Annotated in this window: 52 protein-coding genes and 1 pseudogene (1 of these 53 cut by a window edge); 28 read left to right on the top strand and 25 right to left on the bottom strand. The window is 61.2% G+C overall.

The features are described 5' to 3' along the window. Positions 1 to 125: 125 nt before the first annotated feature. Positions 126 to 929, top strand: a complete 804-nt coding sequence (locus tag PSH66_RS05855) for a SirB1 family protein (RefSeq protein ID WP_003171977.1) — start codon at positions 126 to 128, stop codon at positions 927 to 929. On the opposite strand, the gene PSH66_RS05850 is transcribed toward PSH66_RS05855, so the two are convergent. The 4 genes from PSH66_RS05850 to hmgA all read right to left on the bottom strand — a co-directional run bounded on the left by PSH66_RS05850 (position 926) and on the right by hmgA (position 5,620). Beyond that, positions 926 to 2,293 (bottom strand): aromatic acid/H+ symport family MFS transporter, encoded by a 1,368-nt coding sequence (locus tag PSH66_RS05850; RefSeq protein ID WP_305428551.1) that lies wholly within the window; start codon positions 2,291 to 2,293, stop codon positions 926 to 928. The genes PSH66_RS05855 and PSH66_RS05850 overlap by 4 nt on opposite strands. A 105-nt stretch (positions 2,294 to 2,398) precedes the next feature. Further along, positions 2,399 to 3,034, bottom strand: a complete 636-nt coding sequence (gene maiA, locus PSH66_RS05845; RefSeq protein ID WP_003171975.1) for a maleylacetoacetate isomerase — start codon at positions 3,032 to 3,034, stop codon at positions 2,399 to 2,401. Between the two features lie 12 nt (positions 3,035 to 3,046). Further along, positions 3,047 to 4,333, bottom strand: coding sequence for a fumarylacetoacetase (gene fahA / locus PSH66_RS05840; protein WP_305428550.1), 1,287 nt, complete (start codon positions 4,331 to 4,333; stop codon positions 3,047 to 3,049). Between the two features lie 3 nt (positions 4,334 to 4,336). Next, positions 4,337 to 5,620, bottom strand: coding sequence for a homogentisate 1,2-dioxygenase (gene hmgA / locus PSH66_RS05835; RefSeq protein ID WP_305428549.1), 1,284 nt, complete (start codon positions 5,618 to 5,620; stop codon positions 4,337 to 4,339). A gap of 120 nt (positions 5,621 to 5,740) precedes the next feature. On the opposite strand from hmgA, the gene PSH66_RS05830 reads away from it, so the two are divergent. Then, positions 5,741 to 6,520, top strand: a complete 780-nt coding sequence (locus PSH66_RS05830) for an IclR family transcriptional regulator (RefSeq protein ID WP_003171972.1) — start codon at positions 5,741 to 5,743, stop codon at positions 6,518 to 6,520. Position 6,521: 1 nt separating this feature from the next. On the opposite strand, the gene dacB is transcribed toward PSH66_RS05830, so the two are convergent. The 8 genes from dacB to PSH66_RS05790 form a co-directional block, all read right to left on the bottom strand. Further along, positions 6,522 to 7,964 (bottom strand): D-alanyl-D-alanine carboxypeptidase/D-alanyl-D-alanine-endopeptidase, encoded by a 1,443-nt coding sequence (gene dacB, locus PSH66_RS05825; protein ID WP_305428548.1) that lies wholly within the window; start codon positions 7,962 to 7,964, stop codon positions 6,522 to 6,524. A gap of 110 nt (positions 7,965 to 8,074) precedes the next feature. Further along, entirely contained in the window at positions 8,075 to 10,495 is a 2,421-nt protein-coding gene (locus PSH66_RS05820) for a TonB-dependent receptor (RefSeq protein ID WP_305428547.1), read from the bottom strand. A 110-nt stretch (positions 10,496 to 10,605) separates the two neighbouring features. Continuing rightward, positions 10,606 to 11,541, bottom strand: coding sequence for a glutathione S-transferase family protein (locus PSH66_RS05815; RefSeq protein WP_003171968.1), 936 nt, complete (start codon positions 11,539 to 11,541; stop codon positions 10,606 to 10,608). A 75-nt stretch (positions 11,542 to 11,616) separates the two neighbouring features. After that, positions 11,617 to 11,892: a GIY-YIG nuclease family protein gene (locus tag PSH66_RS05810; RefSeq protein ID WP_042944213.1), complete on the bottom strand. Its 276-nt coding sequence runs from the start codon at positions 11,890 to 11,892 to the stop codon at positions 11,617 to 11,619. 36 nt (positions 11,893 to 11,928) lie between these two features. Next, positions 11,929 to 12,399 carry a nuclear transport factor 2 family protein gene (locus tag PSH66_RS05805; protein WP_042944211.1) on the bottom strand — a complete coding sequence of 157 codons (471 nt, stop codon included), beginning with the start codon at positions 12,397 to 12,399 and terminating at the stop codon, positions 11,929 to 11,931. A gap of 101 nt (positions 12,400 to 12,500) precedes the next feature. After that, positions 12,501 to 13,145, bottom strand: a complete 645-nt coding sequence (locus PSH66_RS05800) for a DUF1120 domain-containing protein (protein WP_305428546.1) — start codon at positions 13,143 to 13,145, stop codon at positions 12,501 to 12,503. Positions 13,146 to 13,352: 207 nt separating this feature from the next. Next, positions 13,353 to 13,988: a response regulator transcription factor gene (locus tag PSH66_RS05795; protein WP_305428545.1), complete on the bottom strand. Its 636-nt coding sequence runs from the start codon at positions 13,986 to 13,988 to the stop codon at positions 13,353 to 13,355. Positions 13,989 to 14,185: 197 nt separating this feature from the next. Beyond that, positions 14,186 to 15,001, bottom strand: a complete 816-nt coding sequence (locus PSH66_RS05790; protein ID WP_305428544.1) for a response regulator — start codon at positions 14,999 to 15,001, stop codon at positions 14,186 to 14,188. 387 nt (positions 15,002 to 15,388) lie between these two features. Here PSH66_RS05790 and PSH66_RS05785 point away from each other — a divergent pair, with 387 nt between their 5' ends. From PSH66_RS05785 to PSH66_RS05750, 8 genes are all read left to right on the top strand, one after another. Beyond that, positions 15,389 to 16,012, top strand: coding sequence for a DUF1120 domain-containing protein (locus tag PSH66_RS05785; RefSeq protein ID WP_305428543.1), 624 nt, complete (start codon positions 15,389 to 15,391; stop codon positions 16,010 to 16,012). 36 nt (positions 16,013 to 16,048) lie between these two features. Continuing rightward, positions 16,049 to 16,672 (top strand): DUF1120 domain-containing protein, encoded by a 624-nt coding sequence (locus PSH66_RS05780; protein ID WP_305428542.1) that lies wholly within the window; start codon positions 16,049 to 16,051, stop codon positions 16,670 to 16,672. Positions 16,673 to 16,758: 86 nt separating this feature from the next. Continuing rightward, the gene (locus PSH66_RS05775; RefSeq protein ID WP_003171958.1) at positions 16,759 to 17,388 is read left to right on the top strand and encodes a DUF1120 domain-containing protein; all 630 of its coding nucleotides are present in this window, start codon (positions 16,759 to 16,761) and stop codon (positions 17,386 to 17,388) included. A 2-nt stretch (positions 17,389 to 17,390) separates the two neighbouring features. Beyond that, positions 17,391 to 18,128 (top strand): fimbria/pilus chaperone family protein, encoded by a 738-nt coding sequence (locus tag PSH66_RS05770; protein WP_003171953.1) that lies wholly within the window; start codon positions 17,391 to 17,393, stop codon positions 18,126 to 18,128. Positions 18,129 to 18,210: 82 nt separating this feature from the next. Then, positions 18,211 to 20,667, top strand: a complete 2,457-nt coding sequence (locus tag PSH66_RS05765) for a fimbria/pilus outer membrane usher protein (RefSeq protein ID WP_305428541.1) — start codon at positions 18,211 to 18,213, stop codon at positions 20,665 to 20,667. A gap of 11 nt (positions 20,668 to 20,678) precedes the next feature. Then, complete coding sequence (locus PSH66_RS05760; protein ID WP_003171951.1) at positions 20,679 to 21,809, top strand: DUF1120 domain-containing protein; 1,131 nt, start codon at positions 20,679 to 20,681, stop codon at positions 21,807 to 21,809. 10 nt (positions 21,810 to 21,819) lie between these two features. Next, a complete protein-coding gene (locus PSH66_RS05755) occupies positions 21,820 to 22,449 on the top strand; it encodes a DUF1120 domain-containing protein (protein WP_258317830.1) in 630 nt (209 codons plus the stop codon). Between the two features lie 10 nt (positions 22,450 to 22,459). Then, a complete protein-coding gene (locus PSH66_RS05750; protein ID WP_141064056.1) occupies positions 22,460 to 23,110 on the top strand; it encodes a DUF1120 domain-containing protein in 651 nt (216 codons plus the stop codon). 2 nt (positions 23,111 to 23,112) lie between these two features. On the opposite strand, the gene PSH66_RS05745 is transcribed toward PSH66_RS05750, so the two are convergent. Continuing rightward, positions 23,113 to 24,378, bottom strand: a complete 1,266-nt coding sequence (locus PSH66_RS05745; RefSeq protein WP_042944206.1) for a CynX/NimT family MFS transporter — start codon at positions 24,376 to 24,378, stop codon at positions 23,113 to 23,115. After that, positions 24,368 to 25,027 carry a FadR/GntR family transcriptional regulator gene (locus PSH66_RS05740; RefSeq protein WP_305428540.1) on the bottom strand — a complete coding sequence of 220 codons (660 nt, stop codon included), beginning with the start codon at positions 25,025 to 25,027 and terminating at the stop codon, positions 24,368 to 24,370. Before PSH66_RS05740 ends, PSH66_RS05745 begins: the two co-directional genes overlap by 11 nt. Positions 25,028 to 25,185: 158 nt before the next feature. On the opposite strand from PSH66_RS05740, the gene PSH66_RS05735 reads away from it, so the two are divergent. Together PSH66_RS05735 and PSH66_RS05730 are read left to right on the top strand one after the other, a co-directional pair. After that, complete coding sequence (locus PSH66_RS05735) at positions 25,186 to 25,497, top strand: type II toxin-antitoxin system MqsR family toxin (protein WP_003171945.1); 312 nt, start codon at positions 25,186 to 25,188, stop codon at positions 25,495 to 25,497. Then, on the top strand, positions 25,494 to 25,976 hold the full coding sequence (locus tag PSH66_RS05730; RefSeq protein WP_042944203.1) for a type II toxin-antitoxin system MqsA family antitoxin: 483 nt from the start codon (positions 25,494 to 25,496) through the stop codon (positions 25,974 to 25,976). The genes PSH66_RS05735 and PSH66_RS05730 overlap by 4 nt, the downstream gene beginning before the upstream one ends. An 80-nt stretch (positions 25,977 to 26,056) precedes the next feature. Here the strand turns inward: PSH66_RS05730 and ltrA are convergent. The 5 genes and pseudogenes from ltrA to PSH66_RS05705 all read right to left on the bottom strand — a co-directional run bounded on the left by ltrA (position 26,057) and on the right by PSH66_RS05705 (position 32,122). Then, positions 26,057 to 27,471, bottom strand: a pseudogene (gene ltrA / locus PSH66_RS05725) (group II intron reverse transcriptase/maturase). Between the two features lie 481 nt (positions 27,472 to 27,952). After that, the gene (locus PSH66_RS05720; RefSeq protein ID WP_003171943.1) at positions 27,953 to 28,717 is read right to left on the bottom strand and encodes an amino acid ABC transporter ATP-binding protein; all 765 of its coding nucleotides are present in this window, start codon (positions 28,715 to 28,717) and stop codon (positions 27,953 to 27,955) included. Between the two features lie 11 nt (positions 28,718 to 28,728). Continuing rightward, positions 28,729 to 29,826 (bottom strand): amino acid ABC transporter permease, encoded by a 1,098-nt coding sequence (locus PSH66_RS05715; RefSeq protein WP_003171941.1) that lies wholly within the window; start codon positions 29,824 to 29,826, stop codon positions 28,729 to 28,731. Between the two features lie 10 nt (positions 29,827 to 29,836). Continuing rightward, positions 29,837 to 31,018, bottom strand: a complete 1,182-nt coding sequence (locus PSH66_RS05710) for an amino acid ABC transporter permease (RefSeq protein ID WP_003171940.1) — start codon at positions 31,016 to 31,018, stop codon at positions 29,837 to 29,839. Positions 31,019 to 31,090: 72 nt separating this feature from the next. Beyond that, positions 31,091 to 32,122, bottom strand: a complete 1,032-nt coding sequence (locus PSH66_RS05705) for an amino acid ABC transporter substrate-binding protein (RefSeq protein WP_034096005.1) — start codon at positions 32,120 to 32,122, stop codon at positions 31,091 to 31,093. Positions 32,123 to 32,469: 347 nt separating this feature from the next. Here PSH66_RS05705 and PSH66_RS05700 point away from each other — a divergent pair, with 347 nt between their 5' ends. Together PSH66_RS05700 and rhlB are read left to right on the top strand one after the other, a co-directional pair. After that, the gene (locus PSH66_RS05700) at positions 32,470 to 33,126 is read left to right on the top strand and encodes an alpha/beta hydrolase (protein WP_003171938.1); all 657 of its coding nucleotides are present in this window, start codon (positions 32,470 to 32,472) and stop codon (positions 33,124 to 33,126) included. A gap of 95 nt (positions 33,127 to 33,221) precedes the next feature. Continuing rightward, positions 33,222 to 34,688 carry an ATP-dependent RNA helicase RhlB gene (gene rhlB, locus PSH66_RS05695; protein ID WP_176156604.1) on the top strand — a complete coding sequence of 489 codons (1,467 nt, stop codon included), beginning with the start codon at positions 33,222 to 33,224 and terminating at the stop codon, positions 34,686 to 34,688. Positions 34,689 to 34,723: 35 nt separating this feature from the next. Here rhlB and moaE read toward each other — a convergent pair whose 3' ends face one another. The 3 genes from moaE to moaC are packed head-to-tail and all read right to left on the bottom strand — an operon-like array spanning position 34,724 to position 35,888. Continuing rightward, a complete protein-coding gene (gene moaE / locus PSH66_RS05690) occupies positions 34,724 to 35,173 on the bottom strand; it encodes a molybdopterin synthase catalytic subunit MoaE (RefSeq protein WP_305428539.1) in 450 nt (149 codons plus the stop codon). A gap of 2 nt (positions 35,174 to 35,175) precedes the next feature. Next, complete coding sequence (moaD, locus tag PSH66_RS05685) at positions 35,176 to 35,418, bottom strand: molybdopterin converting factor subunit 1 (RefSeq protein ID WP_305428538.1); 243 nt, start codon at positions 35,416 to 35,418, stop codon at positions 35,176 to 35,178. Further along, positions 35,415 to 35,888 (bottom strand): cyclic pyranopterin monophosphate synthase MoaC, encoded by a 474-nt coding sequence (gene moaC / locus PSH66_RS05680; protein WP_305428537.1) that lies wholly within the window; start codon positions 35,886 to 35,888, stop codon positions 35,415 to 35,417. Before moaC ends, moaD begins: the two co-directional genes overlap by 4 nt. A 183-nt stretch (positions 35,889 to 36,071) precedes the next feature. On the opposite strand from moaC, the gene PSH66_RS05675 reads away from it, so the two are divergent. Further along, the gene (locus tag PSH66_RS05675; RefSeq protein WP_003171932.1) at positions 36,072 to 36,518 is read left to right on the top strand and encodes a DMT family transporter; all 447 of its coding nucleotides are present in this window, start codon (positions 36,072 to 36,074) and stop codon (positions 36,516 to 36,518) included. Between the two features lie 80 nt (positions 36,519 to 36,598). Here PSH66_RS05675 and PSH66_RS05670 read toward each other — a convergent pair whose 3' ends face one another. The 3 genes from PSH66_RS05670 to PSH66_RS05660 form a co-directional block, all read right to left on the bottom strand. Next, positions 36,599 to 37,525 carry a LysR family transcriptional regulator gene (locus PSH66_RS05670; protein WP_003171931.1) on the bottom strand — a complete coding sequence of 309 codons (927 nt, stop codon included), beginning with the start codon at positions 37,523 to 37,525 and terminating at the stop codon, positions 36,599 to 36,601. Between the two features lie 189 nt (positions 37,526 to 37,714). Further along, entirely contained in the window at positions 37,715 to 39,109 is a 1,395-nt protein-coding gene (locus tag PSH66_RS05665) for a PhoH family protein (RefSeq protein WP_003171930.1), read from the bottom strand. A 340-nt stretch (positions 39,110 to 39,449) separates the two neighbouring features. After that, positions 39,450 to 40,574, bottom strand: coding sequence for a polysaccharide deacetylase family protein (locus tag PSH66_RS05660; protein ID WP_305428536.1), 1,125 nt, complete (start codon positions 40,572 to 40,574; stop codon positions 39,450 to 39,452). 120 nt (positions 40,575 to 40,694) lie between these two features. Here PSH66_RS05660 and yaaA point away from each other — a divergent pair, with 120 nt between their 5' ends. The 13 genes from yaaA to PSH66_RS05595 form a co-directional block, all read left to right on the top strand. Continuing rightward, complete coding sequence (gene yaaA, locus PSH66_RS05655) at positions 40,695 to 41,474, top strand: peroxide stress protein YaaA (RefSeq protein WP_141064051.1); 780 nt, start codon at positions 40,695 to 40,697, stop codon at positions 41,472 to 41,474. A gap of 825 nt (positions 41,475 to 42,299) precedes the next feature. Further along, positions 42,300 to 43,616, top strand: coding sequence for a nucleotide sugar dehydrogenase (locus tag PSH66_RS05650; RefSeq protein WP_305428535.1), 1,317 nt, complete (start codon positions 42,300 to 42,302; stop codon positions 43,614 to 43,616). 83 nt (positions 43,617 to 43,699) lie between these two features. Further along, a complete protein-coding gene (gene alg8, locus PSH66_RS05645; protein WP_181408617.1) occupies positions 43,700 to 45,181 on the top strand; it encodes a mannuronan synthase in 1,482 nt (493 codons plus the stop codon). Positions 45,182 to 45,218: 37 nt separating this feature from the next. Then, positions 45,219 to 46,385, top strand: a complete 1,167-nt coding sequence (locus tag PSH66_RS05640) for an alginate biosynthesis protein Alg44 (protein WP_141064050.1) — start codon at positions 45,219 to 45,221, stop codon at positions 46,383 to 46,385. Positions 46,386 to 46,393: 8 nt separating this feature from the next. Beyond that, positions 46,394 to 47,938, top strand: a complete 1,545-nt coding sequence (gene algK / locus PSH66_RS05635; protein WP_305428534.1) for an alginate biosynthesis TPR repeat lipoprotein AlgK — start codon at positions 46,394 to 46,396, stop codon at positions 47,936 to 47,938. After that, entirely contained in the window at positions 47,935 to 49,422 is a 1,488-nt protein-coding gene (locus tag PSH66_RS05630; protein ID WP_003171923.1) for an alginate export family protein, read from the top strand. Before algK ends, PSH66_RS05630 begins: the two co-directional genes overlap by 4 nt. Next, on the top strand, positions 49,422 to 50,990 hold the full coding sequence (algG, locus tag PSH66_RS05625) for a mannuronan 5-epimerase AlgG (protein ID WP_003171922.1): 1,569 nt from the start codon (positions 49,422 to 49,424) through the stop codon (positions 50,988 to 50,990). Before PSH66_RS05630 ends, algG begins: the two co-directional genes overlap by 1 nt. Positions 50,991 to 51,001: 11 nt before the next feature. Beyond that, positions 51,002 to 52,450: an alginate O-acetyltransferase gene (locus PSH66_RS05620; RefSeq protein ID WP_003171921.1), complete on the top strand. Its 1,449-nt coding sequence runs from the start codon at positions 51,002 to 51,004 to the stop codon at positions 52,448 to 52,450. Positions 52,451 to 52,458: 8 nt separating this feature from the next. After that, a complete protein-coding gene (locus PSH66_RS05615; protein ID WP_080547065.1) occupies positions 52,459 to 53,568 on the top strand; it encodes a mannuronate-specific alginate lyase in 1,110 nt (369 codons plus the stop codon). Between the two features lie 189 nt (positions 53,569 to 53,757). Further along, the gene (locus PSH66_RS05610) at positions 53,758 to 55,290 is read left to right on the top strand and encodes an MBOAT family protein (protein WP_141064048.1); all 1,533 of its coding nucleotides are present in this window, start codon (positions 53,758 to 53,760) and stop codon (positions 55,288 to 55,290) included. Positions 55,291 to 55,301: 11 nt separating this feature from the next. Continuing rightward, complete coding sequence (locus tag PSH66_RS05605) at positions 55,302 to 56,489, top strand: alginate O-acetyltransferase (RefSeq protein WP_305428533.1); 1,188 nt, start codon at positions 55,302 to 55,304, stop codon at positions 56,487 to 56,489. 16 nt (positions 56,490 to 56,505) lie between these two features. After that, positions 56,506 to 57,162, top strand: coding sequence for an alginate O-acetyltransferase AlgF (locus tag PSH66_RS05600; protein ID WP_003171917.1), 657 nt, complete (start codon positions 56,506 to 56,508; stop codon positions 57,160 to 57,162). A gap of 196 nt (positions 57,163 to 57,358) precedes the next feature. Further along, positions 57,359 to 57,671 carry the beginning of a mannose-1-phosphate guanylyltransferase/mannose-6-phosphate isomerase gene (locus PSH66_RS05595; protein WP_305428532.1) on the top strand. Its footprint extends 1,139 nt past the window's final position, so the window shows 313 of its 1,452 coding nt (coding positions 1–313); it begins with the start codon at positions 57,359 to 57,361; the stop codon falls past the right edge of the window.

The following is a 57,671-nucleotide window of genomic DNA, read 5'->3' as shown; positions in this document are numbered from 1 at the left end:
GAAGCGCGCAGGAATAAGCCGACAGATTTTATGGGGCTTGCGACATAAGTGAGTGGGATATTACGTACAGCACTGGACGAATATTCCCAGCAAGGCTAAAACGAGGGCATCTGTCGGAGAACGCAATGAAGTCCCGCCAAGCCTTTTTCGCCTGTCTGCAACGCTCGCCACCGGCGCTGTTCGAAGCCGCGCTCTGGATCGCCGCCGAGCACGACCCGGCCGTGCAACCGCAGCTGGTCCTGCAGCAATTGGCCTTGTTGCAGCAGCAGGTCAGCCTGGGCATGCCGCTGTTGCCGGCGGATGAGCTGGGCCAACCGTTGTTGCGCCGGATGAATGACCTCGGGTTCGCCCAGGATGATTTCACCCCGCTGCGCCCCGCCGCCGCCCTGCTCGACAAAGTGCTGCAACGCAAACGCGGGCAACCCCTGGCCATGGGGTTGATTGCCATGGAGCTGGCGCGACGCCTGGACATCCCCATGGTCGGCGTGAATTTCCCGGGGCATTTCCTGCTGCGGGTGCCCGGCGCCGATCACCTGCTGGACCCTTGCGGCGGCAGGCGCCTTTACCCCAACGATTGCCGCGAGCTGCTGCAGCGCCAATACGGCCCTCACCTCAAGTTGCAGGCCGAGCATGTGCTGACGGCCGAACCGCGTGCGATCCTGCAACGGCTGTCACGTAACTTGCGCCAACTGCACCTGTCCAACGACAACCCATTGGCCGCCCTGATCGACGCCGAACGCGTGCTGGAACTGGGCAGCGCCAACGCCGCCGATTACCTGGCGCGGGCCAGCCTGTACCAACGCCTGGACTGCCCCAACGCCGAACGTTTCGACCTGGAACACGCGCTGTTGCTCAGCGAAGACCCGATCCAGCGCCTGCGCCTGACCGAGCGGCTGGGGCACTTGCCGCCCAATTCAGTGGTGCATTAGGCCTGTGGCGCCCTGAGGATATCACCGGGCAACGGCGACTTTGGCACCTCGGCCACCGGCGAGCGCACCTGGATGATCAGCAGCGCGGCAATGACCGCCGGAATCGCACAGAAAAAGAAAATCTGCTGCACCGGGATATGCATCGCCAGCAAGAGACTGCCGAACAACGGCCCCAGGATTGAGCCGAAGCGGCCCACACCCAATGCCCACCCCGTGCCGGTGGCGCGCACATGCGCAGGGTAGAAATTGCTGGCGAAGGCATTAAGGGTTAACTGCCCACCGATGATGCAGAAGCCGGCAGCGAATACGCAGGCCACCAGATAGTGCCGATTGTCGTGGTTCAGCCCCAGCAGGATCGTACACACCGCCGCTGCCGCCAACACGCCGGACAACAGCCGCACCTTGCTTTTGAGGCGGTCGGCAAACCAGGCCATGCCGATCGCACCCAGGGTGCCGGCAAACAGAAACATCGAGGTCACCAGGTTGGCTTCATTGAGTGCCAGGCCGCTTTCGAGCAACAGCGACGGCAGCCAGCTGATCATGAAATACAGCAGGATCAGGCTGACAAAGAACGTCGACCAGATCAGCAAGGTCGGGCGTGCATAGCCGTTGCGAAACAGCTCCACCACCGTCAGCTTGCTGCCCAGCCGCGGCGTGTTTTGTGCCGCGCTCACCAGTGGCGGTTGCCAATCGGGCAACAGGCGCGAAGTGACTTTGCGCAATCGCAGATACGGCGGTGCGTCGCGCAACAGACGCGGCAACGACTCAGGCAGCAGCCACGCCAGGAACGGAAACAACAGCAACGGTGTAACGCCGCCCGCCAGAAATACTGCCTGCCAACCAAAGCGGTCGATAAATCCCGCCGCCACAAACCCACCCGCCGCGCCACCGAATGAGAACCCGCACGCCGCCAGGGTCACCATCAAGGTGCGCAGGCGTGGCGGCGAATAATCCGACATCAATGCCATGGCACTGGGCATCGCGCCGCCCATGCCAATGCCACAGATAAATCGTGCGGCCATCAACGAGGTCAGCGAGTGGGCGAACACCATCAGCACAGTGAGGCTGGCGTAGATCAACACACAGCCCAGCAGGATACGCCGCACACCAAACCGGTCGGCCAGGGGTGTCACCAGCAGCGAGCCCAAGGTAAGCCCCAACAGGTTGGCGCTGAACACCGGACCGAACGCGGCTTTTTCCAGGCCCCAGTCCTTGGCCAGCGCCGGCACCACATAGCCCAGCACCTGGGCATCATAGCCATCGGTCACCAGCAGCAGCGCCAGCAACAGGAGGATCAACCACTGATAGCGCGATACCGGACGGGCATCGAGTGCCGCGCGAAAGCTGGCAATCTGAGTGTGCATCGCAAGGTACCTGTTTATTTTTATGGGTAGGTGGCGAAAATCCAATGTGGGAGGGGCGCCGCGACTTGCTCCCTCCCACATTTTGTTCAATGCAAGCCTTGAGCGTTATGGGGTGTCCGGTTGGTTGGCGGGGTGCGCCTGGATGAACGCCGGATGCTGCGCCGCCAACTCCGCCACCCGCCCAATACGCGGATACGCCGCCAACGGCACCTTGAAGCGCTGCGCCGCATACAACTGCGGTATCAGGAACGCATCCGCCAGCCCCGGCGGTTCGCCAAAGCAAAACCCTGTGTCGCCAATCAACTGCTCCACCGCGCCCAGCCCCTGGCTGATCCAATGGCCGATCCACTCCAGCACCTTCGCCTCATCATGCCCCCACTGGCGCAGCAGGTTCTGGGTACTGGAGTTGTGCAAGGGGTGAATGTCGCAGCCAATGATCGCCGCCACCGCGCGCTCATGGGCACGGGTAGCCAGGTCCTTGGACAGTAACGGCACCTGTGGATAACGTTCGTCCAGGTATTCGATGATCGCCGACGACTGGATCAGCAACTCACCCTCATCGAGACGCAAAGCCGGCACACGGCCTTGCGGATTGATGGCCAGGTACTCCGGCTGACGGTTGGCGCCACCGGCCGGCACCAGCAAGTTCACCGGCACCGCCGTAAAGTCCAGCCCCTTGAGCGCCAAGGCGATGCGTACCCGGTATGACGCGGTGGAGCGATAGTAGGTATAGAGTTCCATCACCCAGCCCTCTTAGCGTGCCGCAATGACGGTACCCCGGCATTCGCCGAAGCCGATCGAGGCAAAACCGTCACGACTGCAGCGCGCGCGCAGGATGATTTCGTCGCCGTCTTCAAGGAACCTGCGGACCTCACCGGATGGCAATTCGATCACCTTCTTGCCGCCTTCGGTCATCTCCAGCAGGCTGCCGAATTGTCCCGCTTGCGGCCCGGATAACGTGCCGGAACCGAACAAGTCACCGGCCTGCAACTGGCAGCCGTTGACGCTGTGATGCGCCACCAGTTGCGCCACGGTCCAGTACATATGCAGGCTGTTGCTCAGTGCCAGGCGATGGGCCGGCAGGTTCTGTTCGCGCATGGCGGCAGTGGTCAGCAGTACTTCCAGCTCGATATCCAGCGCGCCGTTGGCCTGGTCACGTTTGTCCAGCAGGTATGGCAGCGGTTGCGGGTCGCCCTCGGGACGCGCCGGTTGGGCCTTGCGGAACGGCTCCAGCGCTTCGGCCGTAACCACCCAGGGCGAGATGGTGGTGATAAAGCTTTTCGACAAAAACGGCCCCAGCGGCTGGTATTCCCAGGCCTGGATATCGCGAGCCGACCAGTCATTGAGCAGGCAGAACCCGGCGATATGCTCGGCCGCGTCGCCAATGGCGATCGAGTCGCCCATGGCATTGCCCTGGCCGATCCAGATCCCCAGTTCCAATTCGTAATCCAGACGCGCACACGGGCCGAAGGTCGGTTCGGCCTGGCCGGCGGGCAGTGTCTGGCCTTTAGGGCGACGCACCTGGGCGCCCGACGCGCGAATGGTCGACGCGCGGCCGTGGTAGCCAATCGGTACGTATTTGTAGTTGGGCAGCAACGGGTTGTCGGGGCGGAACAGCTTGCCGACGTTCTGCGCGTGTTCGATGCCGACGTAGAAATCGGTGTAGTCGTTGATCCGCGCCGGCACGTGCATCTGACAATCGGCAGCGCGGTGCAGCACCTGCGCCTCTCGGGCTTGCAACGAGCTGCCCTCGGCCAGCAATTGCAGCAGGCGTTCACGCAAGGCCACGCGCGGACCACGGCCCAGTTCGAAAAAGGCATTCAGCTGGCCACCGGCAGTCGCTTCAACGGCGCGGCGGGCCTCGCCGTCAAACAGGTCCAGCGCCGCCAGCAGGTCGAAGATGCAATCGCCAATCGCCACGCCACTGCGCGGCGCCGAGCCGTTGATGCTGAAGATACCCAGCGGCAGGTTTTGCAGCGGGAAATCAGGGTGACCGTTGGCCGAAGCCACCCAGCTGCGGGCTAGCGTCTGTTGCGTCATGGGTTATCTCCGGTTCGGGTTGAAGGTGACGGGCAGCGCGGCCCAGCACGCGTCATAGGCAGGTTGCAGTTGCGGGCAGTCAAGGGCGAACTGGGTGGGACGCAGTACTTGGCTGGTCTCGAACATGAAGGCCATGGTGTTATCGATCTTGTGCGGCGCCAGCTCGACATTGATGGCCTTGGTGCAGGTCTCGCCGTCCGGGCCGTGGGCGCTCATGCAACCGTGCAGCGACGCACCGCCGGGCAGGAAGCCTTCGGCCTTGGCATCGTAGGCGCCCTGGATCAGGCCCATGTATTCGTTCATCAGGTTGCGGTGGAACCACGGCGGCCGGAAGGTGTTCTCGGCCACCATCCAGCGTGGCGGGAAGATCACGAAATCAAGGTTGGCCAGGCCATGGGTGCTGGTCGGCGAGGTCAGTACGGTGAAGATCGACGGGTCCGGGTGATCGAAACTCACCGTACCGATCGTATTGAAGCGGCGAAGGTCGTATTTGTACGGCACGTTATTGCCGTGCCAGGCCACCACATTGAGCGGCGAATGATCCAGCTCGCAGGCCCACAACTCGCCGAGGAATTTCTGTACCAGGGTCGTAGGCTGCTTCAGGTCCTCGTAATGAGCGACCGGCGTGAGGAAGTCGCGCGGGTTGGCCAGGCCGTTGCTGCCGATGGGGCCCAGGTCCGGCAGGCGCAGCGAGGCGCCATGGTTTTCGGCGACATAACCGCGCGCTTGCGCATCCAGCAGTTCGACGCGGAATTTGAGCCCGCGCGGCAGCACGACGATTTCCAAGGGTTCCACGTCCAGCACACCCAGTTCGGTGGCGATGCGCAGGCGACCTTGCTGCGGGACAATCAACCACTCGCCATCGGCGTTGAAGAACACGCGCTCCATCGTACGGTTGGCGCGGTAGTGATAGATGCTGATGCCCGAGGGTTTTTCCGACGCCGAATTGGCAACCATGCCGACGAGGCCATCGATAAAGTCGGTCGGCTCGCTCGGCATGTCCAGCGGGTTCCAACGCAGTCGGTTAGGTGTCACCGCCCCCAACGGCCCACCGGCCAATTGCCGCTCGAGCTTGACGAACGCCGGGTGGTTGGCCGACGGCTGGATACGGTACAGCCAGGTACGCCGGGCTTCGCTGCGCGCCATGGTAAACGCGGTGCCGGAGAACAGTTCGGTGTACAGCCCGTAGGGCGCTTTTTGCGGGGAATTCTGGCCGACCGGCAAGGCGCCGGGCAGGGCTTCGCTGGCGAATTCATTGCCGAAGCCCGACAGGTACTCGAGGTTCATGGAGCGTCCTCTGTGTGCAAGTTGTTTTTATCGTAATCCAGTTACGCTTAACGTAATTTGATCGCTATCGACCGTCAAGCTATAAAGACGCCCATTCATCTCTCGGATTCTCGCCCCTCCATGGAAAAGCCCCGCGACACAGGCAAACAAAAAGTCCGCTCGGCCGAAGTGGGCACCGATATCCTCAAGGCCCTGGCCGAATTGTCACCGGCCACTTCGCTGTCGCGCCTGGCTGAACATGTGCAGATGCCGGCGAGCAAGGTGCACCGTTATCTGCAGGCGTTAATCGCCTCGGGGTTCGCCGAACAGAACACCGCCACCAACCATTACGGCCTTGGCCGCGAGGCGCTCAGGGTAGGCTTGGCCGCACTGGGCAGCATGGACGTGCTGAAAGTCGGCGCCCTGCCCCTGGCCGAGCTGCGCGACGAGTTGAATGAAACCTGCTTTCTGGCGGTCTGGGGCAACCAGGGTGCGACCGTGGTACACATCGAACCGGCGGTGCGCGCGGTCACGGTGGTGACGCAGTTGGGCTCGGTGCTGCCGCTGCTCAGTTCGTCCACCGGGCTGGTGTTCAGCGCCTTCCTGCCGTCGCGGGAAACCGTGGAGCTGCGCGAGCGTGAGGTCCAGGCGGGCATCGCCCATGCGCTGGCGGACGATGAGGCCTATGCCACCACCTGTGCACAGATCCGCAGCCGTGGCCTGCACTTTGTGCACGGGTTACTGATGCCGGGCGTGGATGCGTTGTCGGCGCCGGTGTTCAACGCCGTCGGGCACGTTGCGGCGGTGATGACCGTGGTCGGCCCCACCTCGCTGTTCCATGCCGACGAAGATGGCCCGGCGGCGCAGCGCTTGCTGGCGGCGACCCGAGCCGTGAGTTGGCGCATGGGCTATCAGCCCTGAATCAGTCGTGCCACTGCGTCAGGGCGACGGCCAGGCGGTTTTCCAGGGCGTGGATCGGCGCGGCATCGCTCAGGTAATTGTTGCTCACCATCGAGAACACCAGGCGTCGCCCACCGGCATCGGTGATGTAGCCACTTAACGACGAGACGCCGGCCATCGAGCCGGTCTTGGCGTGCAGGTTGTTTTCGGCGGCCGTGCCACGCAGGCGATAACGCAGGCCGCCCCCGCTCATGCGGTCGGCGTTGCCGGCAATCGGCAGGGCGTTGTACCAGGCGTCGAACCAGGGCTGTCTGGACGCGGCCAGCAACAGGTCGGTCAGGGTCTGCGACGACACCAGATTGCGCCGCGACAAGCCCGAACCGTCCACTTGGCTCAGCGTCGCCGGGTCCATGCCCTGGCGTTTCATGAACACCGCCACCGCCGCCACGCCCGCCTGCGCGGTGCCCGCATTCGCCGTCTTGCGCCCCATGGCCTTGAGCAAGACTTCGGACATGTTGTTGTTCGACAGTTTAAGCAGCGGCGTGATCAGTGCCTGCAACGGCGCCGATTGGTGCTCGGCCAGAATCGTGGCGGTGAGCGGGGTTGCACCACCGATCACGCGTCGTCCCAAGACCTTGATGCCCTGCTGCGCCAGCGCCTGTTCGAACAGGTTGGCGACCAGTTGCGTCGGCTCCCATACGCTCACCCACTGTCGGCTTTGCGTGCCCGGCGCCAGCGCGCCGGTGAGTTGCAGCAGGTTGGTGCCATGCCGGCGGGTAATGCCATAGGTATCGCCAGGGCCGCTGACCGCGCGATTGCTCAGTTGCACGTAATCGGTTGCCGGGCTCACCCCCACGTTAACTGGCTGGCCGGTTATCACCGGGGCCTTGGCCGTGACGATTAATGTGCCCGCATCAAAATCCGTATCGGGCGACACCGTCAGTGCCGAAATCTGCGCGCCGTAGTAGGTACTTTCATCGTCCTGGGCCCAGTCCACACCGAGGCGTTCGGCGTCGAACCAAGTGTCATCGAACACCAGATCCCCCTGCACCTGACGCACGCCCTGGCTCGCCAGTTGCGCGGCCAGCGCCTGGTAATCGGCCAATTGCGTGGTCGGGTCGCCCAGGCCGCGCAGGTACAGGTTGCCAGTCAGGCGCTCGCCCTGCCGCACACCGTTACTGCGCAATTGCGTGGAAAACCGGTAGTGCGGCCCCAGCACCTCCATCGCGGCGGCGGTGGTCAGCAATTTGAGGTTGGACGCCGGCACCAGCCGCGTGTGCGGATTGTGTTGATAAAGGGTGTCGCCGCTGCGGGCGTCGCGCACCATCAGGGAAACGGTGGCGCCGTTGAGCGCCGGGTCGGCCAGCAGTTGATCGAGCGTTGCGGTGGAGCTTGGCGAAACGCTGGCGCAACCCGCGAGTAAAAAGCTCATGCACAGCAGGTGTAGCCATCGTCCAGAGTGCATCGGTATTGTGTTCCAGCAAGTCATCAGTACGGGCAACGCTAACAGCTCCGTCCTGTTGTGGCGAGCGGGCTTGATCCAACATTGGGGCCTCACCGCTCTCGCAATTCCCCTTAGAACTGCAACGTACTCGACACCGACACCTGCCGCGCATCGCCCATCGACACGAAAAACCGGCTGGCCGCCGAGGTGTAGTAGGTGCGGTCAAACAGGTTCTTCACGTTGAGCTGGAACTTGACCTTCTGCCCCTCGATTCTGGTGTCGTAGGTCGCGAACGCATCCGCCACGGTGTAGCCCGGCAGGTCGAAATCGTTGGCCGCATCGCCGGCGCGCTCGCCCACATAACGCGCGCCCGCGCCCACTCGCAATTGGTCGCCGCCGAACACGTTGCCGAAGTCGTACACCGCCGACAGCGAGCCGGTGTGTTTGGCGACGTTTTGCAGGCGGTTGCCTTGCAGGGTCGGGTCCTGGTCCTTGATGTCCTCGGCGTCGGTGAACGCGTAGCTGCCGATCACGCTCCATTGGTCGGTCAACTGCCCGCCGGCGTCCAGTTCCAGGCCACGGGAGCGCACCTGGCCGGCGATGCTGTAGATGGTGTTGGCACCGGAACCTACCGAGACCAGCACATTGCGCTTGTCGATGTTGAACAACGCCGCGCTGGCGGTGATGCGCCCCGGCATGTCGAGCTTGACGCCCAGTTCCCAGGACTTGGATTCCTCGGGCGTCAGATCGCCGGTCAAGGTGCTGCCATCGGCCAGGGCGGCGATGGTGGAGTTGGGTTTGAACGACTCGGTGTAGCTGCCGTAGAACGACAATTGATCGGTGTAGCGGTACACCAAGCCTGCGCGCGGCACCCAGGCCTGGCCCTTGCCGTCGGTATTGGCCTTGAACGGCACGCCCTTGCCGGCGTATTGGTCGTACATCTGGTAGCGCGCGCCAGCCACAAAGATCCACTGGTCGGTGAGGTGAATCGCGTCCTGGAAAAACAGCGAGTCGCTGCGCAACAGGTCGGTCTGGGCGCTGTCGGCGGCGCTGACCGTGGTGCCCGCCACTTCGTTGCCGTACACCGGGTCGTTGTAGTTGAAGTTGGCGCGCGAGCCCTGGCGAATCAGGTCGGCGCGATAGATCTTGCGGTATTCGTCGTCCAGGCCGAACACCAGGTCATGCTGCATGCCCAGCACGTTGACCTTGCCTTCCAGGCTGGCGGTGGCGAAACGGTCGGTGGTGATTGCGCCTTGGGTGCCGTCCATCCTGCGGGTCAATGTGCCGTTGCTGTTCACCGCACTGATGCGCACCTGGCTGGCATCGTAGGTTTCGCGGTTCCAGCTGTAGCCAAAGTGAGCTTTCCACGCGTCGTTCAAATCATGATCGGCTTCGAAGCGGTACAGGTCCGAGCGCCCTTCCATGTTGTTGAACGGCTCATCCAGGCGCCGTGTGGCGGGGATGTCCAACGGGTGGTTGGTCTTGGGATCGATGGCGGTACCACGGTCGAATGGCGAGAGAAATTCACGGTGTTCGTAGGCGAACAGCAACTGGGTGCTGTCGCCGTACCAGGCCAGGGACGGTGCCACCAGCGTCTCGCGGTGGGTGCCAAAGTTGCGCCAGTAGTCTTCGTCCTCATGGTCAACGATCAGGCGATAGGCCAAGCCCGAATCACCGATCGGGCCGGTGGTATCGAGGCCGCCGCCGCTGCCGTTCTTGCCGTCGCCGAAGGTGGAGCCGCGCACGGTCAGGGACGTGGATTGGGTCAACTCGGGCTTTTTACTGACGATATTCACTACGCCGCCGGGGTCCTGGATGCCATACAGCAGCGACGACGGCCCCTTGAGCACTTCGACGCGCTCGGCCGTGGCATTCAAAGCACGGCCCTGCACCACCGGCATGCCGTCGCGCATGATCGAGCCGTTACGGTTGTCGCCAAAGCCGCGCAGCATCACGGCGTCCTGGGTACTGGCGAGGGTGTTGGCCTGGGTGATGCCGCTGACATTGCCCAGGGCGTCATCCAGATTGCGTGGGGTCTGGTCGCGCAATACCTGGGCCGGGACCACATTGACGGTTTGCGGGGTTTCCAGCAGCAGCGCATGGGAGCGCATCACCGAACTGGTGGGCGGCGGCTGGTAGCTGGTGCTGTCCTGGGTTTGGCCGACACCGCTGATGGTGGTGGCGCCCAGGTTGAGCGTACCGTCGGTGGGCACGGGCTCCAGCGCCAGGGTGCGGGCGTCGATCTGGCGGAAGGTAAAGCCGGAGTTACCCAGCAGGCGTTGCAGGGCCTGGGCCGCGCTCATCTGCCCGCTGACCGCCGGTGCGCTCAGGCCATAAGGCGCTTCATCGGTATAGATCACGCTGATGCCGGTGACCCGACTGAAATCGCTAAGAGCCTGGGGCAACGGCTTGGCAGCCAGGGCAAAGGTGAATTGAGCAATTTGCTGCTCTTGCGCCTGCGCCACGCACAGCGGCAGCAACGCCAGCCCCGATACGACCAGTACCGACGCGCCCAACCACTGTTTAACCAAACCGCCCGCCATCGACTTCATGCTGTGAGAACCCGTGTAGAAAACGCTGTTAATGCGAATAAATCGCAGTTTCAAGCATTACACGGGTGGGCCACAGGTTTACCTCACCTTTATCTGCAAATATTTTTGGTTTATTGCGCCTGGAGGCGAAAACCGAAGCGTGGGAAGTGCACATGCACAGTGCCTGCGCGTGGGTCGGTGCGGCGCAGGATCAGCGTTTCGCGACCGGCAAAGAGCAACTCGCCGGCGACCGGATCGACCCCGTAATCGATCGCGCTGATGGTCACCTGTTGCCCGGCCTTAAAACCATTCAAGTCTTCGAATACCTCCTCGGGCAACTCAGCGGGGGTAGCCTCGCGGGCGATTTCCAGGGCCTGCTCAGCGCTCATCTGGCTGGCGGTGCCGTGGCCGAAACCGAGCACGCGTCCCAACCACGCCGACACGGCCGGATACGCATCCACCAACGGCGCGGTCACGGGCGTGGCCTTGAGGAACCACAACGAGTGGGCCAGGGCGAAGTCGGCTATGCACGGCTCGCCGAACAGGAAGTCACCCGGTTCACGCTGCAGTTGCTGCTCCAACCGCGCCATGATCGCCGGCCATTGATGTTTGGCCAATTCACTCGGGAGTTTGCTCGCCGTACCGCCGCTGAACAGCGCGGCGCGGTCGGCGAGAAAGGCCTTGATCGCTTCCGGCGGCAATTTTCCGAAACGCACCGCCACCGATTCCGGCTGGAACACCAGGCTCACGGCATGGGCAAACACCACGCTGTCAGCCCAGGTGGCGAAGGTTTGCGTGATCATTTCCTGGCCCAGCGGAAACAGCGCCGGCGCGACTTTTTCCTGTTCCAGGCGGCGGGCGATCAATGCAGTGTCGCAATAGATATCGGCGCCGACCTGCAGCACCGGGGTTTTACGGTAGCCTCCGGTGAGGGCGGTCAGGTCCGGCTTGGGCATCACCGGCGAGATATGCACCGAGTGCCAGGACAAGCCTTTGAAGCCCAGCAGCAGCCGAGCTTTTTCCGCGAAGGGAGACGTGGGGTAGTGGTGCAGGATTAGCTCAGACATGCCGGGGTCCACTCCAATGATGAACCCGCAGCTTAGCGCGCAATCGGCTGCGGCGGCGTGATGGGCGCCCATCAGTCAGATCAATGACCCGCTCGCCGCCAGGCACTCCTTGGCGCTCTTCTTCAATTTCTTGATCAGCCGTTCCTGGCGCAGCGCCTCGCCCTTGCTCGCGCACCGCTCGGTATACACCAGCGCGACCGCCGGGCTGGACAAAAAAAACCGTGCGCCCTTGCCGCTCTGGTGCGAGGCAAAACGGCGCACCGGGTCGTTGCTGATGCCGCAATACAGCGCGCCATTGGCGGCGCGCACCAGGTACACAAACCAGGGGTTGGGTTCGACAGGATCAGTCACAGGCGGATTCAACAGTCCAGAGGAACGCCAAGCTTATCAACGACTGGCCTGGAATGCCTTCAAGCCTTTGCGCGCCTGGGCACGCACGGCGTTTTTCACCAGCGGCGTCCAGCCCAGCAGCAGGCCTTTGGTGCCCAATGCCTGGCGCGACCAGCGCCACACGTCAAAGCTGTCGTGATGTTCGCAGATCTTGCCGTCACGAAACACAAAGCGCGCCTGGATATCGTTGACGACCCTGTTGCCGGTGGCACTGAACAGGTAGGTGGCGACCCAATGCGCACCGCCGCTGCGATCATCGCTGCGTACATTGTCGAAGGTCAGGGAGAAATCCTTGGCGCGGGTGGTGAGCATGCGCCACATATCGCCGGCATCCCGGCCACGCAGTTCACCGAAGGCCGGGTCGCTGAACAGCACATCGTCGGTGTAGCAGGCCGCCATGGCCTCGGCATCCAGGCGTTGGAACGCCTCGTAGAAGCGGGTGATCAGGGCGCTGTGGGCATCACTCATGGGGCAGGTTCCGTAAACATTTTTGTCAGGCCTGCACGATAGTCGGTGCAGGCTGTGAAGGCCATGGGCATTCATGACAAAAATAGCGCGGGCGTTGCGCCTTACAGGTAGACGATGTCCAGGGTGGCGCTGCCGTCGATCCGGATGTCTTCGGTAATAGGCAAAAAGCTTTTCGGAGCAATATATGTGGAAATCAACAGATCAGCCTTGAAGGCCTGCAACGGCAGTGGCGCCGGCAGTTGGGTGCTTCCCCCGTTCACCGTGCGCATCCAGTTCGGCTGCCAGCTTGAACTCCAGGTTTCGAACCAGGTCTGGCCATCCGTAGACTCGATCACGGCGCGCGCAACGCCGTCGGCTGTCGCGTTACTTGTGCCAAGCCTATACCCGCCGATTTTCTCGCCGCCAGACGCCAACCCCAGCCCGAAATATGAAACAGGCGACGGCCCAGTCCAATCCGGCGCAGCGGTCCCAGAGCGATTATCCATCGCCTTGATGGCAATCAGCGCCGTCGCGTCGCAATTGATGGTCAACGTCAACGTGGCGTCCGGCAGTTGTGTAGTCAGCCTGTCGAGGTCCTGGACCGATATCTTGCCGTGATCCACCACACCGCCATTGGACAACGCAGGCGTACAGGCCGATGGAGTAAGAGTGCCGGTAACGCTCAAGTCCACACTGGAGGCGGCAAATACATTGGAGACGCCCGCCAGCAATAATGCGGCGGCGGTAAGTACATGAGACTGTTGCATGGGAATGCTCGCTTGCGGTCGAATGTTAACAGTGCCAACACAGGAATGTCGGCAACTTATCAATTCGACTCATCTAATAGACCAGGGATGTCAACTTCCTACCCATTACGGCAAGAGGACGGCATTAAACTAAAGGATCAACGGCACACACCCCATACAACTAATACGAATCCGTCTATCCAGTTAGCGGTATTAAACTACAACTTGCTAAGGCACCATTCCGGCCTCGCGCGCATAGGCAAACAAATCCACATCCGTGGAAATACACAATCGGTGCATGGCGGTACTTTTCTGCTTGCTGATGGTCGAGATACTGCGATTGACCTGGGCGGCGATCTGGCTGACGGTCATACCGCTGGCCAACATGCGCACCACCTCGCGCTCCTTGCCCGACAGTTGCGGCGACGCATCGCTTTTTGAAGTGCCGGCCAGTTCCATCTGTACACGCAATGACTCACTGACAAAGGTGCGTCCGCTGACCACGGCCCTCAACGCCAAGGGCAACTCCCGCGCCGAGGCGCTTTTGGCGACGATCGCCCGCGCGCCATGGGCGAACGCCGAACGCAGCGTGGCGACATTGGCGAACATCGTCACCAGAATCACCGGCAATGTCGGGTATTGACGCTGCAACAAGCCCAACAAACCATACCCATCCGCTTGCTGGTCGCCGGGCATGGCGAAGTCCGTGACGATCACATCACACGGCGTGCTCGCCACCAACGCCAGTAACTGGTCAGGGCCGTTGGCCTCGCCAACGACTTTGTACATACCACCGGCCTCGACTACCACTTTCTGCCCAACACGAACAATGGGGTGATCGTCGGCAATAATTATCCGAAGCATTGTATTTTCCATGATGGCAATTTGAGTTTCAGAAAATAACCCGGCAAACCCTGGACAACAACCAGTGATCTTGCACAGTTTTTTCCCACACCCCGTATTTACGTGCGCTCAACTTAGACCTACAAAATAAAAGGAACAGTCATACAGAAACATCCTACATATCAAAGGGAGGAATTCCTTCATCTCTATGTAGGACATTAGAGATTGGCCAAGTACGACAGATAACCTTCGATGTCCCTTTCAAACCGCTTTAGCAGCGACGTGTTGGCTGCCACGCCAGTGCGCTGCACACGCTCGATCAGGAGCATGGCGCGTTGTTCCAGGCCCGTATCGCCCAGAAACGCCAAGCCCCCCACCAGCCGATGCAAACGCTGGGTGGTGATGACGGTATCTGCGTCGTTGAGCGCCTGTTTCAAAACCACCAGGTCTTCGTGAGCCTCCTGCATCAAACAAAACAACAAGGGTTCCACCACCTCCCAGAAGCCGAAGGTCGCGATCAGGCTGGCACGGGTTGGGAGCTTGCCATGCAAGCGTGCCAAATCCACCGGGCGTCTTGGCCGGTGCGGACGCACGTCGGGGTTGGGCAGCCAATACAGCAACACCTCGCGCAATCGTTCAAGGGTGATGGGCTTGAGCATCCAGTCGTCCATGCCGCACGCCACGCAACGCTGGATCTGCTCCGCGCCCAGGCATCCGGTCAAGGCGATCACCGGCAGCCGCGCGGTGCCGGCCAAACCTTCACGGCGACGCAGTTCAAGGGTCAGGGCATAACCGTCCATCACCGGCATGCGGCAATCACTGATCAGCAGATCGAACGGACGCGCCGCCAAGGTTTCCAGCGCCGCCTGGCCATCCCCAACCGTTTCATGGGCCAGCCCCAGCGAACACAAAAATGAACCGATCAACAGCCGATAGGCGCGGTGATCATCGGCCAGTAATACCCGCAGGGTCCGCCAATGCGGCGGTATTGGCGATGGACTGTGTGGACTACAGCCAGCAGTGGGGTCCTGCATAGCTACCTCGCGCAAAAAGATCAGCGCGCAGGCCCACGAGGGAGCCGACGGTTGCCGACCGGACGGTCGACCTCACTCGATTTTTTCGCGCAAGGGCCTGCACCTCCATTCAATTAAATGAATCGAGACTGTTAAAGAGCCAAGAAAAGTATCCGAATGAATGATTCAGGGCGATACAACAACTACGACAATACCGTTTCTCTTACACGCAAGGGTGTCTTTTCCGGCGCTCAGCGGCATCGCAGCTCACTATCGTAATAGTTGCATTCACACACGACAGGGCCGTCGCTACAGTTGCCGTCGCTCAGCCTCGGGACGGCGCGCCGGGGCTGACACATCCCTGTCTTAGCGCAGGGCCAGAACGCTTACCCACAAGGACTTGTGCCCATGGACAGAACCACCCCGGCCGCCCTCGCCATTGTGTTGGCGGCCTGCGCATCCGGCGCCGTCGCCGCCAGCAATACCAACTTGAGCGTCCACGGAACCATTACCCCAGCTTCCTGCACGCCCAACCTGTCCGATGGCGGCGTGGTCGACCACGGCAAACTGACCGCCAAGGACCTGCATCCGGACAAACCCACCAGCCTGCAAGCCGGCGAAATGACCCTGCAAGTGGTTTGTGAGGGGGCGACGTTTTTCACCCTGAACACCATCGACAACCGCGCCGGCAGCTCGGCGATCAACCCGGCGCATCACGGCCTGGGCATCGTCAACGATGACCAGAAACTCGGCAGTGTGGCCTTCGGGTTGTTCGACCCGGTGGCCGACAGCGTACCGGTGCAAACCATTCTGTCACGCGACGGTGGGGCCCACTGGAGCCCCTCGGCGTATCTCGGGCACGCCGCCTTGACGTCGTTCTCCGCCCCCGGCGGCCCGTACACGCCAATGGCCGTGCAAACCCTGAACGCTCGCCTGCGGGCATTCACCATGATCGTGCCCGCCACGGACCTGACCCTGCTCGATGAAGTGCCCATCGACGGCCAGGTCACGTTGCAACTCAAGTACCGGTAACCGTTTTCCCCTAATCGCTATTCCCGGAGTTCCACGATGAACATTGCCTTCAAAACCCTGACCGCCGCCCTGCTGTTTGCCGGCAGCAGCAGCGCCTTTGCCGCGTCCAGTGTCGACCTGACCGTCAAAGGCCTGATCACCCCAAGCGCCTGCACGCCCACCCTGTCCAACGGCGGCTCGGTGGACTACGGCAAAATTTCGGCCAAGGACCTCAATGTCGACAAAGAGACCTGGCTCGACCGGCAAACCCTGCAACTCACCGTCACCTGTGACGCAGCCACGTTGATAGCGCTGGACGCCGACGACAACCGCGCCGGCTCGAACCACGGTGACGACGAGTACGACTTCGGACTCGGCCTGATCAACGATACGGAAAAGCTCGGCCTCATGTCGCTGCGAGTGTTAAACCCAATCGCCGATGGTGTGCCGGTCAGGACCATCAGTTCCATCGATGGCGGTGTTAGCTGGGTCAACAGCCGCTACCTGACGCCCGTCGAACTCCTTGCGCCCGCCGCAACGGGCGTTGATGCGCCGATCCCGGTGCAGGTGTGGACCTCGGACCTGAGCATCTCCTCGGCAATCGCCCCGGCCAGCGGATTGACCCTCACCAACGAAGTCGCCATCGACGGTTCGGCAACCATCACCGTGCGTTATCTGTAACACCCTGACTCGAACAACGGCAGGCCTTCACGCCTGCCCTCGTCCCGTACGCAAACGATAAACCAGGCAACCGGTAAACCTTCCCCATGAAGCACTACTCTTCACGCCTTCTTGCCCTGTTTTACCTGCTCGGCGCCCAGTCGCTGGCGCTGGCAACCTCCAGCACCGAGCTGAACGTCACCGGCCTGATCACCCCCAGCGCCTGCACGACGACGCTGTCGGCCAACGGCATTGTCGACCACGGAAAGGTGCCGGCCAGCAGCCTCAACCAGTACGAATACAGCGCCTTGCCGACTCAGTCCCTGGACTTGAACGTGAGCTGTAACGAACCGGTGCTGTTTGTGTTGGTGGGCCTGGACAATCGCGCCGACTCCTCATTGGGACCCGGTTTCTATTACGGACTGGGCCACAATATTCACGCGCCGAGCGAACGGCTTGGCACCGTGTCTCTCGCCTTTCGCGATGCAATGGGCGACGGCAAGCGCGTGCTGGTGCTGGCTTCCAGCAACGAGGGCCTGACCTGGTTCCCGGAATCCAACGCCTACCCCGACAACTACATGGGGTTCGCCCACCTCGGCACCCTGGTGCCGGAGCCCCATCGCCTGCTGACCGCCACCTTGCAGATCAACACCTCCATCAATGCGGCCGCCTACCTGACCCTCAAGCAGGAAGTGCCATTGGACGGCTCCATCGTGCTCGACCTGAGGTACCTGTAACCATGCCTCCCCTGCCCTTTTTCAATTGCGCCTTCACCTGGGTGCGCCACGCCGGTGTGTACCTCGGCGCGCTTGCCCTGGCATTCGGCGTCCCCACATGGGTACTGGCCGACGGCATGGTGCCGGACACCTCGGTGGTGATCGTCAACGAGGCGGACGGCGAAGCCTCGGTCACGGTGACCAACACCGACGACAAGCTGGCGCTGTTGCACGTAACCCTTGAAGACATTCCCGAAGACCCGGCACCGCTGCTGTTCGTCACCCCGCCGCTGGCCAGGGTCGAACCGGCCAAGAGCCAACTGATCCGCTTCATCCTGCAATCGCCCGAGCCCCTGACCACTCAACGCCTCAAACGGGTGATTTTCGAAGGCATGCCCCAGGGCCGTGCGGCGGCCGAGGCCGGGCATGCGCGAGTGGGGGTGACAGTACGCCAGAACCTGCCGGTGATCGTGCATCCCAAAGGCCTGGCGCCCAACCGCACGCCCTGGACCGGACTGGAGTGGCGTTTGAACAACGACCAGTTGAGCGTGCACAACCCGAGCCCCTATGTGGTGCGCCTGGCCCAGGAACTGCGACTGCTGCCCGGCGGCGGTTCGGCGCTGCTGCCGCGCACCTATGTACTGCCTGGGGAAACCCTGACGGTCACGACCAGCGGCGCCGCGGCGAGCCGCGTGCAACTGCAGCCGGCCACGGTGTACGGCTTTGCCGTGGCGCCCTACGAAGCACCGATCGCCCTCTAGAAATAAGGTGGCCTGCCAACGCCACCCAACGGCCTGACGCCACCGCAGAGTGGGCAGGCCACCGACAGTTGAGTACAACCTTGTGAGCACAGCAACCACTGACCGCGACGGCAGAACAGTGCCCGACGTTTCACCGCGCCAAGCCGCCAGGATACTCGCTGGGCTGGCGCTGGCTGTTGGCGGCGCATGGCCTGGCGGTGCGCTGCTGGCCAATGAAAACCCGAGTGTCGGGTCTTTCGATCCACAGACCCTGTCCCGGCGCGGCATCGACCCGGAACTGGCCAATTTGCTGCTGCAAGCCCCGCGCTTCGCGGCCGGCCGGCACGCCGTCAACCTGAGTGTCAACGGCCATCGTCGTGGCCGCGTCGACGTAGAGTTCAATCGCCAGGGCGGGCTGTGTTTCAACCGCGCCCTGCTGGATGCCGGCAACCTGAGCGTGCCCGATAACGAAGGCGACCCGCTCTGCCATCCCTTTATCGACCGCTACCCGCAAACCGTCATCGAGCAGGACCCCGCCGGCCTGGGCCTGGCACTCATCGTACCCACCGACGCGCTGCGCCCCGCACAACAGGACATCTCGGGCTACCAGACCGGCGGCTTTGCGGGCCTGCTCAACTACGACCTCACCGGGCTCTATAACGAAATGGGCGACAACCGCAGTCGCTTCGGCTCGGCCAACACCGAAGTGGGCTTCAATGCCGGTGACTGGATCGTGCGCAGCCGTCAGGTCAAGACTTGGCAAGACAGCCGCTCGCGCACCACCCACCTGGACGCCTACGCCCAACGCACGTTCGCCGAGCACCAGGCGGTGCTGCAGGCCGGGCAGATCAGCCTGTACAACCCGGTGCTGGCGGGTACGCAGATCACCGGTGCGCAAGTACTGACCGAGACCGCACTGCAGGATCAGAACCAGGGGGCGACGATCACCGGTATCGCCAACAGCCCGGCCCAGGTGGAGGTCCGCCAGAACGGCGCGTTGATCCACTCCACCGTGGTGCCGGCCGGTCCCTTCGCCCTGACCGATGTGCGCCGCCTCAACGGCCGCTCCGACGTAGAAGTCACGGTCAAGGAAACCACCGGCGAACAACGCCGCTTCACCGTGCCCGCCGGCATGCTCGGCCTGGGTTTGCCGGCACCGGGCTACTCGGTGGCGGCCGGGCGCGTGCGCCAGATCGGCGACAGCGACGGCCAGGAACCCTGGGTGGTCAGCGCCGGCTGGAGCGGCGCGGTGCACCCGCAAGTCAGTGTGGGCGGCGGCGTGCTGATGGCGGATGCCTATCGTGCGGCGGGGGTGAACCTGAGTTGGTTGCCGTGGCAGGACAGCCAGTTGCAGTTGACCGCCCAAGGTGCCGAGGCCAGCCGTGAAGGGCGTGATCGCGGGGTGCAAACGGATGTGTCGTGGTCCCAGCGCTTGAGCGACAGCTGGTCGATGAGCACGTCCGGTTCATGGCGCTCCCAGGGTTACCGCAACCTGGAAGACTCGACCTACGTCGGCCGCGACCAACAACGCTCGCGCTACCGCGACCAGCAAAACCTGACCGCCTCCTGGGCGCACCCGGCGCTGGGCGCGTTCAGTGCCGGGGTGTCACGCACAGCATCGTACAACGGTGAAAGCAGCAGCCGCGCGCTGGCCTCCTGGGGCACGCAGCTCGGCCGGGTATCGGTGTCGGCCAGCGCCGAGTGGCAAGTGGGTGGCCGCCAACAGAACGACAACAGCCTTTACCTCAACCTCAGTCTGCCGCTGGGGGAAACCCGTCGTGCCCGGGCCTGGGCACGCAACACGGGCGGCGAACACCGCATGGGCGTGGGGGTGAGCGAGCAGTTCAACGATCAATTGAGCTACCGCGTCGGTGTGGAACGTGACAGCCGTGACCGCGAAGTCGAAGCCTCGCTCGGTGTGTCGGCCTTGCCGTGGTACAGCCAGTTGGATTTCAGCTACACCCGCGCCGATGACCGCAGCGCCAGTTACCAGGGCGGTGCCCGTGGCGGCATCGTGCTGCATGGGGACGGCGTGACCTTCTCGCCATATCCGGTGCGCGACACCTTTGCGCTGATGTCGGTGGGTGACATGGCCGGGATCAAGATCAACACCCCGAGTGGCCCGGTATGGACCGATTGGCAAGGCCAGGCCGTGGTGCCACAGCTCAGCGCCTATGGCCGCAGTCCGGTGGAAGTGCACACCCGCTCACTGCCGCGCAATGCCGACATCCACAACGGCCTGGCGGTTATCGCCGCCGGACGGGGTGCGGTAGATAAGGTGCAGTTTGGCGTCGCCATCACCCGTCGTGCCCTGCTACAGGTGACCGACGCCAACGGCGCGCCAATACCACGCGGCGCCAGCGTCAGTACCGCCGATGGCGAATTCGTCACCCTGGTGCAGGAAGGCAGCCAAGTGTTCCTGCCCGACGTACTCGACCCACGTCCCTTGTGGATCAAAGCGGCGGGCCAGCCGCGTTGCCGCCTGAGCTATGCATTACCGCAGGACCCCGACCCCGAGGTGTATTTCGAAACCGCACCGGCCCGGTGCGAACAGCCATGAGGACATGTGCGATGAGCCTGAAGCAGGCGCTGTATCCCCTGGTTTTTCTACTGTTGGGCAACCCTGCCTGGAGCGCCGAAGACTGCCGGCTCAACCTCAGCCAGGCACAACTGGACTTCGGCCTGATGAACCGCGCCGTGGCGTTGGTGCCAGCTCCTGAGCGTTTGCTCGGCGAGCGGCGCGTGAGCCTGACGCTCAACTGCGCGCAAGCCACCGACCTGAGCCTGTTTTATCGCGGGCCAGGGGCGGGGCCGGAGCGCTTTCGCTTTACTGAACGCGGCAGTTATGGCCTGCGAGTGAGCGAAGCAATAGTGGACGGCCAGGCGGTCGAACTGGGCTTGATTGCCGGCGCCGGGCAAGCGCCCTCCGCCACCAGCGCCCAGTTGGCCTGGCAGCCGGACCACGGCGTTGTGCCCATGCGCAATGGAATGGCCGTGACCGGTCGCAGCCTGTCGCTGCAGCTCGACATCAGCGCCTGGGCCAGCGAAGACGCCGCGCGGGTACGTGATGCCGTGACCTGGGACACCGCCGGGCTGTTCGACGCCATCGTCGCCGGCCGCTCGCGCGAACTGCGCCTGATGGCGCACTTTGCCCCGGCGGCCTGCACGCCCACGCTCTCCAACGGTGGCCATGTGGAGCTGGGCAAGCTGTCGGTCAGCGACCTGAACGTCGACAAGGACACCGCCCTGCCCCCACGCGCGTTATCGCTGGGCGTGACCTGCGACGCGCCGACCGCGTTCGCCCTGCGTATGCAAGACAACCGCGAAGGCTCGGCCACCGGTCTCGCCGATCCAAGCGTTTACGGGCTGGGCCTGGACGCTCGCCAACAGAAGATCGGCCGCTATCGGCTGTTGTTCGATCCGACACGCATCAGCGCCGACAGCTTCGCCCAGGTGTTTACCACCGACTCCGCCACCGGCGGGCTGCCCTGGAGCAGCGCCGGCACCCGCGTCAGCGCAGTGAGCGCCAATCGCTACCTGGGTTTGAGCGCCACTGCCGGCAGTACCGGCGGCCCCAGTGCCATCCAGAATCTCAACGCCACGCTGAGTCTGGAAGCGGTAATCGCGCCATTGAATTCGCTGGACCTGGGCAACGAGGTGCGGCTCGACGGCTCGGGCACACTCGAAATTCACTATTTATAGGAGCATCCACGTGAAACCTTTTTTGACGCCAGTGCTGGCCCTCACAGGGCTGACCGCTGCCTTGACGGCCCATGCCGCCTCCACCGTCGACCTCAGCGTGACCGGGCTGATTACCCCCAGTGCCTGCGAACCCGGCCTGTCCAATGGCGGCATCTATGACCTGGGCAAGATTGCGGCCAAGGACCTGAATGTCGATCAACCCACCCACCTGCCCACCCACACTCTGCACCTGTCGATCATCTGCGAAGCCACGACCTTGCTGGCTCTGGCGCCCAGGGATAACCGCCTCGGCTCCAATTCCGACAGTGGCGACCAAGCCTTCAGGTTTGGCCTGGGGCTGATCAACGACACCATAAAGCTGGGGCACCTGTCGTTGAGTCTGGCCTCGATCGTGGCCGATGGCGCGGGCAGGTATCCCATCGGTTCGACCGCACCCGATACCTGGGCGCCGACCAGCCTGCTGTCGCACTACTACCTTTCCTCGTTCTCGCTGAGCCCCAATTCATTGACCCCGGCGCCGCTCCAGCAACTGAACGCCGACCTGCACCTGGCTCCCACCATTGCTCCGTCCAACACCCTGCCCCTGGCAGAAGAAATGCCCATCGACGGTTCCGTGACCCTGTCCATCCACTACCTGTAGGCGCACACCCATGAAAACGTTATTGAGCGCTTTGGCGACCGTCGCCTGGCTGGCCGCCAGTGCATCGGCCCAGGCCGCTTCCACCGTCGAACTGACCGTCGGCGGCCTGATCACCCCCATGGCCTGCACCCCAGTGCTGTCCGGCGGTGGGTTGATCGACTTCGGCAAGATCTCCCGGCAGGACCTCAACCAGTCGACCGGCACGCGCTTGCCGCTCAAGTCGCTGACCTTGACCGTCAGTTGCAACGCCCCTGGCCGCTATGCCCTGCGCATGCGCGACAACCGCGACGGCACCGCCCACGTCAACAGCGAGATCTACTACGGGCTGGGCCTGGACAGCGCAGGCAACAAGATCGGCGTGTACTCGGTGAAATTCGACCCTCGGAAAACCGTGGCCGATGCCCTGCCGGTGATCTACGGCACCGAGTCGACTACAGGCGGCCTGGCCTGGCGCACGTCCAACAGCAACCCGATCGACATCGGCTCGCGCAGTTTGCTGGGTTTCACGGAGGTCGCCGGCAGCAACGCCGGCCCGTCGGCAATCCAGAACCTGACCAGCACATTGACTCTGGAAGCCGTGATCAATGCCCGGCAGAACCTGGACCTGAGCGTGGAGACGCCCATGGACGGCTCCGCCACATTGGAAGTGGTGTATTTGTAGCGCTAGACCTTCTCGCTGGTCACGCCCACGTACAACGCACGTCCGGCACCGCAACCGGCGACAATCGCACCCAGCCCGATCACGCCGAAGACCCAGCCGGTAGCGCCCCAGCCGCCGGTCCAGTCATGCAGCACACCGACCGCCAGCGGCCCCATGGAGGCCAGGGTGTAACCGAAGCCCTGGGCCATGCTCGACAGGTTGGCCGCAACATGCGCGTCGCGCGAGCGCAACACGATCAAGGTCAGTGCCAGGCTGAACGTACCGCCCTGGCCCAGCCCCAGCAGGATCGCCCAACCCCACAAGCCGTCCAGCGGCGCATACAGGCAACCGAACAGGCCGCCCAGCGTCAGCAGCATCACCACTACAATGGCCAGGCGCTGGTCTTTACCGCGCGTGGCCAACCAGGGCGCAGACAGGGAGCTGAACAACTGCACGATGATCGAGCCGGACAGCGCCAACCCTGCTTCGGTGGCACTCAGGCCGCGACCGATCAGGATCGACGGCAGCCAACCGAACACGATGTAGGACAGGGAGGATTGCAGGCCCATGTACACGGTCACCTGCCATGCCAGCGGATCGCGCAATAACCCCTTCACACGATAGGCGACGCGGTGCGCCCCATGCCTGTGCCCTACCTGCGGCAGCCAGAACAACGCGGCCAGCAGCGCCGGCACCGTCCAGAACCCCAGGGCCAGCGCCCAACTGCCAGCAAAATAATCACTGAGCGGCACCGAAGCCCCGGCCGCCAGCGCCGCGCCCAGGCACAGGGCCATGGTGTAGACACCGGTCATGGCACCGGCCTGTCGGGCGAAATCACGCTTGACGATGCCCGGTAGCAACACGCCGATAATGCCGATGCTCGCGCCGGCGATCAGACTGCCGGCGAACAGCCCCACTTCGCCGAACGCACTGCGCAGGATGATGCCGGTGGCCAGCGTGAGCAGGATGCCGAGCACCACACGCTCGGCACCAAAGCGTCGCGCCAGCCTCGGTGCGGCGGGCGCAAACAGCCCCAGGCACAGCACCGGCAAGGTGGTCAGCAAACCGGCCCTGGCGGCCGACAAGCCCAGGCTGTCGGACACTTCACTGAGCAACGGCGACAGGCTCGACAACGCCGGACGCAGGTTCAGGGCCACCAGCACGAGGCCCAGCAACAACAACCACGGGCGAAGCACCGGCGGATGCGCCTGTTGCACGGCATCGTCGTCGGCTTCGGCATCGATCAACAGCTCATCGAGTTCTTGTACAGGTTTGGTTTCACGGTTCATGGATCAACTGTCGGCAGAGGGATTTGGCGCGTTCCGGGTCTTGTTGTTCCACCGCATCGAGCAACTCGATATGCAGGTCGAACACCGCCTGGCGACGCGGCGAAACCGTCAGGGTCTGGCGCAACTGGGCACCGACAACGGCGGAAAAATAGTGGTACAGCTCGCTCAACGCCGGGTTGTGCGCAGCGTCCACCAGGCGCTTGTGGAACACCAGGTCGGCGCTGATATACGCCTCCAGATCACCGTGATACAGCACGGCGCTGGCCTTGAGCGCCTGGCGCAACGCGACGAGGTCCGCATCGCTGCGACGCAACGCCGCGAGCCCGATGGCCTCCACTTCCAGGATCTGCCGCGTTTCCTGCGCCTGCGCCAGGGAGCAATGGGACAACGCCCGCATCGCGCCCAACGGGTCGGTCATCGAACGCAGGTAACTGCCATCGCCCTGGCGGACTTCGATCAGCCCGGAAAACGCCAACACGCGCAGGGCCTCGCGCACGGTGTTACGGCTGATGCCCAACTCGGCGGACAACTCGGGTTCGGTGGGCAAGCGCTCACCGACCGCCCACATACCTCGGGTGATGCGCAGACGCAGTTGCTCCAGAGCCTGATCGACCAGCGAGCGTTTGATCAAAGGGGCGATGTCTGTCATGGGTTTCGCGCTTTCGTCCAATCATAGGATGAATTTTCCTACAGGCTATTCGGAGACTCCTACAAAGGCAAGGCGCTAGGGTTTTGGGCAGGCAAAGGAGCAGTATTTTCGATTGGTAAAATTACCCTTAGAGGGTAATTATTGGACTCAGGTGTCTTATGGAAAAGTACACACCTCATTACGATCTGGCGGTGATCAAGGCTGATGTCAGGCGACTTGGGGAGAAGGCATTTACCTCAACCGCAAGGAACACCGGACGGAAACTCGGCCTTGATATCCACGAGATGCAAGACGTCATTTTTCAATTGCAAACGGGCATGTTGTACAAATCAATGACTACCTATGCAGACCATAGAATCTGGCAGGACGTGTATCACATCAGTTCACGCGGTATGGAGATTTACATAAAAGTTACTTATCGCTCAGGCGGTATCCCACCGGTGATCTCCTTCAAGGAGTGCGACTCATGAAAACTCAACAATGCTTTATCTGCGGATCGCTCGACGGAATGACTCGCTTCGAGGGGCGGAGCGAGACCCTCAGCGTCAAAGGTATGGAACGTCGCGTCGATGATCTTTCTGGCTGGGAATGCCACGCATGCAGCGACGGCATGTATGACCCAGATAGCTCAGAGCGCCATGCGAAAGCAGGTGATGAACTCATCCACGCAGCCAGGAGGATGATCGGCTCTGAGATGAAGCGCATCCGTCGCAAGCTGCACCTTACGCAAAAAGAAACCGTGCAACTGTTATCCGGAGGCGGTCACAACGCTTTTTCACGCTATGAGCGCGGTGAGCTTCTCCCTCCCAAACCATTGGTACTGTTAATGCGGCTGCTGGATAGATATCCGCATTTACTCGCCGACGCCAAGGTATTGGCCGAAGGAGCTGACATGCGTGGATTCACTCATACCGTAAACACCGAACCCGAGGCACTCAAGGCCTCTTGAGCAGATCGAGTAGGAGGCGGATTTACATCCGCCGTCCTCTCACACCACCGTACGTACGGTTCCGTATACGGCGGTTCAGGTCATGCGGATAAGCCGTTGATCGTATCGAGTATCGAGACCAGTCCGAGCTGGTTCCACAGTTTCTTCGGCAGCGCCTGATTCATATGTGACGCTCCCGAGTTCCACCAAGGACCTCTGCCATTGAACGCTGATGTGCAAGCACGTCCTTCATGGATCCCCAGGCGCATCAGGTTGCGCGCCCTCGTAGAGGGCCGCTTCCATTGACGCCAGACGACACATCGAAGCTTACGTCTTACCCAACCGTCCAATTCTTCGAGTGGTTTCCTGCTCTGGCTGAGCTTGAAGTAACCCGCCCAACCACGCAGCACCGGGTTGATCCGCTCAATGACGTTAGCCATCTTGTGGCCCCGGGCTTTACGCAGCAGTGCTCTGAGCCGATCGCGTAGGCGATCCAGGCTCATCGTCGCCACTCTTAGTCTCGGCTGTTGGTGCCAGCTCATCCCATAACCCAAGTAGTCACAGCCCAGGGCCGTGCCACACGGCTCTTTTCCTGATTCAACGTCAATTTCAGGTGTTGATTCAGGAAGCGTTCAACCCCGGCCAGCACACGCTCGCCTGCGCGACGACTACGCACATAAATGTTCGCGTCGTCGGCATAGCGTACAAAGCGGTGGCCCCGTCGTTCCAGTTCACGGTCGAGTTCGTTGAGCAGGATATTCGACAACAACGGCGAGAGCGGACCGCCTTGCGGCGTCCCCTCCTGCCGTCGGCTGGCGATCCCACCCGACATGACTCCAGCCTCGAGGTAGCGACGGATCAGCCTGAGCACTCGCTTGTCTTCGACTTGACGTTCGATGCAGGCCATCAATACATCGTGGTTGACTCGATCAAAGAACTTCTCAAGATCAAGCTCCACGCACCAGCGGTTCCCCGCCGCCACATGGGCGCGAGCTGTTTCGATAGCTTGGTGAGCGCTTCTGCCCGGACGAAAGCCGTAGCTGTAATCCGAGAACAGAGGGTCGAAGATCGGTGTGAGCTGTTGCAGCAAAGCCTGCTGGATCAGGCGGTCCACTACACTGGGAATGCCCAGCTGTCGCGTTCCTCCCTTGGGCTTGGGGATTTCAACGGCGCGTACACCTTGCGGGTGATACTCACCGGCCAGCAACCGAGCCTTGAGGATCGGCCAATACTGATTCGTGTAGTCCGCCAATTGCTCGACCGTCATGCCATCGGCACCCGGCGCGCCCTTGTTGCTGACCACACGGTGATACGCACGCTTGAGGTTGACGGGTGCGAGCACCCGCGCCATCAGCGTGTCCGGCTCCGCTTTCGTCCGCGCCACAGACGCCGCCGATACCTCTGCGCTGTCAGCCGTCATCCTCGGATACTGTCCGGAACTCGGAGTAACAGTTTTCTCTGGGAGAAATTTCTGCATTTCGGTATTCAACGAGACTCTGACGCCTACCGGCGGCATAACCTGTTCAGCCCTTGATGACGTGGTTATTCGTCACTTACTACGGCCTCGGCTGACTTCTGCAGGTTCATCCCGTCGCCTCTCGACGCCCGGTAGCACAGTGGCAAACCTACAGATCTCCCAGGGTAATTCGCGCGACCTTCCTGCTTATGCCTGTCGGATCTACGTCGTAGCGTTCCGTGCAAGTATTGGGCTTTAACGATTTGCGCCGTCTTACCCCGCTACGCCGCCTCTATCCGCTTCCTGTTCGTCAGGCCAGCATTTTGCCTCGGGCTTCCTTCAGATTCGCAGTCACCCGCGACACCCTTGCCTCTGGCTAACACTTCCCCTTGCCGGGTGTGTAGAGGACTTTCACCTCCAAGTCACCAGCGTGGCCACCACAGCCAAGCTGGTTGCGCTTACGCGCAACGCGCCATGCCTGGCGCACGCAAAAATAAACCCGGCGCCAAGGCCGGGTTTATTTTCAAACATCATCCATCGATCAATGCAAAATCTGGCTCAAGAACAACTTGGTCCGATCATTCTGCGGATTGTCGAAGAAGTCATTCGGCGCCGCCTGCTCGACGATTTCGCCCTTGTCCATGAAGATCACGCGGTTGGCCACGGTGCGCGCGAAGCCCATTTCGTGGGTCACGCACAACATGGTCATGCCGTCTTCGGCCAGGCCGATCATGGTGTCGAGTACTTCCTTGACCATTTCCGGGTCCAGCGCCGAAGTCGGTTCGTCAAACAGCATGATTTTCGGCTTCATGCACAAGGCACGGGCAATCGCCACGCGCTGTTGCTGGCCGCCGGACAGTTGCCCCGGAAACTTGTGGGCCTGCTCCGGAATGCGCACGCGCTCAAGATAATGCATGGCGATTTCCTCGGCCTTGCGCTTGGGCATCTTGCGCACCCACATCGGCGCCAGCGTGCAGTTCTGCAGGATGGTCAGGTGCGGGAACAGGTTGAAGTGCTGGAACACCATGCCGACTTCACGGCGGATCGCTTCGATCTGCTTGAGGTCGTTGGTCAGCTCCACGCCATCGACCACGATGCGGCCCTGCTGGTGCTCTTCCAGGCGGTTGAGGCAGCGGATGGTGGTGGACTTGCCCGAACCCGACGGGCCGCACAGCACGATACGCTCGCCCTGCTTGACGTTGAGGTTGATGTCTTTCAACACGTGGAACTGGCCGTACCACTTGTTGACGCCCTGCATCTGGATAATGCCTTCAGGGCTCACAGGCTGTTTGATTGCTTCGCTCATAAAAAGAACTCCTAACGCTTGTGGCCTGTGTCGAGCTTGCGTTCCAGATGCATGGAATAGCGCGACATACCAAAACAGAAAATCCAGAACACCAGGGCGGCGAACACGTAGCCTTCGGTGGCCATGCCCAGCCATTTAGGATCGGCGGCGGCTTGCTTGACGCTGTTGAGCAGGTCGAACAGGCCGATGATGATCACAAGGCTGGTGTCCTTGAACAGCGCAATGAAGGTGTTGACGATGCCCGGGATTACCAGCTTCAGGGCTTGCGGCAGAATCACCAGGCCCATGCTGCGCCAGTAGCCCAGGCCCATTGCCGCAGCCGCTTCGTACTGACCTTTGGGAATCGCCTGCAACCCGCCGCGCACCACTTCGGCCACGTAGGCCGACTGGAACAGGATCACGCCGATCAGCGCCCGCAGCAGCTTGTCGAAGTTCATGCCTTCAGGCAGGAACAGCGGCAGCATCACCGAGGACATGAACAGCACCGTGATCAACGGCACGCCGCGCCAGAATTCGATGAAGGTCACACAGACCACACGAATCGCCGGCATGTTCGAACGCCGTCCCAATGCCAGCACGATGCCCAACGGCAAGGCGCCGGCGATGCCGACGGTGGCGATCACCAGGGTCAGCATCAGGCCGCCCCATTGGCTGGTCGCCACGTTGGCCAGGCCGAACACGCCACCGTGCAGCAGGAAGTAGGCAACGATCGGGTACAGCACCAGGAAGCTCAGGCCGTAGATCGCTTTGTGCGCAAAGCGCGAGATGAACAACGGCGCCACGCCGACAATCGCCAGCCACACGGTGAGGTCCACGCGCCAGCGCAGGTCACCGGGGTAGTAGCCGTACATGAACTGCCCGAAGCGCTGTTGGATAAACACCCAGCAAGCGCCCTCTTTAGTGCAATCGGCGCGCGTCGTGCCCACCCAGTTGGCATCCAGGATGGCCCAATGCAGGATCGGCGGCACCACCAGGTACACCAGGTAGATCGACAGCAAGGTCAGCAGGGTATTGAGCCAACTGGAAAACAGGTTGGCGCGCATCCATGCCACCGGGCCGAAGACTTTGCTCGGCGGCGGCATATCCGGTTTGAAAGTATGAGAACTCATGTGCGTTTCCTCACCGCTCGATCAGCGCAATGCGCTTGTTGTACCAGTTCATCAGCAGGGAAATGCTGATGCTGATCGCCAGGTACACGCTCATGGTGATGGCAATGACTTCGATGGCCTGGCCGGTCTGGTTGAGCACCGTGCCGGCAAACAGCGAAACCATTTCCGGGTAACCGATACCGGCGGCCAACGACGAGTTTTTCGCCAGGTTCAGGTATTGGCTGGTCAGCGGCGGAATGATCACCCGCAGGGCTTGCGGAATGATGACCTTGCGCAGCGTCGGACCGTTGCGCAGGCCCAGGGAACGGGCCGCTTCGGTCTGGCCGTGGCTGACGGACTTGATGCCCGAACGCACGATTTCAGCGATGAACGCAGCGGTGTATACCGTCAGGGCCAGGGTCAGTGCCAGCAGTTCAGGGATAAGCACCCAGCCGCCGACAAAGTTGAAGCCTTGCAGTTTGGGCATTTCCCAGTGCAGCGGCACGCCGAAGATCAACGCGCACAGTGCCGGGATCACGATGAACAGCGCCAGGCCCGCCCAGAATTTATGGAACGGAACGCCGGTGGCTTCAAAGCGTTTGTTGGCCCAACGTGTCATCAGCACGATCGCCACAATGGCAACCACGATGCTTGCCACGAACGGCCAGAACCCATCAGCGGCCATCGCCGCCGGCATGTTCAGGCCACGGCTGCTGACAAAGAAGGTATCGCCGAAGTTATGGCTGTTGCGCGGCCCCGGCATGGTCAGGAACACCGCGAAATACCAGAACAGGATCTGCAGCAGCGGCGGAATGTTGCGGAACACTTCCACATACACCGTCGCCAGCTTGTTGATCATCCAGTTCGGCGACAGCCGCGCCACGCCGACGATAAAGCCGAGCAGCGTTGCCAGGATCACGCCGATAAAGGTCACCAGCAAGGTATTGAGCAGGCCGATCACGAAGACGCGGGCGTAGCTGTCCGATTCGGTGTAGTCGATCAAGTGCTGCGCGATGCCGAAGCCGGCACTGCGCTCGAGAAAGTCGAAACCCGAGGTGATGCCCCGGTGTTGAAGGTTGGTCTGGGTATTGTTGAAGAGGTACCAGCCCAGCGAGACCACCGCCACAATCGTGATGATCTGGAAGAGCCACGCACGCACTTTGGGATCGCTGAAGCTGAGCTTCTGCTTTGGTGCGCCGATTTGATTTTGCATGAAGTGCCCCGGAAAGAATGGAACAGAACATCACCCGGCGGTTGGCCCACCGGGTGACAGAACCATCAGCGATCAGCGCACAGGCGGTGCGTATTGAATGCCGCCGTTGTTCCACAGCGCGTTCAGGCCACGGTCGATTTCCAGCGGAGTGCTCTTGCCGAGGTTGCGCTCGAACACTTCGCCGTAGTTACCCACTTGCTTGACGATCTGTACGACCCAGTCTTTCTTCACTTTCAGGTCTTTGCCGTATTCGCCGTCGGCACCGAGCAGACGTGCAACGTCCGGGTTCTTGGTGGACTTGGCTTCAGCTTCAACGTTTTTCGAGGTGATACCCGCTTCTTCAGCGTTGAGCATGGCGTAGCCTACCCAGCGCACGATAGCCAGCCACTCGTCGTCGCCATTACGCACGACCGGGCCCAGGGGCTCCTTGGAAATGGTTTCCGGCAGTACCACGTAGTCCTTCGGCGAAGCCAGCTTGCTGCGCTGGGCGAACAGCTGGGACTTGTCGGAGGTCAGCACGTCGCAACGACCGGATTCCAGCGACTTGGCGCTTTCGTCGGAGGTGTCGAAGGTGATCGGGGTGTATTTCAGACCGTTGCCACGGAAGTAGTCGGAAACGTTCAGCTCGGTGGTGGTGCCGGCCTGGATGCAGATAGTAGCGCCGTCCAGTTCCTTGGCACTTTTCACGCCCAGCTTGTTGTTAACCAGGAAACCGATGCCGTCGTAGTAGGTAATGAAGCCCGGGAATTTCAAGCCCATGCCGGCGTCGCGGGAGCTGGTCATGGTGGTGTTACGGGACAGGATGTCGACTTCGCCCGACTGAAGCGCGGTGAAACGCTCCTTGGCGTTCAACTGGCTGAACTTGACCTTGGTCGCGTCGCCGAACACGGCAGCGGCGACAGCGCGGCATACGTCAGCGTCGATCCCCAGGATCTTGCCGCTGGCATCCGGTACCGAGAAACCCGGCAGGCCGTCACTCACGCCACATTGCACAAAGCCTTTCTTCTGCACGGCGTCCAGGGTGGCGCCGGCTTGGGCGAAACCACTGACACCCAGTACAGCAGCCGCGCAAACGATGGCCAGGGTGGATTTCAATACCTTCATTCAAACCTCCAGTTTTGCTCTTGTTGTGTCGGAGCTCGAACCTCAGCGCACCCTTATGAGGCGATATTGACCCGTGTTGGCTTTTTTTAGGGTCAAGCGGCATGAGGCTGTCGCAATAATTCCAGCGGCTATCCCACAAACGACAGTCACTGATAGTGTTACCGTCTGTGGATAGTTCTGACATCGACCAACACATAGCAAGGCCCGTACCAGAGTGGCGGCCGAGTCGATTCAGCCTAAGGTCAAGAGGAAAAGATTCAACCTTGCGACATTCTCGTAACAGATCAACACCGCACGCACCGTTCCGTCGCACTTAATCGGAGCGCACGCACATTTATGGAGCAGACATGACCGAACCCTTGATTCTTCAGCCCGCCAAGCCCGCAGACGCCTGCGTCATCTGGCTGCATGGCCTGGGTGCCGATCGCTACGATTTCCTGCCGGTGGCCGAGGCCCTGCAGGAAACCCTGCTGAGCACCCGCTTCGTTTTGCCCCAGGCACCGACCCGTCCGGTAACCATCAATGGCGGTTACGAGATGCCGAGTTGGTACGACATCAAGGCCATGAGCCCGGCACGTTCGATCAGCCTGGAAGAGCTGGAAGTGTCGGCCAAGACCCTTACGGATTTGATCGAGACCCAGAAGAGAACCGGAATAGACGCTTCGCGAATTTTTCTCGCGGGGTTTTCCCAGGGCGGCGCCGTGGTCTTCCACACTGCGTTTATGAATTGGGAAGGTCCATTGGGTGGCGTCATTGCCCTCTCCACCTACGCGCCCACCTTCGATAATGAGCTGGACTTATCGGCCAGCCAGCAGCGCATTCCAACGCTGTGCCTGCACGGCCAGTACGACGATGTGGTGCAGAACGCCATGGGCCGCACGGCCTACGAGCATTTGAAGAGCCGTGGTGTCACCGTGACATGGCAGGAATACCCAATGGGCCACGAAGTGTTACCCGAGGAGATACGCGATATCGGCACCTGGTTGGCCGAGCGCCTGCGCTGAAACCCGCGTTTATGTAGCTGTATGACAGACGCACTACGCCGCGCCCGATTCTTGCATTACACTGGCCGGCGTACATTCCTTAACCAATTAATGAGATCACCGTGCTCAAAGCACTCAAGAAGATGTTCGGCAAACACGAAGCTGAGCCGCTCGCGCCTGATTCCAGTGCTCCCACTCCCGCGTCCGGCAACCGCACTGACGGTCAACAGCCAGGCCGGACCGCAGCTGTCGCCCAGCCGACGACACTGCCAGTGACGTCACCCGAGCCGGCGACACCTGCCGAGGTTCAAGCCGCACCCGCGCCCAAGCCGCGCCGCGAACGAGCACCGAAACCCGTCGTTATCCCGTGGAAACTCGAAGACTTCGTCGTCGAGCCCCAGGAAGGCAAGACCCGCTTCCATGATTTCAAGCTGGCCCCGGAACTGATGCACGCCATTCAGGACCTGGGGTTCCCTTACTGCACGCCGATCCAGGCGCAGGTGCTGGGTTTCACCCTGGCCGGCAAAGACGCCATCGGCCGCGCCCAGACCGGCACGGGCAAGACCGCCGCGTTCCTGATCTCGATCATCACCCAGCTGTTGCAGACGCCGCCACCCAAAGAACGCTACATGGGTGAACCGCGCGCGCTGATTATCGCCCCGACCCGGGAGCTGGTGGTGCAGATCGCCAAGGACGCCGCCGACCTGACCAAGTACACCGGCCTCAACGTGATGACGTTCGTCGGTGGCATGGATTTCGACAAGCAGCTCAAGCACCTCGAAGCCCGTCACTGCGACATCCTGGTGGCGACCCCGGGCCGCCTGCTGGACTTCAACCAACGCGGCGACGTGCATCTGGACATGGTCGAAGTGATGGTACTGGACGAAGCCGACCGCATGCTCGACATGGGCTTTATCCCACAGGTACGCCAGATCATTCGCCAGACTCCGCCGAAGGCCGAGCGCCAGACCCTGCTGTTCTCCGCAACCTTCACCGAAGACGTGATGAACCTCGCCAAGCAGTGGACCACCGACCCGTCCATCGTCGAGATCGAAGCGCTGAACGTCGCCAGTGAAAACGTCGAACAGCACATCTATGCGGTGGCCGGCGCGGACAAGTACAAGCTGCTTTACAACCTGATCAACGACAACGGCTGGGAACGCGTGATGGTGTTCGCCAACCGCAAGGACGAAGTGCGCCGCATCGAAGAGCGCCTGGTGCGCGATGGCGTCAATGCCGCGCAATTGTCGGGCGATGTGCCGCAGCACAAGCGCATCAAGACCCTGGAAGGCTTTCGCGAAGGCAAGATTCGCGTGCTGGTGGCCACCGACGTGGCCGGGCGCGGGATTCACATCGACGGCATCAGCCACGTGATCAACTTCACCCTGCCGGAAGTACCGGACGACTACGTGCACCGCATTGGCCGTACCGGTCGTGCGGGCGCCGCGGGTGTATCGATCAGCTTTGCCGGGGAAGATGACTCGTACCAGTTGCCCTCGATCGAGACGCTGCTGGGGCGCAAGATCAGCTGCGAAACGCCGCCGACGCATCTGTTGCGGGCCGTAGAACGCAAACGCCCTTAAGGCCTGAATGCGGTAAAAATGTGGGAGGGGCGGTGCTATTTCCAGCGATCAGCAGCAGCGTGGTCGCTGTCGCGCCCCTCAACCCAACGCGGCCCCTCGCTGGTATTTTCCTTCTTCCAGAACGGCGCCCGCGTCTTCAAATAGTCCATCACAAACGCACAGGCATCGAACGCCGCCTGACGATGGGCGCTGGCAGCCGCGACAAACACGATCGGTTCGCCCGGCTCCAGCGCGCCGACGCGGTGCAGCACCTCCAGCTTGAGCAACGGCCAGCGCTGCTCGGCTTCCACGGCGATCTTGGCCAGGGCCTTTTCGGTCATGCCGGGGTAGTGTTCAAGGAACATCCCTGACACATCGCGACCGTCATTGAAGTCGCGCACATAGCCGACAAAACTCACCACCGCGCCCACGCCCACATTGGCCGCGTGCATCGCGTTGACTTCGGCGCCGGGGTCAAACGCCTCGACCTGCACACGGATGGCCATGTTCAGCCTCCGGTCACGGGCGGGAAAAACGCCACTTCATCGCCGGCCTGCACCGGTTCATCGAGGCTGCACAGCTCCTCGTTGCGCGCGCACATCAGGCTCGCTTCGTTGAGCACTGCGAACTCCGGATCAGTGGCCAATGCCAGGCGCACCGCGTCGACAGTTGCGAAGTCGCCTTCCATTTCCAGCGAATCAAAGCCCACCGCTTCGGCGTAGCGCGCAAAAAACAGTACGTTGATACTCATTGCTCCTGCACCTTGAAATGCCCACTTTTACCGCCGAGTTTCTCCAGCAGGCGGATGGTTTCGATGGTCATGCCGCGATCCACCGCCTTGCACATGTCGTAGATGGTCAGCGCCGCGACACTGGCAGCGGTCAATGCTTCCATCTCCACACCGGTCTGCCCGGAGAGCTTGCAGCGCGCGACGATATGCACAGAGTCTGCGCCCTCGGCACTGAGTTCGACCTTGACGCCCGTCAACATCAGCGGATGACACAAGGGGATCAGGTCACTGGTTTTTTTCGCGGCCTGGATCCCGGCAATGCGAGCCACGGCAAACACGTCACCCTTGGGGTGGGCGCCGTCGACAATCATTTGCAGGGTTTCGGGCAACATGCGCACCCGCGCTTCGGCCACCGCCTCACGGAACGTCACGGACTTGTCGGTGACGTCGACCATATGGGCGCGGCCTTGGGAATCGAGATGAGTCAGCACAGCGATACTCCTGATCTTGAGCCGCGATTGTAAACCCGCCACTCAAGATCGCGCACGCTTGATTGCTTGCTCACTAATAGCTAATTGCCCGATCAGTGTGGCGAATACGCGCCATCAGAACAAAGAATTGGCGCCGTCAAACCAACCACCGTAAAACTTTAAAAAAATCGGAACGTAGACGTCATGACCTTACTGCCTTTCATCCTGCTCAGTTTATTCGCCGGCTTCGCCGTTCCCCTGCAAGCCGGGACTAACGCCAAACTGGGTAATCTGCTGGGCCACCCTTTGTGGGCGACCGCAGTTTCATTATTGGTCAGCCTGGCGGTTCTTATTCTCATCATTATTGTGACGAAAGCCCCGCGTCCCAATCTTGCAGCCATCCAAGAGGGCCCCTGGTGGATCTGGATGGGCGGAGTCGCCGGCGTATTTTATATTACCGTCGCCTTGTTAATGGCGCCCCGACTGGGTGCGCTCAACTTCATCATGGCGGTACTGGTAGGACAATTGGTTGTATCAATAGCCATTGACTATTTCGGCCTGATGGGCTTCCCAAAACAATCTCTGAATATAAACAAAGTGGTCGGCGCTGTCGTCGTTATAGGCGGTTTTCTAATTACCACGCGCACGTGAACGTCAACTAGTCAGTCATTAACTTAGAGGTGAGCTCATGACGAGCCAATGGGCGGTCAGAACTTGCACCTGCGACCGGATCAGTCGACCTGCACGGTATGAGCCACCACTTGCTTGACCTGTTCGCGCAACCAGGCATGTGCCGGATCGTCACGGAAACGCTGGTGCCAGATCTGCACAAACGGAAAGCGCGGAATGTTGAACGGTGGCGACAGTTGCACCAGGTCCGGGTTAAGCAAGGTGTCTTCCAGGGTACGTGTCGCCACGGTGAGAATCAGATCGGTGTGGTGCAGCAGGCTCGGCGCCGTGCGCCAGTGCGGCACACTGACGGCGATCCGTCGGCGCATGCCTTCGGCACGCAGCAGGCTGTCGACCTCGCCATTGGCGCCACCGTCCATGGACACCTGGATATGGGGGCGCTCCAGGTAGCTCTCCAAGTCCAGCACACCGTCCTTGGGCAGCGTGCGCCGGTCCAGCAGACAGGAAAAACTCTCCTCGAACAACACCTCCATCGACACGTCGGTCGTCAGGCTGGGAAACACTCCCAGGGCCAGGTCGATCTTGCCCTGTGCCACTTGTTCGAACATCGCATGCCGACTGCCCTGGGTGACCACCAGGGTCGTGTTCGGCGCCTCGCTGCGCAGTCGCACCAGCAACTTGGGCAAGATAATCGCCGCGCCATAATCCGACATCGCCAGCTGGAACGTACGCTGGGAGCTGGCGGCGTCAAATTCTATGGACTTGCCAAACAGCGTCTCGATCCCGCTGAGAATCTCCCGCAGCGGCGTCTGAATATTCTGGGCCAGAGCACTGAGCACAACCTCGTTGCCCTCGCGAATCAGGATCGGATCATCGAGCAGCACCCGCAACTTGCTCAGGGAGTGGCTGATAGCCGGCTGGCTCAAATGCAGGCGCGCGCCGGTACGGGTAACGTGCTTTTCGGTGAGCAGCGCATCAAGCACCACCAACAGATTCAAATCGATATTGCGTAGTAGAACCGTGACCATGCTGTGAATTCCATCTCAGGGAGCAACTCTTCAACAAGGAGCAAGCCATGCCTCAACTCAAACGAATCATTGAGACCGCACTGTACGTGGACGCTCCCGATCGCGCCAAAGCGTTTTACGCCCAGCACCTAAATGGCCTGATAACACAACGGGCGACCCAGGGTCGCCCGTTTCAGTCTGTATTTAAGGTCAGAGATGGGATTCGGCGTATTCAGCCAGAATCGAGCGAGGCACCCCTTGCAGCGCAATATGCACGCCGTTCGGGAAATCCTTGAAGCGTTCCGTCAGGTAGGTCAGCCCGGAGCTGGTCGCGGACAGGTAAGGCGTGTCGATCTGCGCCAGGTTGCCCAGGCACACCACTTTGGAACCGGCGCCGGCACGGGTGATGATGGTTTTCATCTGGTGCGGCGTGAGGTTCTGGCATTCATCGATCAGTATCAGGCTCTGCTGGAAGCTGCGACCTCGAATGTAGTTGAGGGATTTGAACTGCAACGGTACTTTGCTGAGGATGTAGTCGACGCTGCCATGGGTGTTTTCGTCATCCATGTGCAAGGCTTCGAGGTTGTCGGTGATCGCCCCCAGCCACGGCTCCATTTTTTCCGCTTCGGTGCCGGGCAGGAAACCGATTTCCTGGTCCAGGCCCTGCACGCTGCGGGTGGCGATGATGCGGCGATAGCGCTTGGTCACCATGGTCTGTTCGATGGCGGCCGCCAGGGCGAGGATGGTTTTACCCGAGCCTGCGGCGCCGGTCAGGTTGACCAGGTGAATGTCCGGATCGAGCAGCGCATACAGCGCCAGGCTCTGGTAGACATCACGCGGTTTCAGGCCCCAGGCTTCCTGGTGCAACAGGGGTTCCTGATGCAGGTCGAGGATCAGCAGCTTGTCGACCTGGATTTCTTTGATCCAGCCCACGAAGCCCTGTTCGTCGATGATGAACTCATTGATATGCACGGCCGGCAGGTTGTCGATCAACTGTACCTGGTGCCAGGTGCGGCCATGGTCCTGACGGGTTTCGACCTTGCTGACGAGGTCCCAGAACGAGCCTGTCACCGTGTGATACCCACGCGACAGCATCGACACGTCGTCGACCAGTTGGTCGGTACTGTAGTCCTCGGCAGCGATCCCACACGCTCGTGCCTTGAGGCGCATATTGATGTCTTTGGTCACCAGCACCAGGCGCAGGTCCTTGTCGCGTGCGTGCAGGTCGATCAATTGGTTGATGATTTTGTTGTCGTTGAGGTTTTCCGGGAGCAGGCTGTTGGGCTCGCCGCGCTTGCTCATCAGAATCGACAGCAAGCCTTTGGGTCCGCTTTTACCGCGCTGGATCGGCACGCCGACCTCAACATCTTCAGGCGACGCTTCACCCAGGGTCTTGTCGATCAGGCGAATGGCCTGGCGGCATTCGGCGGCGACGCTGTGGTGCCCGCTTTTGAGTTTGTCGAGCTCCTCAAGCACGATCATCGGGATGGCGACGTGGTGTTCTTCAAAGTTCAGCAGTGCGTTTGGATCGTGGATCAGTACATTGGTATCAAGCACATAAAGGATTGGCTGGTCGGAAGAAGGGTTACGTCCATGATCATCCATACTCGGTCACCTTTGTGGGAGCCATTCGACGCAATACCTGGGCGGTGCTGCGCCTCGATTCGACCACCGACTGCACCTTGAGTGACGTCAAGCGCAGTGCCCACATGAGGAGTCTTGTAAGACGCCACCTGTGTTGCAGGTTTCGGCGGTCTGACTTCGTAATACCGCAAAACCCATGACAGGAAAAAGCACTTTGACGCTTTTTTGAAGTTTATTTTTCAGGATGACGAATAGCACTAGCCGAGTACCATGCACCCCGTTAAAGTCGGAAGTCGGCCTGTATCGAAATGTCGCAGAAAATTGCCCCGAAAACACCCCAACCCCAACAGGGCCGGGCACCTCAACGAAATGCCTCGCGGCAGTCCTGCCACCCCAGGCCACTCTGCGCCGTTGCCTGCAACAACAGCGGCAATGCCACCCGCGCCTTGTCCTGGGTGTCGTGAAACACAATCACCCCTTTGCGCCACAACAGCATCAGCGTCAGCACCCGTTGCGCCGACTCTTCGGCCTTGAGCTTGCCCGGCTCGTCCTGGGAATCGATGTCCCACAACGCTACCTGCACACCCTGCGACTGGAAGAATCCCTGGCTGTCCGCCCGGCGCTGACCATAAGGCGGGCGGAACAGCGGCACATAGTTTTCCGGCATCAGGTTCTGCACCAGCGCGGCGCTGCGGGTGATCGAACTTTGCCAGTCCACCCAATGGCTGTGTGAGCGGTATTGCCAGCCCTGGGTGCCGACGCACTGACCCTGGTACAACGTCTCCACCTCGGCGGCGGAACTGCGCTCCACGCGGGCTTGCAGGCTGCTGCCGAGGGCGAAGAACGTGGCGCTCAGCTTTTGTTTGCGCAAATAGTCGACAAGCCAGTCGGTATTGCCGCTCACCGGCGCCGGGCCGCCGTCAAAAGTCAGCAGGAACAGGCGGTCGTTGAATTCATCACCATTGCGCTCATGGTCGCCAAAGCGCGCGACTTCGCTGCTGATCTGCGGGAACAGCGCGGCCTTGCGCAGCAGTTCGTCCAGGTAGCGCGCATGGAAAGCGTGGCTGGGAGCGGCCCAGCCTATATAGAAGGAATCTGCGCTGACCTCGAACTTGCCGGCCTCCTCGCGCAGGTCGTCCATGTTTTCCACCAGGTAGCAGAACGAGGCATCCTCCTCGCAGCTCTGTTGGGCGGCCGTGTAGTTCTCCAGCAGGCGCTGCCAGAGCTGGCGACGCAGGTCGTCGATGGCGGCCAGGTTGATGATCTTCAAGCCCAGGCGCTGCTTGAGCGCCGCCTCATCCAGGGCTTCACTGGCCAGCAGGCTGCGGGAGAACATCAGGATTTCCGCGCGCGAAGCCACATCGAACAGCGCCGGGCTGCTGAGTTTTTCGGGCCAGGTGTCGCGGTCCAGGCTGGCGATGTCCACCGGCGCCGCTTGGGCGGTGACACATAGCAAACAAGCCGACAATAAAAGCGCTAATCGCACACGGGGTCTTCCTTTCCATAGTTACCGGCCATCATAGCGGATCGTACCTATCGCCATCATAGGTGGAGTCAAAACGCCCCAGCCCCTAGAATCGCGCCCACGATTACAGGAGACGACTTCATGCTGATGGTGATTTCCCCCGCCAAGACCCTCGATTTCGAGTCAAAGCCGGTAACCCCGCGCTTCACCCAGCCGCAATACCTCGACCACTCCCAAGAGTTGATCGAACAGTTGCGCGCGCTGAGCCCGGCGCAAATCAGCGAGCTGATGCACGTGTCCGACAAGATCGGTGGCCTCAACGCCGCGCGTTTCGGCAGCTGGACCCCAGCCTTCACCCCTGAGAATGCCAAGCAGGCGCTGCTCGCCTTCAAGGGCGACGTGTACACCGGTCTCAACGCCGAAACCTTCGACGACGCCGATTTCAGCTACGCCCAGGACCACCTGCGCATGCTCTCGGGCCTGTACGGCCTGCTGCGCCCTCTGGACCTGATGATGCCGTACCGCCTGGAAATGGGCACCAAACTGGCAAATGCGCGTGGCAAGGACTTGTACGCGTTCTGGGGCACCCGCATCAGCGAGTGGCTCAACGAAGCGCTGGCCGAGCAAGGCGATGACGTGCTGCTCAACCTCGCCTCCAACGAGTACTTCTCGGCGGTCAAGCGCACAGCCCTGAACGCGCGGATCATCAACACCGAGTTCAAGGACCTCAAGAACGGCCAGTACAAGATCATCAGTTTCTACGCCAAAAAAGCCCGCGGCATGATGAGCCGGTTCGTGATCCAAGAGCGCATCAACGATCCGGCCAGGCTCAAGCAGTTCGATGTGCAGGGCTATCGCTTCAATGCGGAGCAGTCCAAGCCGGATAACCTGGTGTTTTTGCGCGATCACGCACCGGAATAAGGCGAGACAGACACAGAAGATCAAATGTGGAGGGAGCAAGCCCCTCCCACATTTTTGATTGCATTTCACATCACAAGCGTCATTAATTTGGCGTCAAAAAACATCATGAAGCAACTCTAACAATTCTTTCACTCGACATTCGTCGTTTTTTTTCGTAGTGGCACCACTTTTTTCAATCAGTAGTGGCACAAAACTATCCCATCGCGCCAACTACCTGTAACTACTGGCTCAAATAGCAAGTGCTATCAATATAGTACCAGTGCCATCTATTCCAATATTTCAAAAAATTTCGGCAAACAGGATGAGCGGCCAGGAACTTCACCCAAAACCACTGCTCATACCACCGGTAACGAAATTCTCTGTTCCTGTAAGAGATGACTTACATACCGACCCAATGAAGTAGCAAAGTTGCCTCATCAACTTTGACTCACGGGTCATATCATCAATTGAGATGAGTTGAGGGCGGCGATAAGGATGATTTGCTATCCCCTATAGGCCAAGGCAGCGCTTACCCAAATGTGTCGGTGCCAACGCTTAAGAGATTGATATCCAAGGGCTAACCGCCTCTATCAAGGCTCTACGGCGCCGGCGTCAGATCCTTCCCCCCGGAAGACTGGCTGCATTTGAGGGCAAGCCCCAATAACAAGGCCACGTTGCGCACAACTTGAGTGCAATAGTTAGTCACTCACTATTAAACATGCCTGTACGCGGTAAGTCGGCGTCTATTCGCCCAACTTCCGTGGCATTAGTGACGCTTGCAAACATGAACTCCGGCCATCTATTGGCACAATTAACACCGTCTTCAATGACAACGAGGTAAATGCGATGCGCATCAGCATATTTGGTTTGGGTTACGTTGGCGCAGTCTGTGCCGGTTGCCTGTCTGCCCGTGGCCACGACGTGGTCGGCGTAGACATCTCCAAGGAAAAGATCGACCTGATCAATGCCGGCAAATCGCCGATCGTTGAACCGGGTCTGGGCGAACTGTTGAACCAAGGCATCGCAACCGGTCGACTGCGTGGCACGACCAACTTCGCCGAAGCCATCCGCGATACCGACCTGTCGATGATCTGCGTCGGCACGCCAAGCAAGAAAAACGGCGACCTGGAACTCAATTACATCGAAGCCGTGTGCCGCGAGATCGGTTTTGTCCTGCGTGACAAAGCCACCCGCCACACCGTGGTGGTACGCAGCACCGTACTGCCGGGCACCGTGGCCAACGTGGTGATCCCGATCCTCGAAGACTGCTCCGGCAAGAAAGCCGGCGTCGATTTCGGCGTCGCGGTCAACCCGGAATTCCTGCGTGAATCCACCGCCATCGCCGACTACGACCTGCCACCGATGACCGTTATCGGTGAATTCGACAAAGCGTCTGGCGATGTCTTGCAGTCGCTGTACGAAGAACTCGATGCGCCGATCATCCGCAAGGACATCGCCGTTGCCGAGATGATCAAGTACACCTGCAACGTATGGCACGCCACCAAAGTGACGTTCGCCAACGAGATCGGCAACATCGCCAAGGCCGTCGGCGTCGACGGGCGTGAAGTGATGGAGGTGGTCTGCCAGGACAAGACCCTCAACCTGTCCCAGTACTACATGCGCCCAGGCTTCGCGTTCGGCGGTTCGTGCCTGCCCAAGGACGTACGCGCCCTGACCTACCGCGCCAGTTCCCTGGACGTGGAAGCGCCGCTGCTCAACTCGCTGATGCGCAGCAATGAATCCCAGGTGCAGAACGCCTTCGACATCGTCTCCAGCCACGACAAACGCAAAGTCGCCCTGCTGGGCCTGAGCTTCAAGGCCGGCACCGACGACCTGCGCGAAAGCCCGTTGGTGGAACTGGCGGAAATGCTGATCGGCAAGGGCTTCGACCTGAGCATCTACGACAGCAACGTCGAGTACGCCCGTGTCCACGGTGCGAACAAGGACTACATCGAAGGCAAGATCCCGCACGTGTCGTCCCTGCTCAACTCGGACTTCGACGACGTGATCAACAACTCCGACGTGATCATCCTGGGCAACCGTGACGAGAAATTCCGCGCCCTGGCGCAGAACGCTCCGGACGGCAAGCAAGTGATCGACCTGGTGGGCTTCATGTCCAAGGCCACCAGCGCGAACGGCCGTACCGAAGGCATTTGCTGGTAACAGCAACGGCAAGTTTCGCGCTGCACGTGGCCTGATCCCCAGCACGTGCAGCGCGAAGCCTTCTTCACCTTCGGATGACGCTTATGTCCAAGTTAAAACACGTACTACTGCAATCCGCCGGCTGGCTGTTCTTCCTCAGCCTGCTGATGGGTCTCGCCCTGCTATTGCCGGCGAGTACGTTCGACTCCGAGTCGAAGAATTTTATTTTCCTGATTGGCGCCGTCGGTATCTGGCGCTACTCGATGGGGGCTACGCATTTCTTTCGCGGCATGCTGTTCCTGTATGTGGTGTACCCGCACCTGCGCCGCAAAGTGCGCAAGCTGGGCAAGGCGGCCGACCCGTCCCACGTGTTCCTGATGGTCACCAGTTTCCGCATCGATGCGCTGACCACCGCGCAGGTCTACAGCTCGGTGATCCGCGAAGCCATCGAATGCGGCTTCCCCACCACCGTTGTCTGCTCGCTGGTGGAAATGTCCGATGAGCTGCTGGTCAAGAGCCTCTGGGAAAAGATGAACCCGCCCGAACACGTCAAGCTCGACTTCGTGCGCATCGCCGGTACCGGCAAGCGCGACGGCCTGGCCTTCGGTTTCCGCGCCATCTCCCGCCACCTGCCGGATGACCGCGCCGTGGTAGCGGTGATCGATGGCGACACCGTGCTCGCCGAAGGCGTGGTACGCAAGACCGTGCCGTGGTTCCAACTGTTCGGCAACGTCGGTGGCCTGACCACCAACGAATTCTGCGAAGTGCGCGGCGGCTACATCATGAGCGAATGGCACAAGCTGCGCTTCGCCCAGCGCCACATCAACATGTGCTCCATGGCCCTGTCCAAGCGCGTGCTGACCATGACCGGTCGCATGTCGGTGTTCCGCGCCAGCGTGGTCACCGACCCGGGCTTTATCGCCGACGTGGAAAGCGACTCGCTGCAACACTGGCGCCTGGGCCGTTTCAAGTTCCTCACCGGTGACGACAAGTCCAGCTGGTTCAGCCTGATGCGCCTGGGCTACGACACGTTCTACGTGCCGGACGCCGCGATCAACACCGTGGAACACCCGCCGGAAAAGAGCTTTATCAAGGCCAGCCGCAAGCTGATGTTCCGCTGGTACGGCAACAACCTGCGCCAGAACTCCCGTGCACTGGGCCTGGGCGTAAGCCGCCTGGGTCTGTTCACCAGCGTGGTGCTGTTTGACCAGCGCGTGTCGATGTGGACCTCCCTGCTCGGCCTGACCGTGGCAATCATCGCCACCTTCAAGTACGGCGGCGCGTTCATCCTCGCGTACCTGCTGTGGATCGGCATCACCCGCCTGATCCTCACGCTGCTGCTGTCGTGCTCCGGGCACAAGATCGGCCCGGCCTACCCGCTGATTCTCTATTACAACCAGATCATGGGCGCACTGGTGAAGATCTACGTGTTCTTCCGCCTTGATCAACAGTCCTGGACCCGCCAGGACACCAAACTGACCCGCGATTTGGCCAGCTTTCAACGTTGGTTCAACACCTGGTCGTCTCGGACCATGACCTTCTCCGCCGGCAGCATCTTCGTTGCCGTGTTGCTGATGATGGTCTGACCCTGCCAAGCCTGAATTAACTAGGAACTAGAACATTATGAACAGCCAAGTAAACGCCAACGTTGTCCACGAATCCGAAGCCCAGCGCCAGCATGCCCGGGTCAAAATCCCGGCCAAGCTGCGCTTCTTCAACAGCGACCGCACGCCGACCGAAGCACGGGTGATCGACCTGTCCGCCGGCGGCCTGGCGTTCACCGCCACCCAGCCGCTCACCGTCGGCCAAGTGCATAAGGGCCGCCTGCAGTTCGTGATCGATAACCTCGGCCTGGCGATGGACGTGGAGCTGCAGATCCGCTCCTACGACCGCCAGAGCGGCCGTACCGGGTGCCAGTTCCAGAACCTCGACGCCCAGGATATTTCCACCCTGCGCCACCTGATCACCTCGCACTTGTCCGGCGACATCGTGACCATGGGCGACGTGCTGGCGACCCTGCAACGCGACAACTTCACCAAGGCACGCAAGGTCAAGGACGGCGGCAGTGGCATGAGCTTCTTCGGCCGGCTGCGCGCCGTGACGTTCAGCCTGGCGATCTTCCTGGTCGGCCTGGCCGCGTTCGGGTTCGTGTTCAAATCCATCTACGGCATGTACTTCGTCAGCCACGCCCAGGCCGGCCTCGTCAGCGTACCCGGCATGAACGTAACCATGCCGCGCGACGGCACCGTGCAAAGCCTGCTCAAAGGTGACGCGGTTGCCGCCAAAGGCGCACCGTTGGCGACGTTCAGCACCAGCATGCTTGATGTGCTCAAGGGCCATCTGGATGAAGACCAGCTGCAACCGGCCAAGGTTGAAGAACTGTTCGGCAAGCAAATGACCGGCACCCTGACCTCGCCGTGCGACTGCGTGGTCGCCCAGCAACTGGTCGCCGACGGCCAGTACGCCAGCAAGGGCGATGTGATCTTCCAATTGGTGCCACGCGGCAGCCAGGCCAACGTGGAAGCGCGCTTCACCTATCGCCAGTTCGGTGACGTACGCCCAGGCACGCCGGTGACCTTCCAGGTCGCCGACGAAGAACAAGTGCGCACCGGCACCATCGTCAGCAGCACCAGCCTGAACAGCGCCGACCTGTCCTCCGACATCCGCGTGCAGATCAAACCTGATGCACCGCTGGACAGCACCTACGCCGGCCGTCCGGTAGAAGTGACCAGCGACCGTGGCCCATCGCTGAACTGGCTGATCGATAAAGCCATGGCTCACGGTCTGTAAGCGAGGACATGCCTGTGAACCCTATTTCAAGAACAAAACAATCCCTGTGGGAGCGGGCTTGCTGTGGCGAGGGAGCTTGCTCCCGCTCGACAGCGCAGCTGGAGCCGGCTCTTGGGGGCGCTGCGCACCCCAGCGGGAGCAAGCTCCCTCGCCACAAAGACATTGCCCACTTTGGTTCGGTAGCTCTGCTTGCCCTGGCCGTCAGCCTCGCCGGTTGCGCCGGCCTGCCCGACCAACGCCTGGCCAACGAAGCATTGAAGCGCGGCGACACCGTCACCGCCCAGCAGAATTACCAGCAACTGGCAGAGCTGGGTTACAGCGAAGCCCAAGTGGGCCTGGCCGATATCCAGGTCGGCACCCGCGACCCGGCACAGATCAAACAGGCCGAGGCCACTTATCGCGCAGCGGCAGCGACCTCGCCGCGTGCCCAGGCCCGCCTCGGTCGCCTGCTGGTGGCCAAGCCCGGCAGCACCGAAGCCGAACACCATGAAGCCGAAGGCCTGCTGAAAAAAGCCTTTGCCAATGGCGAAGGCAACACCCTGATCCCGCTGGCGATGCTGTACCTGCAATACCCGCACAGCTTCCCCAACGTGAACGCCCAGCAGCAGATCAGTAAATGGCAAGCCGCCGGTTACTCGGAAGCCGGTCTGGCCCAGGTGCTGCTGTATCGCACCCAGGGCACCTACGACCAGCACCTGGATGATGTGGAGCGCATCTGCAAGGCCGCGCTGAATACCACCGACATCTGCTATGTCGAGCTGGCCACGGTCTACCAGAAAAAACAGCAGCCGGAGAAACAGGCCGAACTGCTCAAGCAGATGGAAGCCGGCTACAGCGCGGGAACCGTCACCGCCCAGCGGGTCGACAGCGTCGCCCGCGTGCTCGGCGATGCCACCCTGGGCACCCCGGACGAAAAAACCGCCCAGGCCCTGCTGGAAAAAATCGCCCCTGGCTACCCGGCGTCCTGGGTCAGCCTGGCGCAACTGCTCTACGACTTCCCCGAACTGGGCGACGTCGACCAGATGATGAAGTACCTCGACAACGGCCGCGCCGCCGACCAGCCACGCGCCGAACTGCTGCTGGGCAAGCTCTACTACGAAGGCAAGTGGGTGCCGGCCGACGCCAAGGCCGCGCAAGCGCACTTCGAAAAAGCCGTGGGCAGGGAAGTCGCCGCCGATTACTACCTCGGCCAGATCTACCGCCGTGGCTACCTGGGCAAGGTCTACCCGCAAAAAGCCCTGGACCACCTGCTCACCGCTGCGCGTAACGGCCAGAACAGCGCCGACTTCGCTATCGCCCAACTGTTTTCCCAAGGCAAGGGCACCAAGCCCGACCCCATCAACGCCTATGTCTTCAGCCAGTTGGCCAAGGCCCAGGACACCCCCGAAGCCAATGACCTGGCGGCCCAGCTCGAAGCGCCCCTGACGCCGGAACAACGCGCCCAGGGCCAACGCCTGGTGCAACAGGAACTGGCTGCGCGCGGCACCCTGGCCCAGAGCACGTTGCAACTGCACGCTCTGGATGAAGAAGACGACGGCGAGGAATCCCTATGAAGCTCAATCCATTCGTCAAGGCTGGTATCGGCCTGACCTTCGCCCTGCTGTGGTCGTGCCCGACCCTGGCGGCGCTGACCGAAGCCAAGAACTTCGGTCTGGAAGTCAAAATCACCGGCCAGTCCGAAGACGACCGTGACCTCGGCACGCAGAAAGGCGGCGACGTCAACGGCGTCGGTATCGACCTCCGCCCCTGGATCTACGGCGAAAGCGGCAACTGGAGCGCCTACGCCATGGGCCAGGCCGTTGCTTCCAGCGACATCATCGAGACCGACACCCTGCAACAGTCGGCCGATGACGAAAACCAGCAGACCAGCAACAGCGACCGCAAGACCAAGAAAAACTACCTGGCCATGCGCGAGTTCTGGGTCGGCTACAGCGGCTTCACGCCCTACCCCGGCGAGATCCTCAAGCTCGGCCGCCAGCGCCTGCGCAATGACGACGGCCAATGGCGCGACACCAACATCGAAGCGCTGAACTGGACCTTCGACACCACCTTGCTCAAGGCCAATGTCGGCGTCGCCGAGCGTTTCAGCGAATACCGCACCGACCTCAAGGAACTGTCGCCCAAGGACAAGGACCGCCAGCACCTCTACGCCGACGCGTCCTACCAGTGGACGCCGGGGCAGTGGATCGGTCTGCGCGGTCACCACACCCATGACAACGGCAAGCTCGACTACCCGCAACCGGGCGTGCCCACCGACTCGCTGGACAAGCGCGAGAACGGCGATCTGACCTGGCTCGGCATCGAAGCCAACAGCGATGCCTATAACTGGCGCAACACCAACACCGTCAACTACTGGGCCAGCATCACCGGCATGCAGGGCGACCGCGACACCGTCAACGCGCTGAACGCCGACGGCACCCGCCCCACCAACGCCAAGCGCAGCGATGACGTGAGCGGTTGGGCCACCGACCTGGGCATCCGCCTGCGTCTCGACCCGCAGTGGCAAGTGGGTGCGGCCTATGCCCGCGCCAGCGCCGAATACGAGCAGAACGGCCTGCAAAGCAACCGTTCGAACTGGACCGGCACCCAGTCTCGCGTGCACCGCTTCGGCGAAGCGTTCCGTGGCGAGATGAACAACATGCAGTCCATGAGCCTGTTCGGTTCCTGGCAACTGCGCGAGGACTACGACGCAAGCCTGGTGTACCACAAGTTCTGGCGCGTCGACGGCAACAAGCCAGTGGGCAGCAACGGCATCGATGCGGTGCAGAACAACACCGACGACGTGACCGGCGCGATTCTGTCCAGCACGTCCCTGCCGCTGGAAGACGGCAAGAAAGACCTGGGTCAGGAGATGGACCTGGTGGTCACCAAGTACTTCAAGACCGGCCTGTTGCCAGCCGCGTTGAGCCAGTCGGTCGAAGAGCCGTCGGCGCTGGTGCGCTTTCGTGCCGGTGTGTTCAAACCGGGCGACGCCTATGGCAGCCAGGTCGACTCGTACATGCACCGCGCCTTTGTCGACGTGATCTGGAAATTCTGATGGGAGCCTGTGCAATGAATGCTCAAAGCCTACTCGTCGCGGCAATGCTGATGGCCAGCGCCACAGCGTTTGCCGATACGGCGGCCAAGGCGCCGACCATCGCCAAGGAACTCCAGCAGGCCAAGACCTACACCATTTCCAGCCCGCCGACCGCGCCGCTGGAAATGGCCAAGCCGGCCCTGCCCGACCTGTCGGGCTACACCAGCGCCGCCATCGAGAAAAAGATCGTGCGCGGCAAACCCGGCAAAGTCAGCATCCGTCGCATGATGCAGGAAGACGCGCTCAAGGACTTTATCGGCGGCGATAACAAGATGGCCGAATGGGTGGTGCGCCAGCACGGCATTCCCCAGGCGATCTTTGTCGACGACGGCTATATGAACCTCAAGGACCTGCTCGGCAAAGTGCCCAAGCAGTACCTGAGCGAAATCTCACCGGGGGTGTTCCTGGCCAAGTTGCCGATTGTGGTCGGGCGCAAAGGCATCCTGGAAATCGATAAGAAAACCCAGGAACTGCGCCTGTCCCAGCAAGCCGGTTCGTTCCTGATCAACGACGGCCAGCTGTTCGTGCGCGACACCAAGATCACCGGTTGGGACGAGAAGGCCAATGGCCCGGCGCTGTTCAAGTCGCCCAAGGAATTTCGCCCATTCCTGCTGGCCTGGGGCGGCACCGAGACCTACATCGCCAACAGCAAGATGGCCAGTTTCGGCTACGCCAACAGTAAGTCGTACGGGGTGAGTATTTCCCAGTACACGCCGAACATGGCCAAGGTGCTCAAGCGTGCGGAACCGACCGGCTGGATCATCGATTCCGAGTTCTCGGACATGTGGTACGGCTTCTACTGCTACGAGACCACCGGCTTTGTGATCAAGGGCAACACCTACAAAGACAACATCGTCTACGGCATTGACCCCCACGACCGTTCCCACGGCCTGATCATCGCGGACAACACCGTATACGGCACCAAGAAGAAGCACGGCATCATCATTTCCCGGGAAGTGAACGACAGCTTCATCTTCAACAACCGCAGCTACGAGAACAAACTCTCGGGCCTGGTGATCGACCGTAACAGCGTGAACAACCTGATCGCCGACAACGAGATCTACCGCAACCACACCGACGGCATCACCCTCTATGAGAGCGGTGACAACCTGCTGTGGGGCAACAAGGTGATCAGCAACCGGCGCCACGGCATCCGCGTGCGTAACAGCGTGAACATCAAGCTGTACGAGAACACCGCCATGGCCAACGGCCTGACCGGCGTGTATGGCCACATCAAGGATCTGACCGACACCGACCGTGACATCGCCCTCGACCCGTTCGATGCCAAGGTTTCGCTGATCGTGGTCGGCGGTGAGCTGGCGGGTAACGGCAGCGGGCCGCTGTCCATCGATTCGCCGTTGAGCATCGAGCTGTACCGCGTGTCGATGCTGGCGCCGACCAAATCCAGCGGCATCAGCTTCTCCGGTGTTCTTGGCGATCGCCAGGAAGAGATTCTCGACCTGCTGGTGCGCCAGCAGAAAGCCGTGCTGATCGACCCTGTCGAACGCCAGACCGAAATGCAGGACTGAGGATGACCCTTATGCACCCACACATGATCAAACTGCTGAGCCTCTCGGGTCTGACCCTCGGCCTGCTCGCGGCCAGCCAAGGCGTACGCGCCGATGAGGTGAAAGCCCCGACCTTCACCGCCGAACCGTGCTGCAGCCTGTGCCCGGCCGCCCATGACGCGAAGAACTACACCACGCGCTACCAGCAGAACTTCACCACCCTGGTGCAAGCCCAGGGCGACTGGCTGTTCCGTACCCAGGAAGACTTGCGCACCGAATTCGACACCAGCCCCTCCGGCTACAAACGCCTGCAACAGCTGCACGATGCGTTCAAAAGCAAGGGCGTGGAACTGGTGCTGGTCTACCAGCCGACCCGTGGCCTGGTGAACCGCAACAAGCTCAACCCGGAAGAAAAAGCCTCGTACGATTTCGACAAGGCGTTGACCAACTACAAGACCATGCTCGGCCGTTTCGCCAAGATGGGCTACGTGGTGCCTGACCTGTCGCCGTTGACCAATGAGCAATTGCCGGATGAACTGCCGGCTCACGATTTCTATTTCCGCGGCGACCAGCACTGGACCCCTTACGGCGCCCAGCGCACCGCCAAAATCGTCGCGGCCAAGGTCAAACAACTGCCTGAATTCGCCGATATCCCCAAGCGCGAATTCGAGACCAAACGCTCCGGGCGCATGGGCAAGACCGGCACCCTGCACAACATGGCCGGGCAACTGTGCGGCACCAGCTACGCGATCCAGTACATGGACCAGTTCACCACCGAGCCCAAGGGCGAAGCGGGCGACGGCGACCTGTTCGGCGATTCGGGCAACCCGCAGATCACGCTCGTGGGCACCAGTCACAGCGGCAAGAACTACAACTTCGCCGGGTTCCTGGAAGAAGAAATCGGCGCCGACATCCTCAACGTCGCCTTTCCCGGCGGTGGCCTGGAAGGTTCGATGATCCAGTACCTGGGCAGCGAAGAATTCCAGAAAAACCCGCCGAAAATCCTGATCTGGGAATTCTCGCCGCTGTATCGCCTGGACCAGGAAACCATCTACCGCCAGATGATGGCGCTGCTCGACAACGGCTGTGAAGGCAAGACCGCACAGATGAGCGCGAGCACCACGCTCAAACCCGGCAAGAACGAATTGATGGTCAACAGCTCGAACAAAGACCTGCGTAATGCCAATCACCAGGTCGATATCCGCTTCGCCGATCCGTCGGTGAAAACCTTGCAAGCCACCCTCTGGTACATGAACGGGCGCCACGAGGACATCAAGATCGAGAAACCCGAAACATCCGATACAGACGGGCGTTTCGCCTTTGAACTGCGCACCGATGAAGACTGGGCCTCGCAGAACTTGCTGGCCGTGGAAGTGCAGGGCCCTGAAGCGGGCGCTGCCGCGCAGAAAGTCGAAGCGAAAATTTGCACACGCAACGTATTCCCGGCCGGTGGTCAACAGACCGCCTCAACCGGGCAATGAGGTTACCTATGCAGAAGTTATTGATCCCAACACTGCTGGGCCTGGCGATGTTTGCCGGTTCAGTCAACGCCGCCGCGCCGCTGCGTCCGCCCCAGGGCTATTTCGCACCGATCGAATCGCTCAAGACCGGCGCCTCCAAGGAAAGCTGCGACACCATGCCGACGCCCTATACCGGGCCCCTGCAATTTCGCAGCAAGTACGAAGGCTCCGACAAGGCGCGTTCGACGCTGAATGTGCAGTCGGAAAAAGCCTTTCGCGACAGCACCGCCGACATCACCAAGCTGGAAAAAGACACCAGCAAGCGCGTGATGCAGTTCATGCGCGACGGCCGTCCGGAGCAGCTCGAATGCACGCTGAACTGGCTGGTGTCATGGGCCAAGGCCGATGCGTTGATGTCCAAGGACTTCAACCACACCGGCAAGTCCATGCGCAAATGGGCGCTGGGCAGCATGGCTTCGGCCTATGTGCGCCTGAAGTTTTCCGACTCGCACCCACTGGCCAACCACCAGCAGGAGTCGCAACTGATCGAAGCCTGGTTCAACAAACTGGCCGATCAGGTGGTGAGCGACTGGGACAACCTGCCGCTGGAAAAAACCAACAACCATTCGTACTGGGCCGCCTGGTCGGTGATGGCGACCTCCATCGCCACCAACCGTCGCGACCTGTTTGATTGGGCCGTCAAGGAATACAAGGTCGGCGTCAACCAGGTCGACGACCAGGGCTTTTTGCCCAACGAATTGAAGCGTCAGCAACGCGCCTTGTCGTACCACAACTACGCCCTGCCGCCGTTGTCGATGATCGCCAGTTTTGCCCTGGTCAACGGCGTGGACCTGCGCCAGGAAAACAACAGCGCGCTCAAGCGCCTGGGCGACAAAGTGCTGGCTGGGGTCAAGGACCCGGAAATCTTCGAGCAGAAGAACGGCAAGGAACAGGACATGAAAGACCTCAAGGAGGACATGAAATACGCCTGGCTTGAGCCGTTCTGCACCCTCTACACCTGCGCTCCGGATGTGATCGAGCGCAAGCACGGGATGCAACCGTTCAAGACCTTCCGCCTGGGGGGTGACCTGACCAAGGTCTACGACCCGACGCACGAGAAAGGCAACAAAGGCAGCTAGTCGCTGATCGTTCCCACGCTCTGCGTGGGAATGCAGCACAGGACGCTCTGCGTCCCAAAGCGTGACGCAGAGCGTCACAAGAGGCATTCCCACGCAGAGCGTGGGAACGATCACAGCCTCCCCCGAAATCGTGGGGGGGTTTGGGGGGGCTGCGGCCCTTGACTGTTGGTTAAACATGGAGAGATCGGGATGGTTTTCTCGTCCAATGTGTTCCTGTTTCTGTTCTTGCCGATCTTTCTCGGCTTGTACTACTTGAGCGGGCAACGCTATCGCAATCTGCTGCTGCTGATTGCCAGCTACGTGTTCTACGCCTGGTGGCGAGTGGACTTCCTGGCGCTGTTCGCGGCCGTCACGCTGTGGAACTACTGGATCGGCCTCAAGGTCGGCGCAGCCGGCGTGCGCACCAAGCCGGCCCAGCGCTGGCTGCTGCTCGGCGTGGCGGTTGACCTGTGCATCCTCGGCTACTTCAAGTACGCCAACTTCGGTGTCGACAGCATCAACGTGATGATGAAGTCGGCCGGCCTGGAGCCGTTCATCCTCACCCACGTGCTGTTGCCGATCGGGATCTCGTTCTACATCTTCGAGTCCATCAGCTACATCATCGACGTGTACCGTGGTGACACCCCGGCAACCCGCAACCTCATCGACTTTGCGGCGTTCGTGGCGATCTTCCCGCACTTGATCGCCGGTCCCGTATTGCGTTTTCGCGACCTGGCCGACCAGTTCAACAACCGCACCCATACCCTGGATAAATTCTCCGAGGGCTGCACGCGGTTCATGCAGGGTTTCATCAAGAAAGTCTTCATCGCCGACACCCTGGCGGTGGTGGCCGACCATTGCTTTGCCCTGCAAAACCCCACCACCGGCGACGCCTGGCTGGGTGCGCTGGCGTATACCGCGCAGCTGTACTTCGACTTCTCCGGCTACAGCGACATGGCCATCGGCCTGGGCTTGATGATGGGTTTCCGCTTCATGGAAAACTTCAAGCAGCCGTACATCAGCCAGTCGATCACCGAGTTCTGGCGCCGCTGGCACATCAGCCTGTCAACCTGGCTGCGTGACTACCTGTACATCACCCTGGGCGGCAACCGTAAAGGCACGCTGACCACTTACCGCAACCTGTTCCTGACCATGCTGCTCGGTGGCCTGTGGCACGGCGCGAACATCACTTACATCGTGTGGGGCGCCTGGCACGGCATGTGGCTGGCGATTGAAAAAGCCATCGGCCTGAACACCGCGCCGCGCAGCTTCAATGTGTTGCGCTGGGCCTTCACCTTCCTGCTGGTGGTGATGGGTTGGGTGATCTTCCGCGCCGAAAACCTGCACGTTGCCGGGCGTATGTACGGTGCCATGTTCAGCTTTGGCGAGTGGTCGCTGTCGGAACTCAACCGCGCCAACCTCACTGGCCTGCAAGTGGCGACCCTGGTGGTGGCGTACGCAACCCTGGCGTTCTTCGGCCTGCGTGATTTCTACACCAGCCGCCCTGCCGAGAAGACCAAGCCGGCCGATCCGAGCCTGATCAAGGCTGTGCCGGGCGACAACCCCGGCAGCATCCACGAGCCTGGTTTCAGCGTAGGCCGCGACGCGGCCGTGCAACCAGCCTACTGGACCGCTGACTGGCCACGCTACGCCATGCGCGCTGCGGTGCTGCTGCTGTTCGTGGCGTCGATTCTCAAACTGTCGGCGCAGAGTTTCTCGCCGTTCCTTTACTTCCAATTCTGAGGGAGCCGACCATGACCCGTTCATTACGCGTCCTCTATATCAGCCTGTTCATGGCGCTGCTGCTGGTCCTGGGCGCCTGGTCGCTGCGCAGTTTCTTCGGCTTCAGCACCAACGCCGATGCGACCGTGCTCAACGGTCGCTGGACCAAGGCCGTCGAGACGCACTACGACGACGAGTTTCCGATCAAGCGCCTGGGCACCAACCTGTGGGCGGCGCTGGACTACAAGCTGTTCAACGAAGGTCGCCCTGGCGTGGTGCTGGGCCGCGATCACTGGTTGTACAGCGACGAGGAATTCAACCCCGCCGTCAACGAAGACCAGAACCTGCAAGGCAACTACGCGCTGGTCGAAGGCGTACGCCAGAAGCTCAAGGCCCAGGGTATCCAACTGGTGATGGCGATCGTGCCGGCCAAGGTACGCCTGTACCCGGAGCACCTGGGTGAGGTGAAACCGGCAAGCATCCACGCCAACCTGTACCAGGACTTCCACGCCCGCGTGGCGGCAGACAAGATCCCTGCCCCGGACCTGCTCGGCCCGCTGCAACAAGCCAAGCTCGCCGGCAAGCAAGTGTTCCTGCGCACCGACACTCACTGGACACCGGACGGTGCGGAAATCGCCGCCAAGCAATTGGCCAAGGCGATTGCCGACAAGACGCCACTGAGCGGCGAGCCACAGCGCTTTGTCACCGAAGCGGAAAAAATCGAGCCGCATAAAGGCGACCTGCGTCTGTTCCTGCCGCTGGATCCGCTGTTCGAAAACCTGATGCCACCTAAAGAGCCATTGGAAAAACGCGTCACGCACCTGGCCGAAGAGAAAGGCGACGACGCGCTGTTCAGCGACAGCGAAACCCCGGTGGCCCTGGTCGGTACCAGCTACAGCGCCAACCCCAACTGGAACTTCGTCGGCGCCCTCAAGCAAGCCCTGGGCAGCGACGTGGTCAGCTACGCCGAAGACGGCCACGGCCCGATCCTGCCGATGCTCAGCTACCTCAAAAGCGACGACTTCAAGAACAGCCCGCCACAGGTGCTGATCTGGGAGTTCCCTGAACGCTATCTGCCCGTCAACAACGAAATCGGCGATGCCGACCCCGCGTGGGTTGCGCAGCTTAAACAAGCCGGTTCGCGCCAACAAAACATGGCTATCAACACCCCTGCTTTTAAAAATCAGAAACCCGAGACGCCCGACCGGGCGCAAAACTGAAAGAGAGGTAACTCACATGACTTTCACTACTACTCCGCGTCGTCTCGCCAAGACCCTGGCTATCGCTGCCGGCTTGAGCTTTGTATCGATGTCTGCCTTCGCCGCCGGTGACGCCGCCTTGTACGGCCCTGTGGCACCGAAAGGTTCAAGCTTCGTGCGTATCTACAACGCCAGCAACCAGGAAGTCAGCGCCACCGTCGGCAACACCAACCTCAGCGAGGTTGCGCCCCTGGCCAGCAGCGACTTCAGCTTTATGCCGGGCGGTGACTACAGCGCCAAGGTCGGCAGCCAGACCGTACCGGTCAAACTCGCCGCCGACCACTACTACACCCTGGTCAACAGCGGCAGCGGCCAGCCCCAGCTGATCGAAGAACCGCCGTTCAAGAACAAGCAGAAATCCCTGGTGCGCGTGCAGAACCTCAGCGACAAGGCCCTGACCCTGAAAACCGCCGACGGCAAGACCGATGTGGTCAAGTCGGTGGCGGCCAAGGGCCGTGGCGAGCGTGAAATCAACCCGGTGAAAGTGAGCCTGGCGTTGTATGACGGTGACAAGAAAGTCGGCGATGTGAAGCCGGTTGCGTTGGAACGTGGCGAAGCGGCGGTGCTGTATGTCACAGGCTCCGGTTCGAGCCTGTCGCCAGTCTGGGTGAAACGCCCAGTGTCGACCCGCTGATTATTTTCCCGGATTGACACTTCCCCCCTGTGGGAGCCGGGCTTGCCCGCGATAGCGGCGGTGAATCCACCGCCGCTATCGCAGGCAAGCCAGCTCCCACAAGGACCGAGGAGGTCAGTTCGGACCGAGACAAAAACAAGAGTGAAACGACAAACCTTCGTAGCTCTGACCCATATCGATTCAAGGAGAAACCCCCATGATCCCAGTAATCCTTTCCGGTGGTAGCGGCTCACGTCTTTGGCCGCTTTCCCGCAAACAGTTCCCCAAGCAGTTCCTGGCCCTGACCGGTGAGCACACGTTGTTCCAGCAAACCCTGGAACGCCTGGTGTTCGAAGGCATGGACAGCCCGATTGTGGTCTGCAACAAGGATCACCGTTTCATCGTCAATGAGCAGTTGAGCGCGCGCAAGCTCGAATGCCAACGCATCCTGATGGAGCCCTTCGGCCGCAACACCGCGCCGGCCGTGGCCCTGACCGCGATGATGCTGGTCAACGAAGGTCGTGACGAGT

This window comes from Pseudomonas sp. FP597 (genome assembly GCF_030687435.1).
In the GTDB taxonomy this organism is placed as follows: Bacteria; Pseudomonadota; Gammaproteobacteria; order Pseudomonadales; family Pseudomonadaceae; genus Aquipseudomonas; species Aquipseudomonas lactucae.
Note: the sequence above shows the minus strand (reverse complement) of the source record. Positions and strands in the feature narration are given on the sequence as shown.

Coding starts and splice junctions, on each gene's coding strand:
- PSH66_RS05815 (WP_003171968.1), bottom strand. CDS start 11,541: ATGTCTGAGCTAATCCTGCACCACTACCCCACGTCTCCCTTCGCGGAA.
- PSH66_RS05610 (WP_141064048.1), top strand. CDS start 53,758: ATGGTTTTCTCGTCCAATGTGTTCCTGTTTCTGTTCTTGCCGATCTTT.
- PSH66_RS05630 (WP_003171923.1), top strand. CDS start 47,935: ATGAAGCTCAATCCATTCGTCAAGGCTGGTATCGGCCTGACCTTCGCC.
- PSH66_RS05850 (WP_305428551.1), bottom strand. CDS start 2,293: ATGCACACTCAGATTGCCAGCTTTCGCGCGGCACTCGATGCCCGTCCG.
- PSH66_RS05745 (WP_042944206.1), bottom strand. CDS start 24,378: ATGAACCGTGAAACCAAACCTGTACAAGAACTCGATGAGCTGTTGATC.
- PSH66_RS05775 (WP_003171958.1), top strand. CDS start 16,759: ATGAAGCACTACTCTTCACGCCTTCTTGCCCTGTTTTACCTGCTCGGC.
- PSH66_RS05855 (WP_003171977.1), top strand. CDS start 126: ATGAAGTCCCGCCAAGCCTTTTTCGCCTGTCTGCAACGCTCGCCACCG.
- fahA (WP_305428550.1), bottom strand. CDS start 4,333: ATGACGCAACAGACGCTAGCCCGCAGCTGGGTGGCTTCGGCCAACGGT.
- PSH66_RS05615 (WP_080547065.1), top strand. CDS start 52,459: ATGCAGAAGTTATTGATCCCAACACTGCTGGGCCTGGCGATGTTTGCC.
- PSH66_RS05605 (WP_305428533.1), top strand. CDS start 55,302: ATGACCCGTTCATTACGCGTCCTCTATATCAGCCTGTTCATGGCGCTG.
- PSH66_RS05760 (WP_003171951.1), top strand. CDS start 20,679: ATGAGCCTGAAGCAGGCGCTGTATCCCCTGGTTTTTCTACTGTTGGGC.
- algG (WP_003171922.1), top strand. CDS start 49,422: ATGGGAGCCTGTGCAATGAATGCTCAAAGCCTACTCGTCGCGGCAATG.
- PSH66_RS05750 (WP_141064056.1), top strand. CDS start 22,460: ATGAAAACGTTATTGAGCGCTTTGGCGACCGTCGCCTGGCTGGCCGCC.
- alg8 (WP_181408617.1), top strand. CDS start 43,700: ATGTCCAAGTTAAAACACGTACTACTGCAATCCGCCGGCTGGCTGTTC.
- PSH66_RS05620 (WP_003171921.1), top strand. CDS start 51,002: ATGCACCCACACATGATCAAACTGCTGAGCCTCTCGGGTCTGACCCTC.
- PSH66_RS05780 (WP_305428542.1), top strand. CDS start 16,049: ATGAACATTGCCTTCAAAACCCTGACCGCCGCCCTGCTGTTTGCCGGC.
- PSH66_RS05665 (WP_003171930.1), bottom strand. CDS start 39,109: ATGGATGATCATGGACGTAACCCTTCTTCCGACCAGCCAATCCTTTAT.
- PSH66_RS05730 (WP_042944203.1), top strand. CDS start 25,494: ATGAAAACTCAACAATGCTTTATCTGCGGATCGCTCGACGGAATGACT.
- PSH66_RS05640 (WP_141064050.1), top strand. CDS start 45,219: ATGAACAGCCAAGTAAACGCCAACGTTGTCCACGAATCCGAAGCCCAG.
- PSH66_RS05805 (WP_042944211.1), bottom strand. CDS start 12,399: ATGAGTGATGCCCACAGCGCCCTGATCACCCGCTTCTACGAGGCGTTC.
- PSH66_RS05705 (WP_034096005.1), bottom strand. CDS start 32,122: ATGAAGGTATTGAAATCCACCCTGGCCATCGTTTGCGCGGCTGCTGTA.
- PSH66_RS05735 (WP_003171945.1), top strand. CDS start 25,186: ATGGAAAAGTACACACCTCATTACGATCTGGCGGTGATCAAGGCTGAT.
- PSH66_RS05790 (WP_305428544.1), bottom strand. CDS start 15,001: ATGCAGGACCCCACTGCTGGCTGTAGTCCACACAGTCCATCGCCAATA.
- PSH66_RS05720 (WP_003171943.1), bottom strand. CDS start 28,717: ATGAGCGAAGCAATCAAACAGCCTGTGAGCCCTGAAGGCATTATCCAG.
- PSH66_RS05770 (WP_003171953.1), top strand. CDS start 17,391: ATGCCTCCCCTGCCCTTTTTCAATTGCGCCTTCACCTGGGTGCGCCAC.
- PSH66_RS05650 (WP_305428535.1), top strand. CDS start 42,300: ATGCGCATCAGCATATTTGGTTTGGGTTACGTTGGCGCAGTCTGTGCC.
- hmgA (WP_305428549.1), bottom strand. CDS start 5,620: ATGAACCTCGAGTACCTGTCGGGCTTCGGCAATGAATTCGCCAGCGAA.
- PSH66_RS05715 (WP_003171941.1), bottom strand. CDS start 29,826: ATGAGTTCTCATACTTTCAAACCGGATATGCCGCCGCCGAGCAAAGTC.
- dacB (WP_305428548.1), bottom strand. CDS start 7,964: ATGCACTCTGGACGATGGCTACACCTGCTGTGCATGAGCTTTTTACTC.
- moaE (WP_305428539.1), bottom strand. CDS start 35,173: ATGGCCATCCGTGTGCAGGTCGAGGCGTTTGACCCCGGCGCCGAAGTC.
- PSH66_RS05675 (WP_003171932.1), top strand. CDS start 36,072: ATGACCTTACTGCCTTTCATCCTGCTCAGTTTATTCGCCGGCTTCGCC.
- PSH66_RS05740 (WP_305428540.1), bottom strand. CDS start 25,027: ATGACAGACATCGCCCCTTTGATCAAACGCTCGCTGGTCGATCAGGCT.
- PSH66_RS05800 (WP_305428546.1), bottom strand. CDS start 13,145: ATGCAACAGTCTCATGTACTTACCGCCGCCGCATTATTGCTGGCGGGC.
- PSH66_RS05820 (WP_305428547.1), bottom strand. CDS start 10,495: ATGAAGTCGATGGCGGGCGGTTTGGTTAAACAGTGGTTGGGCGCGTCG.
- PSH66_RS05700 (WP_003171938.1), top strand. CDS start 32,470: ATGACCGAACCCTTGATTCTTCAGCCCGCCAAGCCCGCAGACGCCTGC.
- PSH66_RS05785 (WP_305428543.1), top strand. CDS start 15,389: ATGGACAGAACCACCCCGGCCGCCCTCGCCATTGTGTTGGCGGCCTGC.
- PSH66_RS05670 (WP_003171931.1), bottom strand. CDS start 37,525: ATGGTCACGGTTCTACTACGCAATATCGATTTGAATCTGTTGGTGGTG.
- maiA (WP_003171975.1), bottom strand. CDS start 3,034: ATGGAACTCTATACCTACTATCGCTCCACCGCGTCATACCGGGTACGC.
- moaD (WP_305428538.1), bottom strand. CDS start 35,418: ATGAGTATCAACGTACTGTTTTTTGCGCGCTACGCCGAAGCGGTGGGC.
- PSH66_RS05600 (WP_003171917.1), top strand. CDS start 56,506: ATGACTTTCACTACTACTCCGCGTCGTCTCGCCAAGACCCTGGCTATC.
- PSH66_RS05795 (WP_305428545.1), bottom strand. CDS start 13,988: ATGCTTCGGATAATTATTGCCGACGATCACCCCATTGTTCGTGTTGGG.
- PSH66_RS05710 (WP_003171940.1), bottom strand. CDS start 31,018: ATGCAAAATCAAATCGGCGCACCAAAGCAGAAGCTCAGCTTCAGCGAT.
- PSH66_RS05830 (WP_003171972.1), top strand. CDS start 5,741: ATGGAAAAGCCCCGCGACACAGGCAAACAAAAAGTCCGCTCGGCCGAA.
- algK (WP_305428534.1), top strand. CDS start 46,394: ATGCCTGTGAACCCTATTTCAAGAACAAAACAATCCCTGTGGGAGCGG.
- yaaA (WP_141064051.1), top strand. CDS start 40,695: ATGCTGATGGTGATTTCCCCCGCCAAGACCCTCGATTTCGAGTCAAAG.